Raw genomic sequence first — 57,671 nt, 5'->3', positions numbered from 1 at the left:
GAGCAATGATGTTGTCGCTTGTCCTATTTTGAAAAACAAGCGGATGAACCTGATTCCGCACCACCTTGGCGCCGCGAGACTGGTTTGCTGCGCCAGCGGTCCCGCAGCCAGAGACCGTGCCAATCGCCAAAGCGGCACACAAGATGGTTATTACACCGACCCTTCGCATAATCCGACCTCATTTCAGAACGAAAGTCTGCTACCTCCTTTACCCTATCCGAATGCGAAGATCGGTGCAACGACGTGAGGTGCACAAACACGGTGTATAGGAGAAATAGATCCGAACGGGTCCCAACCAGGCTGATTATTCGCGTCGCGCCGCCGATGCCACAGCGGTTGCCGTACGCTCGCGAATGTAGGCCGTAAGGCGCACCGTAATCTCAAACTTAAGAAACGGCGTCACCAAATAAATCCCTCGATAATAGGTAAGGGCGCGATCCACCAATGATTTTGCGATCTCCATCCCCACCTCTTGAGCTTCTTCAGGAGCCGTCTCCCGCATACGCGACAAAATGTCTGCAGGAATAGAAATACCAGGTACTTGATGGTGAATAAACTCGGCATTGCGGGCGCTGGTCAACGGCATGATACCAATGAGAATCGGGACGCCCAAATCTCGTGTCGCTTCGGCAATCTGCTCCATCAAGACCGGATCGTACACCGGTTGTGTCATCACAAAGTCCGCCCCAGCTTCGACTTTGCGCCGCAAACGATCGACCGCCTTGGCGAAGTTGTGAACATGGGGGTTAAACGCAGTGCCGATCACGAACTGCGCCGGGCGCTGCAACGGTTTGCCGGAGAAGCCTACGCCATCGTTCAGCTTGCGCACCATTTTCGTCAAGTCCATCGACGAAACGTCATAGACGCTGGTTGCGCCGGGCAAGTCGCCATAGCGTGACGGATCTCCTGTAATCAGCAAAATGTTGCGAACGCCGAGCACGTGCAATCCCATGAGATGTGACTGCTGTCCAATGAGATTGCGATCGCGGCAGGTCACGTGTACGAGCGGTTCGATGCCGCGCTGTTTAAGCACACTCGCCAAGGCCATATTGGATATGCGCACAGAACCAAGCGAGTTGTCCGCCATCGTGATCATATCCGCACCAGCTTCGGACAGTGCCGTGGCACCGGCTAAAAACCGCGCAGCCGATAGATGCTTTGGCGGATCGAGCTCGACAATGACGGCGGTCCGCTCCTTTAGCGTGTCGACGATAGACGGTCCTAGTGGCGTTTCCGCACCCATACCCTCCATCTCGTCGCGCCGATTGTCCGCTACTACGTGTATGGACGATGGCTTTTGAGGCGGCTCTGCCCAAGTCTCTCCCCTATCCTGTGCTTGTAGCGCGAGGACCAGCTTATGGATGTGCTCGGGAGTTGTCCCGCAGCAACCACCAAGCCAGCGTACACCGAGCCGGGCAATGTCGGACATGACACGGGCAAAGTCGTCGACGTCGCCCGTATAGGCCAAGCCCTCCGATTCGCTCCGGTGCAAAATTCCTCCGTTTGGCACCGCAGCATAAGGGCCATCGTCGAACACAATTTGCTCGAAGGAGCGCAGAATGCCGTACGGGCCAAGCCGGCAGTTCAGGCCGACAACAGACGCCCCAGCTTCTCGCAATGTCGCAAACGCCTTCGTCAACAATACCCCGTCGCGCGTAACACCGACTTCTTCTGGTGAGAGGTTGGCTACAATCGGCAATTGCGGCGCCATGACACGGACAACCCGTAGAGCCAAGAGTAGTTCTTCAAGATCTGGGAACGTTTCAAGCACGATGCCGTCGACACCCGCTTCGATCAAGGCGAAAGCCTGCTCCTCGTACACCTGGCTCAGGCGAGATCGTTCATCGGCCGTCAATAGTGCTCCGTAACGGGTGCCGCCAGCTGCCGGACCCATTGTGCCATAGACGCTGGCGCGATCCGCCACAGCTGCGCGCGCCGTGAGGACGGCTTGCTCGTTGATGGCTACGGTTTGGGCGTCGAGCCCGTGGCGCGCGAGATCGAGGCGATTCGCAGCGAAGGTGTTGGTTTGCACGACCGTTGCACCGGCCTCGACATATGCACGATGAATTTGCTCGACGAGCCGCGGCTTGGATAAATTCAATTCTTCCGCGCAGACGCGGATCGGTACACCACACTGGTGTAAATACGTCGCCATCGCCCCATCGAAGATGACGTAACGGCCACCGGCGACCGCCAACTCGCGAGGAACTTTCGCCCATGTCTCCCAACCGCCTGATGGCATCCCGCTGTCTCCTTTCATCCAGCCGATGAATCGGCTTCCACGTTAAAATAGCGCGCCTCCGGATGACTAAACACGAGCGCCGACACAGATGCTTCTGGATCCATCATGAAGCCGTCGGTCAAGGCCATGCCGATATCCTCCGGTTTCAGCAGTGAGAACAAAATCTGCTGCTGTTCCAAATCCGGACATGCCGGATATCCAAACGACACGCGAATGCCCTGATAACGCGCGATAAACCGTTCTCGCATTGTCATCGACATCGGATCGGGGAATCCCCACATGTCGCGAAGTTGTTGATGTAGACGTTCCGCAAAGGCCTCCGCAAGCTCCAAAGCGATGGCCTGCAGGGCATGCGCACGTAAATAGCTACCTTCCGCCTTTAAGCGTTCCGACTCGGCGCGAATCGCCCCTCCGGTCGTCAAGGCAAACATGGCGAGATAGTCCGTGCCACTTCCCTGAGGACGCACAAAATCAGCTACACAGAGATATGGCTCTTTGGCCTGCCGCGGAAACGCGATGCGTGCCCGCTCCGACTTGCCATCGCGATCAAACACGACGATATCGTCGCCGTCGGCCACCGCGGGCATGAACTGGTACACCGCGTGGGCGCGGACAAGTTGCTGCGCCTCTGCATCCTGCAAAATCCCTTCCACCATCTGCAACAGCTCTATAGCTTGCCTGTCCTTGTTGGCGATCCGCTTTTCGACATTGCCTGTCAATCCTAGATGTTTTCCTAGGAGCATTTGCAGATTTAAGTATGGACGCAATAGTTTGAGCGGATAGTCGCGCAACACGTGTCGATCTAAATCGGGGGGCAAGTAGATTGGTGCGTCGCGGCGAATACCGGAACGCCTATGCACCTGTGACGATGCCTGGCTGCTCACACGCCCTCCCGCGATGTCGGCAAAAGCCTTACGCTCTTCGGCCACGCGGTTAATCAGTTGATCGCGTTGCGCACTTACCAATTGATTGGCTATTTCGAGTCCTTCCATCGCATCTTTCGCGTAAATGACGGGACCTGTATATTTGTCTGCAATTTTCGTTAGCGTGAACTTTTTCGTCAACGCCGCACCACCCACCAACAGCGGGATGTCGATGCCGGCGTGGGCAAAATCCTCCGCCGTTACGACCATTTGTTGTGCCGATTTAACAAGCAGTCCCGAGAGGCCCACCATGTCGGGCTTGTGTTCGCGAATCGCCTGAATCAGCTGCTCTGGAGGCACCTTGATGCCAAGATTGATCACCTCAAACCCGTTGTTGGCAAGAATGATCTCGACCAAGTTTTTGCCAATATCGTGCACGTCGCCCTTCACCGTCGCCAATATCAGTCTGCCTTTCGCCTGGACGTCGGCCTTTTCCATGTGCGGCTCGAGATATGAGACGGCCGCCTTCATCACTTCGGCGCTTTGCAACACTTCTGCGACAATCAGCTCATTGTTGTTAAAGAGACGGCCAACCTCGTTCATGCCGTCCATCAGTGGCCCATTGATAATGTCGAGCGGGGTGTAACGTGCAAGCGCCTCGTCGAGATCGGCAAACAAACCATCTTTCGACCCTTCAACGACGTACGAGGCAATCCGCTCTTCGAGCGACAACGATTCCTTTGCCGCTTTGATGGCCACGCGTTTCTCCCGAAACCTCGCGGTGAATTCGGCGACAAGCTCGTCGCTCGTCGCAAATAGCAGTCGATCGCAGAGATTGCGCTCATCTTCTGGGATCGAAGCATATCGTTCCAAGCGTTCGCTATTGACGATGGCATAGCCCAAACCTGCACGTGTACAGTGATATAAGAAAGCGGCGTTGAGCACCTCGCGCCCAGCCGGTGGCAACCCGAACGACACGTTGCTAATTCCCAAGATGGTCGGACACTCCGGGAGTTGCTCACGCAACATGCGAATCGCCTCGACCGTCTCCTCCGCCGAACCAATGTACTTCTCATCGCCCGTGCCGACCGGGAATGTCAGCGGATCGATCAAAATGTCCTGCTTGCGCAAACCGTAGCGCTCGGTCAGTAACGAAACGGCGCGCTTGGCGATCTCGACTTTGCGTTCGCGCGTCACGGCCATGCCGCGTTCGTCGATGGTGCCGACGACGAGCGCCGCACCATAAGCGCGCGCCAACTCCGCGTAACGAGCCAATCTAGGTTCGCCGTCCTCCAGATTCGTCGAATTGATGATGGCCTTGCCCTGAATATGCTTTAAGGCGCTCTCGACGACCGCCGGATCGGTCGAATCAATCATCATGGGCACCTTCACCTTGCGCACCGCGAGCGGGATCAATTGCAACATGTCCGCCAACTCGTCGCGGTCCGGATCGGCCAAACAGATGTCCACCACTTGCGCGCCAGCCCGAACCTGCACGCGTGCGATCTCGGCCGCAGCGTCGTAGTCGCCATCCGCGATGAGCTTGCGAAATTTGCGCGACCCAATCACATTTGTTCGCTCCCCGACGATGACTGGTCGCGCGTCATCTTGCAACAACAGCGCCTCCATACCTGCGACTGCGTGCACGTGCATAGGCACAGCCTGGCGCGGACTAAGCCCAGACAACTGCCTGCGCAATTCGCGGATGTGATCAGGCGTCGTTCCACAGCAACCGCCAGCCATATTCAGCCAACCTTCATGGGCGAAGTCTGCCATCTTCTTAGCGAACGCAAACGGCGTTTCCAGATAGCGGCCCTCTTCGTCTGGCAAGCCTGCGTTCGGATGGCAACTGACAGCACACGATGCGAGCCCGGCGAGCGCCCGCATGTGATCGCGCATTAACTCCGGTCCCGTCGCACAATTCATCCCGATGGCGAACGGACGCAAGTGCTCGACCGACAAGTAAAATGCCTCGATATTTTGGCCGGCCAGGGTTGTCCCCATCGCCTCGATGGTACCGCTGACCATGACGGGGATTGTGCGCTTTAACTCGCGGGCCGCCAGCTCGATAGCACGCCCGGCGGCCTTGACGTTGAGCATGTCCTGCGCGGTTTCGATCATCAAAAAGTCGCAACCGCCCGCCATCAGCCCCAATGCTTGAATGCGGTAACTGTCGACGAGTTCATCGAATGTCGCACCGCCAGTCACCGACAGACTCTTCGTCGTCGGTCCCATCGATCCGGCGACGAAGCGGGGCCATTCGGCGGTCGTCAGGGCATCCGCCGCTTCGCGTGCGAGTTCTGCCGCCCGCTTGCTGATGGCAAACGCCTGCTCGGCAAGCCCGTATTCGGACAAGACGAGCGGCGTGCTGCCAAACGAATTCGTCTCGATGACATCAGCCCCGGCCTCTAGATATGCCAGGTGAATGCCTCGGATGAAGTCCGGGCGAGTTATATTTAAATATTCATTACATCCGTCGTAGGCCGCGCCCCCGAAGTCATGAGGATGCAGGTTTGCCTGTTGGATCATCGTGCCCATAGCGCCATCCAAGATGACGATTCTCTCCGCCAACACCTGTTCCAGTGCGAATGTCATGTCTCTCTCCACTCACATTCTCGCGCGACAATTTCCGATATTGTAGCATAAGTTGAGATGTTCAGACACAGGTTTTTCGACAAGTGCCTAGCGAACGGATTGACGTATATTTGTCATGTGTTAGACTAAACATGAAAAAGAGCCGAAGGCGGGGACCTTCGGCTCGGGCATCGGCGCCTTGGGCGTCGTCCCTGCCCAATCGGTACATGATGGGCCAGTAACCGCCGCCCCAGAGGCCAAACAGTGGGGGCGGTTACTTGCGTTTTAGGGCAAGAACCACGGTGACGACGAGCGACAGCAACGCGACGATGAACGACCCAAATTGGATCATCAACGACAACGCATTCGCCACGCTCACAACCTCACCCCCTCCCGTCAAGACGGGCAGGGAGCGAACCCCACGACAATGCCTTCCTTATATAGTACCAGCTTGTCCTCACATTTTGGAGGGCGTTTTCATTCCAGATACGTCAAAACGAGTCGCATGTACGTTCAGATGAGGAATGTCATGTCATGCATAGAGGGCGATCCGTCGTGGATCGCCCTCTTGGGTGTGTGGACCTGTCATCAACCGTTTGACTGCCTCTTGCCATGAGGAATGTTCGCCCGGTGGTACTGCTTCCACGGAACCACGGCGTCGATGCGCGTGCTCATCATGTGATTACGCCGCTCGACCAACGACTCAAAGTGGTGATTTTGCTCCAGTGCACCGACGAAAGCAAAATGATCGTTGTGGTTGTCCGTATGCTGACCTGACATCAGTCGCCACCCCCGTTTGCAGAGTCCCCCAATCCAGTGGCAGCCATACATGTGAGAAATGCATCACCATGGAGCAGATTTGCCGATGTGATCTGCCAACCACACTTCTACGTTCGCTATGGGCACGCGCTCTTGTTCCATCGAATCGCGGTGGCGTATTGTCACTGCGTGATCGGTTTCGGATTCGAAATCGTATGTGATACAGAATGGCGTACCGATTTCATCGTGACGCCGATATCGCTTGCCAATGGATCCGGCTTCGTCATAGTCGACGCTGTAAAGTTTGGCTAGGTCGCGATACAGGGCTTCAGCTCGTTCCCCGAGCTTTTTCGACAGCGGAAAAACGGCCGCCTGATACGGAGCAAGCTTCGGATGCAAGCGCAAGACGACGCGTGTATCGTTTTCGCCGACCTCTTCCTCGTCATACGCGTCGGCGAAAATCGCAAGGAACAGGCGATCAGCGCCGATGGCCGGTTCGATACAGTACGGAATAAATGGCTCCTGCCCTTCTTCCTGAACGGTCATGTTCTCGCCAGAACTCGTTGCATGTGCCCTCAGGTCGTAATCTGTCCGATCCGCCACGCCCAGCAACTCGCCCCAACCGAACGGAAACTGGTATTCGATGTCTGTCGTCGCCTTGCTGTAGTGCGACAGCTGTTCTTTTTCGTGGTCGCGAAAACGCAGATTCTCCGTGCGTAGGCCCAACGACACAAGCCAGTCGTAGCAGTATTGACGCCAGTACGCGAACCACTTCATGTCTTCGTCGGGGGCGCAGAAAAACTCTAGCTCCATCTGCTCGAATTCGCGCGTGCGGAAGGTGAAATTGCCGGGCGTAATTTCATTGCGAAAGCTTTTGCCGAATTGCCCGATTCCGAACGGCAGTTTTCGGCGCATGGTGCGCTGTACGTTTTTAAAATTGACGAAGATACCTTGTGCCGTCTCGGGGCGCAAATACACCTCATTGGATGCGTCTTCCGTCACGCCCTGGTATGTCTTGAACATCATATTGAACTGGCGAATGCCGGTAAAATCCTGCGCGCCGCAATCCGGGCACACGATTTGATATTGATCCACAAGCTTCTCCATCTCTGCAAACGGCAGCCCGTCGACAACCACTTCCTCGCCGCGCGCGGCAGCAGCCTCTTCAATCAGCTTGTCCGCACGAAAGCGCGACTTACACTGCCGACAGTCGATCATCGGATCATGGAAGTTCTCGACGTGACCCGATGCGACCCAAACCTGTCGGTTCATGAGAATAGCCGAATCGAGGCCCACGTTATACGGGTTTTGTTCAATAAAGTGGCGCCACCAGGCGCGCTTGATATTGTGCTTCATTTGGGCACCGAGTGGACCATAATCCCACGTGTTCGCGAGACCGCCATAAATTTCGGAGCCTGGAAAGATAAAACCTCGCCGTTTTGCCAGTGATACAAGGGCGTCCATTGTCGCTCGCATACGTTTCCTCCTGCATGTCTTCAATATGGCTATCATAGCGGAGGGGCGGATCGGAATCAATTGGCCCCTTTTTTGGTGGACGTGCCTATCGAGTGCCAAGATTGTGTATAATGAGAGTCCGACTGATCGATTTTGGTGACGCGGCTGACAGATGGGAGGCGTCCAAGGTGAAGACCGGACAACACGTGAAAATGGTATTTCTCGATATCGACGGGACATTGTACGTCAACGGCGAGATCGTGCCACGGAGCGCCGCTGCCGTCGCCGAATTGCTCAAGAGCAATATCCCTGTCGCCGTTTGCACGGGGCGCAGCGTCATCCACGCACAACACATTCAAGAGGCATTGCATATTCCCTATGGGATTTACTTTAATGGCGGCCTTGTGAAAGCGGGTAATCGCGAGTTGTTCGCGATGCCGTTTGACGTAGATGTCGTCACAGGGATCCTTAAAAAGGCCCGCGAGCGCAACATCTTCACCATCGTGCACACGCATGATCACGCACTTTCCCTCGAACCACTACCCGATGAATACCTGCCTGTGCTGGCTTCATACGACTTCCCGCCCATCTCCTACGAACCGACGTTGGCGGATCGGGTACAAGACATCGGCGTCTTTCAAATTAATGCATTTATGACGCACGAGTGGGACGCCATCTTTGAGCAGGAGTTCCCCGCTTGCTATATCTACCGCTGGCACGAGCAAGCCGTCGATTTCCAGCGGCGAAAATCCGATAAGTCGATTGGCGCCCTTCGCCTCCTCGAATATCTTGGCATTTCCCCAGAAGAAGCGGTGCACATCGGCGACGGCGGCAACGACATCGGCATGTTCCGCACCTTGGGTTACTCGTACGCGATGGGCAATGCCACTGACGATGTGAAAGAGGTCGCCAAATGTGTGACTTCGAGCGCAATTTCAGGAGGCGTCGCCGATGCTTTAGCCGACCTTGGCCTCGTCTAATGCCCTCGGTGCGAACAAACGTTTGCCACATTCCCCATCCTGTGATACGATAAAGGCAAATCTAGGCATGGGGAGTGTGGACGGTGAGCCAACTGACCTCGCGACAACGAGCGATTCTTGAATTTATCCGCAAAAATGTAAGGGAAAAGGGATATCCTCCGTCGGTTCGCGAGATTGGCGAGGCTGTCGGGCTTGCTTCCAGTTCCACTGTGCATGGCCACTTGGAGCGCCTGCAACAAAAGGGATATTTGCGGCGAGACCCGACGAAGCCTCGAGCGCTCGAATTGATTTCACACGACGAGTCCTCGCCAGATACAACCCAGAATGTCACCGATGAAGCTCCCGTATTTGCCCCTATCGTCGGACACGTCACGGCTGGCTTGCCTATCACAGCCGTCGAGGATGTGCAAGGATACCTTCCGTTGCCGCGAGACATGGTAAAAGACGATGAGGTTTTCGTACTGCAAATCGTCGGTGAATCGATGATTGAAGCCGGCATTCAAGACGGAGATCTGGTCATCGTTAGACGCCAGGCTAGCGCGGTGAACGGCGATATTGTCGTCGCCATGACGGAGGAAGACGAGGCGACCGTCAAGCGGTTTTACCGGGAGGGTGGACGAGTTCGACTGCAACCGGAAAACAAGCACATGGCTCCCTTGTATTACGACTGTGTGACGATTCTCGGAAAAGTTGTCGGTGTATTTCGGTATATCCGCTAGTCTAAGAAAACTGGTGGGGGCATCCTGTTGCCACCCACCAGTTTTCTTTAGAAGAGCGCCTAAATCGAATTGGAAGTCGAATCCGAGCTGCCTGCCTGAATCCAGTCTGTCTGAATCTTCTCCATCGACTTGTTGCTCGTCTCGGGCACCACTTTCTTCATGAACACCGCCATAGCGATGCAGAACACGGCAAAAATCCAAAATGTCCATGTGCCGCCGATTGCCTGTAAGAGGATTGGGAAGAACTGCGCCACCAGATAGGTTGCAAACCAGAGAGCAAAGGAAGCAATGGACATCGCTCTTCCACGAATCGCAGTCGGATAAATTTCAGATAGAACAATCCAAACGCCGCCACCCCATGACAACTCATACGCAATAGTATGAAGGAACGTTAAGCCTAACACCAACCATGTTAGCATGTGAGGCAACGAAAACGCGATGCCAAGGATGACAAGGAACAGCGCCATAAACCCACCGTTCCAGACAAGCAAACGCTTGCGGCCGACGCGGTCGACAATAAGCATCAGCACGATAACGAAAATAACTTTGATGGCACCAATCCACACGGTGTCGTAGAACGATGCGTTCGTACCAGCACCGGCCGCCTTAAAGATCATAGGGGCGTAGTAGCCAACGGCGTTGGTACCGGTGAACTGTTGGAAAATGGCGAGTAGAACGCCGACAAACAAAGCCTTGCGAATGCCGGGACGCGACAATTCTCGAAACAGAGAGTCAGGCACCATGTCGATAGAGTCGCGGATTGCCTTAGCATCCACGCGGGCCTGCTCGCGCCCGTTCACGCGCTCCAGAATGGCTATTGCTTGTTGCTCACGGCCGCGGGCCATGAGAAAACGCGGACTTTCCGGAACAAAGAACAAGAGCAAGAAGAACAAGACTGCCGGTATGGCTCCCATCCCGAACATCCAACGCCAACCTGTCGTCTGATTCCACGCATCGGTGTGCGAACTGACGATGGCGGCATTGATGAAATAAACAATGAAGATGCCAGACACAATGGCCAACTGATTGGAGCCGACAAGCCGCCCGCGAATTCTCGGCGGTGCAATCTCCGCAATATACAAAGGCGATAGCAGTGACGCAAGTCCGATACCAACGCCACCAATGAAGCGACCAATCACCAATTCCGCGACGTTTGTCGCAAGCGCCGTGAGAATACTGCAAACGATGAAAATAAGACCTGCAACGGAAAGCGCTTTCTTCCTGCCGATTTTATCCCCCATATAGCCTGCAATGAGCACGCCGAGCATCGCACCGAGATCGATACTGCTCGACACCAAGCCAGTCATACCTGCACCCATGTGAAACTCTGTCTTCAAAAACTCATTTGCTCCTGCGATCACGCCTGTATCATAGCCAAATAACAGCCCGCCCAGCGAGGCGATCACGACAACGGCGACGACAAACCCGAGTTTCGCCGTACCTGCATCTGATGGTGACGCATTCGTTTGCATGCGTGTACGAGTCCCCTTTCCATAATCTTCGAAACATCGATCCCGAGACCGCCGGTTGTTCATCCTGGTGGTGTCGACTGCGGCCCGTCAAGCGGAGAGCACAAAACCACTTTACGTGCGGACCGCATCACCTCCTCATCGGTTCAGACACTGGCTTGCTCTGGAGCCAAAAAGCAATCGCTTGCACCACGCCCCGTTCCTGGACAAGACGCATCACATCCTGGACCATGTCCGCCATTCCCGGCAACACGGCGAGATCGCATCCCCAGACATCGGAGGCTTTTAACAACTCTGTCACTGTCCCAGCCAAATCTGCTTCCGTTTCGCTGACCCAGATCTCCTGTAACCGACTGCGCAATGGGTCATCCATAGCCTCTTGTGCGCACGACGGGTGGCAGGCGTAGCACAACAGCGCGATAGCCGCCGCTGCCAACGGTGGGCTCACCCGATGACGATCCGCATATTCGACGATGGTGGGCACAAGGCGGATGCGCGCCTTCGCAAGCGAATTGTTCGCAATGGACGTCAACGCGTGTCGCAGAAATGGATTGTTGAAACGGTCAATCACGTCTTTGGCAAATCTTCGAAGCACCTCTGCATCGCCAACCTGAGGGGTAACCGTCGGTACAATTTCTGACCCAATGAGGCGTTCGACAAATGCGTGCAACACCGGGTCCGACATCACATCAAGGACAGTCTGCTTTTCAGCAAGCAGCCCCAAACAAGCCATGGCCGTATGCGCACCGTTGAGAACACGCACTTTTTGCAGGCGATAGTCCTCGATGCAAGGAACGAAATACACCGACAAACCAAGCTCGGCAAACGGCCAGCGTGAACGAAGATGATCTCCACCTTCAATCGCCCACATGTGAAACGGTTCGGCGACGACCGCAAGTTCATCTGTGTAGGGAAGCTCCGGAGCACCGTCGGCTTCCGGCGTAAACGGTGTGACAATGCGGTCGACAAGGGTGTTGCAAAACACATTGTGCAGCCTCACCCATTCGACGAACGCTGCTGGCAATCCCCATTCCTGGCTATGGCGCATCACGATGTCGCGCAAGAGCGTACCATTGTCGTCGATCAACTCGCATGGCAAGATGGTCATGCCCGCCTTCGGATCGCCCCCAAACGCCTGATAGCGTTCATACAAATAAGCAGCGAGTTTGGCCGGATACGTCGTCGGCACCTGGCCCGCTCTGTACTGCTGTGGCGCATATTGAATGCCAAGTTCCGTCGTATTCGAAATCACAACATCGATCTCGCGTTGACGAGCGCAGGCAAGAAAGTCATTCCACTGTAGATGCGGATCAATGGCTCGCGAGATGGAAGACACAACTTCCTGTCGGTCGACGGTCCGTCCATTCTCCATACCGCGGAGGAGGACGGTGTACAAACCGTCCTGCTTGCGAAAGCGTTCGATATTTCGGGCACCGGTAGGCCGGGGAGCCGCAATCACGATCCGGCCGACAGATGAACCGGCTGCGTTTAGACGATCGATCAACCAGTCAGCGAATCCGCGCAGAAACACGCCTTCACCAATTTGCAGTATGCGTTCAGGCGCGAATTGCGAGACATTCCAGGCCGGCGCCAGATCGGGTTGGCTCGATAACATTTCCTGCGTCAAAGGTCGCATATGCCCATCCTCTTTCTCCGCGTACGTGGTATCGTCACGACCAATGTCTCTCGCGCACCCACGCGTGGTTCGGATCGTCGTGTGGAATCATCGTCCGGTCGATCGGACCGGCCATCAGCCACAGATAGTAAAGTTGGTAACCTCCCGCGGCACAGACCGGGTGATATCCGCGTGGGATCAGGAATGCGTCTCCATGCTGAACGCGAAATGTCTCATCGACAGCCTTGTCGCTGGTGTAGATCGATTGCATACCGAACCCATTTTCCGGATCGCATTGATAGTAATAGATTTCCTCCATGCAAGCCTCGACGCCGGGAATGTACTCATCGTGCTTGTGTGGCGGGTAGCTAGACCAGTTGCCCGGCGGATTGAACGTTTCTCCGACAATAATCCGATGTACCTTCCCTTCCGCCTGCTTGACGACAATATCGTGAACATCCCGGCGGAAATTTGCTTCGCCGACGGATTTGGTCTCCACATGCTCCGGAAGAACGGCGAACGGCTCGTGCGACTCTTCAGCGACTGCTTGGCATACCGCGACTTCTAAAGTGCCTTCCCCCGCGTTGGTCACGATATAATCGCCGTCAACTGGCACATACACAGCCGTAGCCCGCTCGGCAAAGACGTTTTGTCGCGCGTATGGGCCAAATTCGTGGCCTGCTACCTGCACCTTGCACGTTCCTCGCAATAACACGAGGACTGCTTCGTGTCCATCGAGCTTTCCACGATACGAAGCACCCGGTTGCAGACGCAATAAGCCAAGCGAAATCCATTTCAGCCCCGCACCGTTTGCCGCAGGTACCAAATCGACATACCCGAAATCGCGATTGCCCTTCACCAAGTACATTTGTATAAACTCCCTTCGCTTTCCATAGGCCGTTTTCGTTACAGAGTCACACCATCTTTGAAGATGGCGATCTCGCGGTATCCATTGCGCTCATTTCGTGCCAGATCTTCTCCTGACGCCACGCGAATCACGTGTTCATACAGTTGCAAGGCCAAGTCGTCGAATGGCACTCCGTCTGTCAGACGCCCTGCATCGAAATCGATCCATCCTGGTTTTTGCCGGGCGAGATCGCTATTCGTGGCGATTTTCACCGTGGGCACGGGCCCTCCCATTGGCGTCCCTCGTCCGGTCGTGAACAGCACCAATTGCGCACCTGCCGCAGCCAACGCACTCACCGATACCATGTCGTTGCCCGGTGCTTCGACGAGATTCAGGCCAGGCTTTTGCGCACTTTGACCGTAAGCGACGACATCCACCACCTTGGCTGTACGCCCACCTTTTTGGACGCAGCCGAGCGACTTTTCTTCCAACGTCGTGATACCGCCATCCTTGTTGCCAGGCGACGGATTCTCGTAAATCGGTTGCCCGTGGCGTTGGTAATAATCCTTCCAACGATTGATCAAGTCGACGATCTGCTCGAAGACCTCTTCATTTTCTGCGCGTTGCATCAAGATGGTCTCCGCGCCAAACATCTCCGGCACCTCCGTCAACAGAGCTGTGCCGCCGTGTAGCGTCACCCAATCTGCCACGCGCCCGACCAGCGGATTGGCCGTCATCCCTGAAAAGCCGTCCGATCCGCCGCATTTCAATCCGATCTTGAGCTTTGCGACCGACGTCTCCTCGCGCTTGTAATGCGAGGCGTATTGGACGAGTTCCGCAATGAGCGACATGCCGACTTCAAATTCGTCCGCTGTCGCCTGCAACTCCAGAAACCGCAATTTTTCTTGCGGCACATCGGAAAGTGCGGAGCGAAAACTTTCGATCCTGTTATTTTCACAGCCAAGCCCGACAATGAGTACGCCTGCCGCATTCGGGTGACGGGCTAAGCCGGCAAGCAGCGACTGCGTATAACCGAGATCATCGCCCAGTTGTGAACACCCATACGGGTGCGGAAAATGGTAGACGCCATCGATCCCCTGCCCGCGCCAGCGCGCGTCCGCCAGCGTGGCGAGCCGCTCGGCCACCTTGTTCACGCAACCGACGGTATTGATAATCCAAATTTCATTTCGCGTTCCTACCTGCCCATTTTCGCGCACATAACCACGAAAGGACGTTGGCATGACAGGGTGTTCCTGTTGCACACCTGTGACAAGCTCCGGTTGATACGCATATTCGAGCTTCCCCGATAATGCGGTGCGCACATTGTGTACGTGTACCCATGTGCCACGCGGGATGTCTCTTGTGGCAACGCCAATCGGGAATCCGTATTTGTACACGCGTTCCCCCCGCGCAATCGCACGGACGGCAACCTTATGTCCGCGTCCAATCGGCTCCTGCACCTCGATCACGTGGTTTTCCCAAGCTATCGTATCGCCGACAGCAAGCGGTTCGACAGCGATAGCCACATCGTCATCAGGAGCAAGATGAAGCGCTTTCTTCACCATCGCCGCTTCGCCTCCCCTCAGCTCCCTATGCGAATCTATCAGCCATCGCGCCTTTTCAAGTTAAATAACTGATAGATTAACATGATAGAATGACATCAACGCTTTCGGATTTTCCATCCGGGAACTGCATTAATCCTCTGCACATTTGCAGTATACGGCGCTAGAAAATGTAGTGTCAACATGTTATAATTAACATATCCAAACGAAAACTTCTGACTACTTCAGGAGGTGAACATCACATGCCTACCATGGCGGACGTTGCACGGAAGGCGGACGTTTCCATCATGACCGTCTCGCGCGTCATCAACAACACCGGTTACGTGAAAGCCGCCACACGTCAGCGCGTCCTACAAGCCATGCAGGAGGTCGGCTACGAACCCAAATCGGCAGCGGGTCCTCTTGTACAAACTTCGACACTTGTGTTGGTCGTACCGGATATCACGAATCCTTTCTTCACCTTCATCGCGCGCGGTATGGAGGATGTCGCGCGAAAGCACGGATTTCGCATGCTCTTAGCCAACACCGACGAAAGTTTGGAGAAAGAGCGCGAATATATGCAGATGTGCCTGGATTATCGAATTGCAGGTGTTCTTATCGTTCCCGTTGGCGATCCATCGGTGGCGAATCTACGCCTACTCGAGCAACATCACATTCCCTTCGTTTTGATCGATCGCGATGTCGAGGGGATCGACACAGATCTGGTCAAGGGAGACATGCGGCCGACATCGACGCAACTCGTCGAGCATCTTATCGAGCTCGGGCATCGACGCATTGCCGCGGTCGTCGGGCCTTTACACAACGCCGCGAGCCGCGAGCGCTTGGACGGGTACAAAGATGCACTCACTCGCCATGGCATTCCCATCCGCGACGATATGATCTTTCAGGCTTCTATGACGCGGGACATGGATGTGTCCTTTGTCGAGGCGCTATTTAGCGCAGCCAAACCGCCGACGGCGATGTTCGTCTCGAACATGTTTCAATACGCACACATCGTGCGCGCCTTACATCACTTGGGTATCCGTGTGCCCGATGACGTAAGCATTGTCAGCTTTGGCAATACGGACGATCTCGCCTCCGTTGACTCCATTTTGACCGCTGCCGTACAGCCCACGTATAATTTTGGTTCTCTCGGGGCACAGCTTTTGCTCGAACGAATCGACGGCGTGCGCAAAATGTCCACGCGAATTGTGCTCAACTCAGAAATTGTGTTTCGCGCATCGACTGCGCCGCCTAGGCCATAAAGCGTGAAGGCGGCCCTGATGGCGCCCCTTTACCTTGAGTCGATGACGAAGCAAGGTGCGAAATGCACCGCTGACCATCATAAAAGTGGGCAAGGACGCCGCACAATGGCACGTGTCCCTGCCCACCCAAAATTCAATATAACGTGAGATATTGCTCTCGTTCCCACTCTGTGACCTGTGTTCGGAACATATTCCACTCGATCCGCTTTGCCTCAATAAAATGCAACAACACATGGTGGCCAAGCGCCTCGACCAAAACTTCGTCCCGCATAAGCGCATCGAGCGCATCGCTGAGATTGGCTGGCAAACTGCGAATCCCGGCTTCCTCTTTCTCCGATTCGGTCATCATGTAGATATTGCGATTGACCGGTGGTGGCAATTCCAATTGCCGCTCAATACCGTCCAGACCCGCAGCCAACAAAGACGCAATCGCCAAATACGGATTACACGACGGGTCCGGACTGCGTACTTCGAGTCGCGTCGACTGTCCGCGCGCGGCCGGAACGCGGACGAGGGGCGACCGATTCTTGCCGCTCCACGCGATGTAACTTGGGGCTTCATACCCAGGCACCAGTCGCTTGTATGAATTGACGGTTGGGTTACAGATTGCTGTAAATCCACGTGCGTGTTCGAGAACCCCCGCCAAAAAAAAGCGCGCCGTCTCACTGAGTCCCATGTCGTCATCCGGATCGTAAAAAGCGTTTTGATGGTCTCGGAACAAAGACAGGTGCGTGTGCATTCCGGAGCCGTTAATTCCGTATAGCGGCTTCGGCATAAACGTCGCATGCAATCCGTGTTGACGAGCGACCGTCTTGACTACGAGGCGAAACGTCGCGATATTGTCAGCCGCTTCGACCGCATTGGCATACCGAAAGTCGATCTCGTGTTGTCCAGGCGCGACTTCATGATGAGACGCCTCGATTTCAAAACCCATATTTTCAAGCGTGACCACAATATCGCGACGGCAGTTTTCGCCAAGATCGACCGGCGCCCAATCGAAATAGCCGCCTTCATCGTTTAAGTCTTGTGTCGGCTTGCCCTTCTCGTCCAATTTAAACAAGAAAAACTCCGGCTCAGGGCCGACGTTGAACGCTGAAAACCCCATTTCCTGCGCTCGCGCATAGACGCGTTTGAGCACCGAACGCGGATCTCCCGGAAACGGTGTGCCGTCTGGCTGATACACGTCGCAGATCAGACGCGCCACCCTGCCCTGAGGCGTCTCCCAGGGAAAGACGAGCCACGTCGACAAATCGGGAGCCAGATACATATCGGACTCTTCGATGCGAACGAAGCCCTGGATGGACGATCCGTCGAACATCATGCGGTTATTGAGCGCTTTGGGCAATTGATCTACAGGAATTTCCACATTTTTGACAATGCCCAAAAGATCCGTGAACTGAAGCCGTACGTATCGAACGTTATTCGCTTCCGCGTATTGCAAAATTTCTTCTTTACTGTATTCTTTGCGCATACAATTCCCCCTATCGTCCGTTGCAACCGCACCAGAACGCTAGCGATTGCGGTAAAACCGCGAGAGATCGCCTTGAAATTCACCATACCCCTGACGATCAATAAGTTCGCGTTCTAACCATTTGTAAACTTCCGCGTCGGAGACGTCCTGCTTTGGCATGGTCCTCGCTGTCTTTTGTTTGCGCTCTTGCTCCGCAAAGTTGCGCTTCACACCAGCCATGTTGTGCCCCTCGTCCAGCCACTGCCGAATGAGCATCAATCGCTCGACATCGGCAAAGGAAAACTGGCGCTGTTTGCCGGCCGTCCGGGCGGGATGGATCAGATCGTGCTCCTCATAGTACCGTATCTGACGCGCACTCAACCCGGTCAACTTTTGCACGGTGCCAATCGAAAACAACGGCAGCTGTCGGCGATCTTCCAATTCCACGGCGCGCGCCCCCCATCCACAAAACCTGTTGCTACTCATCGTAGCACGCCGATAAGAAACCGACAATCCGTCATGTCACATTCTTTAACGTAGATTGGGTACAATTTGATCTAACACGCGGCGCAGGGCGATCTCGACGTGCTCATACGTCAACCCGCCTTGCACATACGCGATATAAGGCGGTCGGATAGGCGCGTCTGCCGATAATTCCAGTGAAGCACCTTGAATGAAGGTGCCTGCAGCCATCACGATCTCGTCCGCGTATCCGGCCATCGCATCCGGTTCAGGGCGTACGTGTGCATCGATGGGCGCGGCGCTTTGAATCGCGCGACAAAACGCCAATAGCGGAGTCGGATCGCCAAATTCTATCGATAGGATGAGATCGGTGCGCGGCGCATCGCAGGCCGGTGTCACGCGATAACCGAGTCCAGACAAGGCCCTCGCCAACAGCCGCGATCCTTTCACCGCTTGCATGACGATATGCGGAGCTAGGAAGAGCGCCTGATACATCGTCAGCAAATACGGACCTGTCGGTCCATACTCCGCCGCTGTACCTGGGGCAACAAGACGTGCCGCCACCTGCTCTATGGCATCGGCGCACCCGACGACATAGCCGCCTGTGGGCGCAATACCCGCACCAGGGTTCTTGATGAGCGAGCCCATCGCCAGATCAGCCCCGACATGGCAAGGTTCCTGCGCCTCGACGAACTCGCCATAACAGTTGTCGACGCCTATGTATACCTTCGGTCGAGCCGCCTTTAACCTTGCAAACGCATCCGCCAATTCGGAAATCGTAAACGATCGCCGCAAGGAATAGCCGCGCGAACGTTGGAACATCACCAACTTGGTTCGCTCGGTACAACGTTCGATCACGCCGGCGACATCGATGCCCCCATCCGGCAACAGATCGACAACGTTCACGTGCACGCCCCACTCCTGTAACGATCCGGACGCAGGGCGCAAGCCCAGCGCGCTATGCAGTGTGTCGTACGGCATACCTGTGGCGTAAATCAGTTCGTCGCCTGGTCGCAGCAATCCATACATCGCAAGGCTGATAGCATGCGTGCCCGATACGATCTGTGGCCGCACGAGACCTGCCTGCGCGCCAAACACTTCGGCGAACATCGTCTCAAACTTGTCGCGTCCCACGTCGGACAAACCATACCCGGTCGATCCAGCGAGATCGGTCTGCGCGACGCGATGGCGCCAGAACGCCTCGAGCACGCGCTCTTGGTTGATCAGGGCAATGCGCTCTAACTCGCGTTGCCCCGGCTCTATATCACGCTTACAAACTTCAATATATTTAAGGATGTCGATTGTCATGTTCGCTCCCATCTCGCTGCATTTGTTGCCAAAGATGCGCCTGCTTGCGGCTCGTTACCGCCGTCATCCGCCATTCGCCAGAGGCCGTCGTCTCTGCGTGCTCAATCCGCCCGCCTCTGAGTAGCGATTGCCACTCTGTGTCGTCCTCGCGCGCATGTATCGTCACATGCACTTCATCCAATTCAAGCTGCCGCTCGACTGCATGGTAGAGTTCATCGAGATCCCCATGCCGAGCACTTCCATATAAGGAAACCAGTGCGCCGACGTCCGGTCCTGGCGGCTCTGCAACCGTGTCGACTTTATTGAAAAACGTGATGATAGGCTTGTCCAAAGCTCCGAGGTCGGCAAGCACGCGCCGCGTTGTCGCCAGATGAGCCGAAGGAGCGTGACCCGCGTCGACGACCACCACGATCACGTCCGCATGGCGGGCTTCTTCAAGTGTCGACCGAAATGCCTCGACCAAGTGATGTGGCAGATTTTCCACAAAGCCCACCGTGTCGATGACGACGTATGGATGGCCCAAACGAGTGCGCACCTGACGCGCGGCCGGATCGAGCGTGTCAAACAGCCGATTTTCACCCGTGATGGCCCCGCCGCCGCCTTTGTCGGCGACCCAGCGTGCCTGCAACGTGGTCTTCCCGGCATTTGTATAACCAACCAGCGCGACTGTCGGCACTTCGCGCAATCGCTTATCGCGCGCGGTCGCTCGCTGTCGCGCAATGGCCTCAAGTTCTCGCCGCAGCCCCGCCAGTCGCGTGCGAATGCGGCGTCTATCGAGTTCCAACTTGGTTTCACCAGGTCCGCGCGTACCGATGCCACCGCCAAGCCGCGACATCTCGGCACCACGCCCCGTCAACCGTGGCAATAGATAAGAAAGCTGTGCCATTTCCACTTGGACGCGCCCTTCGCGCGTGACGGCGCGGCGAGCGAAAATATCGAGAATCAGTTGCGTGCGATCAATCACGCGGCACGGCAAGTATCGTTCCAAGTTGCGCACTTGTGCCGGGGAAAGCTCACGATCTGCAACAACCAACGTCGCCTCGCCGCGTTCCACCAAGTCCACCAACTCGAAAACCTTGCCTTCGCCCACGAGCGTCCTGGGATCCGCCGCAGGCCGTTTTTGTGTCACCACACCGATGACAAGAGCGCCGGCAGCTTCACACAGCCCCTTTAGCTCATCCTTTCGGTACGAAAAACGGTCCTCCGACTCTCTACCCGTTTGACACATGACCAAAATGACGCGATCTCGCTGTTCTGTCAAACGTCACCCTCGCTTCCGCGATGAAAGAATTGGATATCTTTGCTCATCATCGCAAATCGGACAGTGCTGTTCAAGTTGAAATTTCGCGCGCAGCTCCAGTGGTACTTCGGCAGCCGCTTGCCGCTTCCCTTGTGCTAAGCCAAGTCGCCGCCCCACGTGAAAGGCGGCGGCAAGCACAAACAGGAAAACGCCCAACATCACAAATGCGACCATAGGTCGGAAGCCTCCTCCCGCTCATCCGTCAGAATTCGCACGGTCGTCATCTCTGACAAGATGGTCAATAGCGCAAGCACAATGAAGGACAGGATGGTCCAGGTCACGTTGGCATACAAGGCGATACAAAGCGCGCCCAACAGCGCAAGCAGCATTTCGACCAGGCCGAAGCGGACGACGGTATTGAATTGGCCGCTTTCCGCGTCTTTATAGCGATCCATCACATCATCCAACCAGTCGACGGCACACATCATGGCCAATCCCCACAGCGCTGACCTCCAACCGAGCAGCGCCGTGGCGAGCGCGATGGCGCAACCAATTTCGGCCCAGGCCGGAAGGCGCGTCTGCAAACGCTCCGTCGGGCGCGCAAACATGCCTGCAGCATAGCTGCCAAAAAAGCATGCCAGGGCCGCGTTCAGATCAAAGGCCATGCCTACGCCAAACAGCACCATGCAGTAGGGTAGGGTCGCTCTGCCAAAGCGAGCCGCGAGCGTTCTCTTCCCTTGGCATATGTCGTATTCGACATCTAGGGCGTCGTCCATCCACTTGACCGCCGCGCCTGCGAACAACAACGCCGCCCCCGCGCGCAAAAGGTCAAGCCAATCGCCAAACATATCGCTTCACCTCATGAAAGCCGGATCCTTCTCGGGCCGAGACAGGAAGCACGCGAATGGGGCCGCAATGCTCCATCAGCCACCGATACCCGTCTTTCGCAAGCGGCAAATCCATTTTGTTGGCAAGGATGAGATATTGGGCTTTCGTCCGGCCGATGGCGACCATCTGCTCATCGAGTGTGTGAAACGGCGCCGTTTGCGACAACGTCAACGCACGCCCGACGGCTGCGGCGTCCACCACGTGCAACACGCCTTTGGCGGCCACCAGCGCGCGAAGCGTTTGACCCATGGCCCGTCGTACCGTTTCATCGGCATGTAAACCTTCGGTCAGCCCGGCGCTGTCAGCAATGCGCACCACGTGCTCGCCTTTGCCTTTCGGCACGGACAATAACAGCGTCTGTAAGGCCCGAGTACGATGTTCCTCCTCTGACGACAGCAGTGCGTTGGCCTCCGACATCGGCATTCGCCTACGTTCACGGACACCGTCCGTGCGCTCGACGACCCAGGCCAACTCACGCAGGCCGAGATGGCGGGCAAGGCGCAAACAAATCGACGTTTTGCCGGCGTTGACACGGCCGACCACCAGCATATCACCGCTCATCGCACACCCACCTCCGCAAAGTCCACCGCCTGGAGTACCATCAAATCGTCGCGGCGCGGGTGTTTTTCGGCAAACAGGCGCACGGCTTGTCGACGCACTGCCTGTTCGACGAGGTTGCGCACCCATCGTGCATTGCTGAACGGTTCGGCACGGGCACTCGTCAAGCCCTCGCGGATGTGCTGGTGAAGCCTGGCTTCTGCATCGGCCGTGAGTCGATACTGCCGCTTGCCCAAGGCCTGCTTCGCGATCGCAAGAAGAGCGTTGGAATCATAGTCCGGAAAGTGAATGTGAATGGGAAACCGACTGGGAAGCCCTGGGTTCGTCGACAAAAACCACTTCATCTCCCGTTCGTATCCCGCAAGAATCGTGATGAACTGGTTTTTGTAGTCCTCCATGCCCTTCACGATGGTTGAAAAACAATAGTCCGGGGGCAGTCCCAGGCAGTAATGATTTCAATCGCGTCGTCATGTAGAACGACCCGCTCAAGCAGCCTGTTCACCAACATCCGGCGTTCGTCGTCGGTGAGTTCCTGCGCGATATACCGCTTTACGTTGGCCACGGACGATGCCACATCGCGAGCTTGTTGTCGCATATCTTGCAAGCGGGCGAGAGTATCTTCCAGGTCGTGAAGCCGCCGCGATAGGCGTTTGATATCCTGTTCGAGGGGCGGTAAAGCCGCGTCTAACTCCATGTCGGAGATTCGCCCACGCACGCGCAATTGAATCCAGCGACGACGCTCCTCGTGTTTCTCACGAAGCGATGCTTCGACCAGCGCCCGTTCCTTCGAACGCGCTTCCAACTCGTCGGGATCGCCGCGCTCGGCCAAAATCTCTTGTAATACGTCGTCGGCGCCGTGAATCACGTGCACTAGATATCTCCACACACACTGATCGATCACGTCCTGTCGCCAATTGCGGCCTCTGCATCGATGCATCTCCCGGCCTGTCCCGACCTCGTAGACTTTCCGGCTTTTCCCGCTGCACACATAATAGCGATGGATCACCTCGCCCGTCGTCTTACTGCGCGACGGCGCACCGGTAACAACTGCACCGCCACATCGGCCACAGCGCACTTTACCTTTGAGTAACGAAGGTATTTGTGGCCTTGAACCCCGGTTTGCGTGCCTGAGACGGCTCATCTTCGCCTGCATCGCCGCGTACGTGGCTTCGTCGATAAACGCCGGCACGCTGACCGCTAGCCACTCGCACATAGGCCGCTTGACAATCTCGATCCGCCCTTTGTGTTGCTTGTACTCTGTCTTACCGTAATAAAAGGTGCCCATGTAGACCGGGTTTTTAAGGATCCGACTGACCGTGGCCTGATACCACACGTCGCCATTAGGAGCGGGTATGGAGAGAAGTGACAACTCCCGCGCGATCGCGGATAAGCTCATGTCCACGCCATCTTTCCCGTTGAGTAGCCAATCCACCATCATCAAATAAACGGCCTTCTCATCCGGATGCTCCCGCAACGTGTCAGCTTCTTTATCGAAGGTATAACCGTAAATCCGCCTGAGTCCAGGAATTTTCCCGTTCTTCACCTTTTGCCGACGGCCGCGTCTGGAGTTCGCCAGAATTTTAGCTTTATTGTACTGTGCGATTGCACCTTGCAAGTTGAACAGCAACATCGATTCTGGATTGTTTGGGTCGACTTCGTCCGTCTCGACGAAGTGCAGGTCGTACCCCGCGCTCCAGACTCTATCGGCTACCACAAGTTGTAAATGGAGGGCACGCGCAAAGCGGTCCGGGTGTAAACAAATAAAGGTGCGACCAATGCCCTTGTCGACGAGCCACAGGGCAAAGTTGAGCGCGGGACGATTGGGATCATCGCCTTTGTCCCCAGCTTCGATCACGGCGATAAGTTCATCCTCCGCCACGTGAAGTTGCTCCTTGGCCAAGGCGGCGCACATCTCGACCTGGGACTCGAGCGAATAGCCGTCGCGCGCCTGACCATGCGTCGACACACGAGCGTAGATGATTGCCTTGACGCGCGTTTGAAGTCGCTCGATATCGTCGCCCTGAAAGGGATTCGTGAAGGACTTGTCGATGCGCAGACTGATCATGACTGATCGCCGACCGTTTCATCGGCCATTGTTTTGCAAGTGCTGATTCTGGTTTGGCCATACGCCACATCCGCCTTGCTCGCCACATCTGAAATGACGCCTGACAGTTCCCAGAGCACATCTGTCAACGATTTGCCGTGGCCACTCCCGTGTACAATCACCTGCAGTCGATGAAGGTCTTTACGCATACGCTTCACGCTCCTCTGGTGGAGCGTATGAGCATCCGCTTTTCCAACTTTCCACGCTCCGCGCGCAAAACCGTATACTTGACATAGTTCCAATCTCGGAGGTGACATGCTTGCAGACAGCATTTACGCAGTTAATCGGTGTATCCTTGCCCATCGTCCAAGCCGGCATGGCTGGCGTCACCACGCCGGAGATGGTGGTCGCCGCTGCCAACAGCGGTGCGCTTGGCACAATTGGTGGGGGCTATTTGTCACCCGATGCCTTGCGACAGCAGATTCGACACGTAAAATCGCGCACGAACAATCCGTTTGCCGTCAACCTATTCATTCCGAAAGCAAATGCTTCAGATGCCACCGATCTCAAACAGATGCGCGAAATTCTCGCCCCAATCCGCACGCGGCTAGGCCTTGACGCGATGAGCGATGCTGCGCCGGAACCACCACGATTTGAAGACCAACTACAAGTGGTGCTCGAAGAAGGCGTTCCTGTATTTAGCTTCACATTCGGAGTACCCGCTCCTGCAGTGATGGATGCTTGTAAACAGCAGGGGATTCTGACCCTTGGCACGGCCACCACGGTAGAAGAAGCGCTGGAACTTGAACGCGTGGGCACAAGCGCGATTGTCGTACAAGGTGCGGAAGCCGGCGGCCACCGTGGCACATTTCTTCCCTATGTCAGAGAGCCTCTTATCGGAAGCTTTGCGTTGATCCCACAAGTGGCTGATGCGGTGTCGCTTCCCGTCATCGCTGCAGGTGGCGTCATGGACGGACGCGGCTTGGCGGCAGCACTCGCACTCGGCGCGGCTGCCGTACAAATGGGAACGGCGTTTCTCGCCTCGCCGGAGAGCGGCGCCCACCCACTGTACCAAGAGCGTGTCAAACAAGCCATCGAAACGGACACAGACGTTACGAAGGCATACTCGGGTAAGCTTGCGCGAGGCATTCGCACGAAATGGATGGAACAATTGGCCACCTACCATGCATCGATTCCCCCGTATCCGATACAGCATTACATGACACAGGAAATTCGCAAACGCGCTGCGGAGCTCGGCATGACCGATTACATGTCGATGTGGGCGGGACAGGGAGTGCGGCTCGCCACGGAGCATTTTGTGGCCGACATTATCTCGGACGTCATGCAACAGGCGCAACGCGTCATTCATGGCCTTTCGAGCAACTGGCCCACCGCATGAACGACCGCACCAGCGCGATCGCTCTGAGACGAAAAAATCCCCGCCGACAACCGGCGGGGACACGCATATTATGCATCTCACGAAAAAGGTTCGACATGTGCGACAGATGGCGTAGCCGGCTTACGCGGCCTGCGCGATCGGACGTTTAAGCGTGGTCACAAGCAACCCGGCCACCACCACGCCAATCAAGATGGCAAGGATGAACAGATACCAGTGGCCAATCAGCGGGAAGACAAACACGCCGCCGTGAGGGGCAGGATTGGTTACGCGGAAGAGCATAGCCAAGGCACCAGTCACCGCAGACCCAACCATGATGGACGGGATCACGCGAAGTGGGTCTTTCGTGGCAAATGGAATCGCACCCTCGGTAATAAAACATGCGCCAAGAATAATGGCCGCTTTACCGGCGTCACGTTCTTCTTGCGTGTATTTGTGTTTCGCGATAAACGTCGAGAGAGCCATGGCCAACGGCGGTACCATGCCAGCGCCCATCACGGCCGCCATAATCATCTCCGATTCGACCGTATGTGTCCCAAGCAACCCTACGGCAAAGAAGTAAGCGACCTTATTGAACGGCCCCCCCATGTCAAACGCCATCATTAAACCAAGCAACAATCCCAGTCCAATCGATCCGCTCGCACCAATGTGCGTCAATCCGTTGGAGATAGCGCTCATCAACGCCGCGATGGGGTGCCCTAGCACGTAAATCATGAGCAGACCCACGATACCAACCGACAACACCGGCGTAATGAGCACGGTTTTAATGCCCTCGAAAGTCCGTGGAACGCGAATCCATTTGCGTATCCCAACCGTCACATAACCAGCCAAAAAACCGGCGATGATGCCACCAAGATAGCCTGCACTGGCGTTTGGTCCGGCGTTGTACATCAAGCCTTGGGTGCCGATCCAACCGCCGACCAAGCCGGAGGCAAAAGCGGCGCGATCGCCGATCGATTGCGCGATGAATGCGGCGAGAATGGGAACGAACAGCTTAAAGGCCGAACCTCCGCCGATATTGTCAAACGCCACTGCAAGCGAGGCTTTACCATTGATATCGATGGCGGTAGATAGTGCGATATAGATGCCGCCGGCAATGACGAGCGGCAACATACTGGATACCCCGTTCATCAAGTGGCGGTAAACAGCCGGAGTACCTTGATTTTTGGCGGCCTTTTGGGCAGCGATGTCGTCCATATACGCCTGTGTCGCATCGCCATAGACCGGCGCATCCAAAGCCTGAGCGAGTAGCGTTTCGGGCTCCTTAATGGCCGCTGAAACGGACGTTTGCAACAGGCGCTTGCCGACAAACCGGTCTAGTTCCACCTTTTTGTCCGCCGCGATGATCACAGCATCCGCCAGAGCGATCTCAGCAGCCGTCAGCGTGTCTTCCGATCCGCTCGCACCTTGTGTTTCGACCCGCACCTCGACATTGTTCTTCTTACCAGCCTGTAACAACGCTTCCTGCGCCATGAACGTGTGTGCAATCCCTGTCGGACAAGCAGTTATGGCCACGATTTTTGCCATGTTTAGCCCCTCCATGCCGCGACTTCGACATCGCGGAAAATATGATCGATTTCATCGCGCGAAGGATTGCTCGTTCCTTCGCAGGTCACCTTCGCAGTTCCGACCGCGGCCGCAAAGCGAACGGCTTCGCGAAGCGACGAATATTGAGATAAACCGTATAAAAGTCCAGCTACAACGGCGTCGCCCGCACCTACGGATGATACGACTGGCACGCTCGGTACACGCGCGACCCACTGTTCCTTGGCAGTCGCAGCAATCAAGCCATCCCCACCCATCGACACGACAACAAGGTCAATCCCGGTGCGCACCAATTGCATCGCACCGTCCATCGCGTCCTCTGGCTCAATCACCTCATGACCTGTCAACTCCGCAAGTTCGACAAGATTGGGCTTGACCAAAAATGGCTTCGCCGTCACGCCCAAACGCAAGGCCTCACCACTGGCGTCGAGGACACAGCGCACCCCATGGTCGGCAGCCAGACGAATTGCGTCGCGATAAAAAGCCGGATCGACGGTATCTGGCACGTTGCCGCACAGCGCGAGCCATTTGGCGTGCGGCAAGTGATGCTGCAGGGTGTGACGAAACGACTGCCACTCGCTATCTAAAATGGCGGGAGCTGGACTGTTAAACTCAGTTAAGCGACCGTCACTTTCAATCACTTTCACATTCATGCGTGTTTGTTCACGTATGTGCGTAAATTCGGTGACCATATCGGCAAGCTGTGCTTCGAGCCAGTCCCCTCGTGCGCCACCGACGAATCCGAGGCTTATGCTCGCCTGACCTAAGGCATGCAACGTGCGAGACACGTTAATCCCTTTGCCTCCGACCTGTTGGATCGGTGCTGGCACACGATGAAGGGTTCCCGCCGCAAGTGCATCGACGTGAATGAAAACGTCGATCGCTGGATTGATGGTTACGGTCAAAACAGGAACATTAGGTGCAACCCGGGTGAATGCTCTGTCACTCATAGCTGTCTCCCTTATCACTCGGCGTCCTGCGCATCATAGGCGTAGATGACGTCGTTTCTTTGTAGAACACCGGCCAACTCCGGATCCTGAAGAGGCGCATCGCTGTATAGAACATCGACGTCCTTCCATTCGCAAACTCGGACAAAGCTGACCTGACCAAATTTGCTACTATCCGCCACAACGCACACGGTCTGTGCACATGCCACCATCGCGCGCTTGGTCGCTGCCTCGAGCGTGTTGGGCGTCGTAATGCCAGTTGGATCCACGCCGTTGGCACCGATGAAGGCAATATCGACGTGCACACCAGACAGCATTTGTTCAGTGAACGGGCCGACCAGCGCACCAGTCGTGTTGCGAAATTCGCCACCGAGAACGACGAGGTGAACGCCAGGCCGCGTAGAGAGCTCCGCAGCAATATCGATGCTGTTGGTGATAACGGTTACACCGTCGATAGACAACTGTTTCGCAATTTGGTAGGTCGTCGTGCCGCCATCGAGCAGAACTGTCTGCCCAGGAGCGATCCGCTTGATCGCACAGCGCGCGATCCGTGCCTTCTCCTGCGCGTGCCGCACATGTTTCTCCTGCCAAGTCGGTTCAAAGGAAGCGACTTCGACAGCGATAGCACCGCCGTGCGTGCGGCGAAGGTGGCCATGTTCCTCAAGTTCCTGCAGATCTCGGCGAATGGTCGATTCTGACGTCGCCAACATCTGAGCCAGCATCGACACCGTGGCGCTTTTATGGGTTTGCACATACGCGGCAATTTGAGCCTTTCGCTCATCGGCGAACAATTGGATTCACCTCCATTTCAAGCACAAACCGTCATGATGTGTGAGTATATTTGCTCATATTCTATTGAATGCGCTCATTATATGGTGTAGAATTTGCTTGTGTCAATGGTTTGTTGGAGATGGTGAAAACGCTTTATAGTCAAAAGTCGACACATTGCGCGGTTAAACCGAATAACTGCACATTCGCGCACTTGAGCGATCAACTGAAATGAGGGTGACTTGCACGGTGAAGGAACAAAGTGTTGTTGTCCAGTTGGAGTCGGGCTTACACGCACGTCCAGCTTCGGAGTTCGTCAGCGCGGCACAGCGCTTCTCTTCGCACATTTCTTTGCAGGTAGGGAACAAAACCGTAGATGGTAAAAGCATTCTTGGGATTTTAAGCCTTGCCATTGCCAAAGGTACACAAGTGCTCGTCAAGGCAGATGGACAAGATGAAGAGGAAGCGGTACGAACCTTAACCGCTATTTTAACCTCGACCCTCTGATTTTTGTTGCGAAATCTCTATTCTTATGGAAAAGGAAGGAAACCGTATGTTAGATTCACAACATGTGCTTTTTAACGTGACAGCGGACGGCCAGGAGGACGCCATTCGTAAAGTGGTAGCCGTGGCGGCTAATACGGGGCGGATTGGAGATGCCAATGCCGTCGTCCAAGCCGTCTTGGATCGCGAGCAAGAAGGGACAACCGGCTTTGGTAAGGGGATCGCCATTCCCCATGGAAAATCGAACGCGGTGAAAGAGCCAACACTACTGTTTGCACGATTGGCGCATCCCGTTGACTGGAACAGCCTCGACGGCGCTCCAGTGGATACGTTGTTTGTCATTCTCGTACCGGCAGACGCAGCGGCTGAACACCTAAAAATCTTGTCCAAGCTAGCCCGCAAGTTGATGCATGAGGACTTTGTCCAACAAATCAAGACCTTCGCGAGTGCGGAGGCGTTAGTCCAGTACGTGAACGCAGAACTTCAGTAAAATCCTGTGTGTAGCAAGCCGCGAGGAACAAACGTGCCCCCGCGGCTTGCACGCAAGATCTGCGCCGTGGTGAAACACGCGACATTTCAACCATCGTCTTAACCAAACAGTCGATAGCCTCACGGCCAAAATCTTTCTCTCCCCCCCGTGCTAACGAATACGCCTCATCGATAAACAAAACGCCCCCAAGCGCCTTCTTGATCAACTCACGCGTCTTTTGCGCCGTATGGCCGATGTATTCGCCGACCAAGTCTGCACGCTCTACCTCCACCAGATGGCCTTCCGCCAACAATCCACACTCGTGAAACAAGCGTGCCAAGATGCGAGCAACGGTTGTCTTTCCAGTTCCGGGGTTGCCGAAGAACACCATATGAAGTACCACAGGTTCAGCCTTTAAATGTTGCCGCGTGCGCAACTGTTGAATATAGACAAAAGCAAAGATTTCGCGGACCACGCGTTTTACTTCATCAAGACCAATCAATTCGTCCAACTCCGCGAGCAGCGACTGTAGCCGTTCTTTTTCGATGGCCGGCTCACGGCCGCCTTGCGGCGGCACCGGTTCACCAGTGAGCTGTTGTAGCGCTTCTGACAACGCGATTTGTCCGCGTTCATACTGTTCGATCACGCCATGTGCAGACTTCCAGTTGGGAGGCTGTGGCCGATTGCCATTTGTCAATCTCATGTAAGGACCACCCCGCATTCCGTCGTTGTGATGATTGTGGTCACCTCTTCGACAACCTATGCGCGAAGTGAAAAATGGGTGATCGCCCATATCAAAAAGGCCCTGGAAGCCCATGCACGACTTCCCGAGCCTTTTTGCCTTATCGCGAATAAATGGAGTTATTTCACGCCTGGCGCCGTTTCTGCGTAGTTGGTCGTGTCGACCGGCCACCATGTAATGGCTACGCTTGGATGGACGCCATCACTGTGGTTGTCCTGTACGAACTGTGCAGGGATTGGCGTGTTGCCAATCTCAAGCACCGTTTCCGCTGGATTGGACGTATAGAACGTCAGGCCACGAATCTCGTCGATAGTGGGAACGTATTTGCCAAACACCGGATCGAGAATGGCTCGAATATGAATGTAGGCCTTTCCCTGCCCATACGTGACATCGTACCAGACGTACTGCTGCGCCACATTATAGGTTAACAAGCGGCTGGTACGCGTGACCAGAATTTTCCCCTCGTGGTATTGCGCCGCCAACAGACGCAGCGCTTCGACTGCACTTTTGGGGAGAACCCCAGGATAATTCGTTCCCGACAAATGTTGAGCGACAATGGAGTACTCATGCTCCCGCTCAATTTGAGCAAAATGCGCGGGCGTCAACTGCTCGTCAAGATTGAACGGCGTCCAGTCCCACTCCGGGTCTCCCTTTTTGGTGTACCCTACGTTCGTGTACCGCCAAAATCCCCATACTCGTTGTCCATCTGGCAACATCAACGGATAAATCATCGACTTCATGCCAAACTCATCGCTCGATGAATCCGGCCACACAAATCGAATGCCATAGGGAATGGTCAAGTCTGTATGATAATACTTGGACCACGGATTGGCGCCTTGTTGATACGAATAAAACGTAGACTTACCGTAGTTCCCGAAATTATCTACGTTAGACTTGTTGCCGTGATCGGTCCACACGGTAATGACATCGCCGTTAGCCTTCAACGCCTCTATGGCCTGTTCAGCCAACTGCCGCGTGAACAAGGTCTGGTGTGGATTGACCCTGCTGAAGTCGCCATAAGTGTGCATGGTATCAATCCAGCCGACATGAATGTAGTGATTTATAATACTCGCCGCATAGGGTTTGTCCGATACGCCTTTGAAATATGACAACTCGTCAGCCATCGGCTCGTGGTTGATATCGACGTAACCTGGCTCATTGTTGCCGTTGTACATAAAAAATGAATCGGCAAAGTCGAGACCGAGTCCTCGGCCAAGCGGCGTCATCTGCGTCGTATTGATAAATTCATGCACCAAATTGAACTTGCGTAGCGTTTCGCTATCCGCATCCGACGAGATGGCCAACATGGCCTGATACGGATACGGGAATTTGCGCATGCCGTACACTTGCGGCGGTTTGTGCGTGTTATATAACATAGTCTGCTCATCGGCCGAAGAAGACGCTGTCGAGCCACCTTGTTGTGTCGCAGCGGTCGCATGGGTTTCGTCGCCAGTGGTTTCGGTACTGTTCGCCACATCTGACACCGTGCTGACTTTCGGATGAATATCAGCCTCCCCTGCCCTGTCTGCCGCCGTATCCGTAGCACAGCCCGTTGCGGCAAGTAACAAGCCGAGACTCATGCTCGCTACAACCCACTTTGTTCGTTGCATAAAGACCTGCCCCCAGTAAATCTCCCGAAATGAAAGCCGCCCCTGTGGGCAGCGTCTGTCTGGTTATCTACCGGGTAAACTAAAGCACCTGCTTCAAATTCACTTCAAGAACCTGGCTATCGCTCAGATTGTCCACCCATATGGGCTAGTGGCAGGTGAAAATATGTTCTTGTGGTCTTTGTCCGCGCCTTCGGACATACCCTATCTATGCAATCTAGAGCGATTGAAGGGATAGCTATGCCAAAACAGTCGTTTCTCCAAGGCGCTGTCGTGATGGCCGCAGCAGGCGTCGCGACCAAGGCGATGGCGATGACCATTCAGATTGTCATCGCCAGACAGTTGGGGGCTCAAGGGTTTGGGCTATTTCAAACCATCAACCCGCTGTTCTTCTTTCTTCTCACGATCTCGACGTTCGCTCTGCCACCTGCTCTCTCGAAAGTCATTGCGGAGAACCTGGCGCTCGGGCGTTACGGGAAAGCCCGCAGAGCATGGCGAATAGCCAACGTTACGGTGCTCATCCTGTCGACGAGCGTTTGCATTGCCGCGCTGGCGATAGCGCCCGATATCGGACGGCATTGGCTGGATGCCCGCGCAATCCCTGCATTCATTGGCGCGATGTTTCGGATCCCGGTCGTTTGTTTATCCTCGGTGATGGCTGGGTATTACATGGGGATTCAAAACCAGACCCCGCCAGCTGCGGCGTGGGTCGTCGAAACGGCGGTTCGAACAGCGGCGACCATCCCACTTGTCATTTGGTTGAATCATTACGGAATTGCCTACGGGGCATTGGGGATTATGATGGGGGCAGGCCTCGGCGAAACAGCCGGCTACCTGTTCATGCTCTGGAAATACATACGCCGCGATCGACATGCACTCACACCCCGGGATGGACGGTTGCCGTCGTCAACCGTGGGAAAAGCGGATGGCGTCGTGCGCGATCTCGCTGCCGTTGCAGCTCCGACGACGATGACCAACGTCATTGGCATTGTGGCATTTGCCGCGGAGCCGGCTGTTATGTACGCCGCCTTTGCCGCGTCTGGAATTGCCAAGACCAGTGCAACGACCTTGTACGGTGCGTTCGCGATGGCAATAGAGCTTTTGTTCTTGCCAACCGTGCTCTCCTCGGCCATTTCGTCCGTCGTCATACCCGCGGTCTCCGAAGCCGCCGCGTTGCGGGACGAACGGCTGGTGACGCGTCGTTTGAATCAAGCTGTGCAAGCCACGGCATTCATTGCATTTCCAGCGATGATGTTCTTCATGCTCGCCGGGCACGATGCTGCGCTCACCATTTATCGCGATCACCTCGCTGGTGAACTTCTTGCCTACCTGGCGCCGACATGCGCGTTTTTGTACGTGCTCGACCCGCTTTCAGCCGTTCTGCAAGGATTAAACAAAGCCGCCGTCTCGACTTTTATCTCCGTCGTGACAAGTTCGATCCGGATCGCCGGCATCTATTATTTCGTCGCGATCGCGCACGACGGCATTTACGGTGTAGCAACCGCCGTGGCGATTAGCGGGATCGTCAGCTGCATGCTGAGCATCTTGTGTGTCCGCCGCTATGTGACCTTGTGGATCAACTTCACGAATATCGGAAAAATGCTGATTGCCGCTGCGGCCGCGTCAATTCCCATCCACGAAATCCAGCATGCATTCCGCTTTGCCACGCCCTGGTTGCAAGTCGCTTGCTCCGGGATCGTCGGTATCCTCGTATACTTTATCGTCGCGGTATACTTGCGGATCGCACGCCCGGAGCAAATCGTCAAAATTCCGTTTATCGGGCCTCTGTTGGCATATGCCATGGGGCGCATGCCCTTTCTTACCTGAGCCCGAGCGGGCGCGCTTATTCGCCGTACCCGTTTGGGTTTTGACTTTGCCAATGCCAAGTGTCCGCACACATATCGGCCAGTGATTTCGTGGCTTGCCAACCGAGGATCCGTTGTGCCTTTGTCGGATCGGCAAAGCTACGCGCCGCATCGCCTGGCCGCCGCGGTCCGATATGATAAGGAATGCGCACACCGGACGCCTGTTCAAACGCGTGTACGACTTCAAGAACGCTTGAACCTTTACCCGTACCCAGGTTGAAAGCTTCCGCACCGGTATGGTTCATCACCCAGGCCAAGGCTTTCACGTGCCCATCCGCCAGGTCCATCACGTGGATGTAATCGCGAATTCCGGTCCCATCAGGCGTATCGTAATCGCCACCATGAACGGTCAATTCCGCACGTTTACCGACGGCAACTTGCGCGACATAGGGTACGAGGTTGTTCGGAATTCCCTGTGGGTCCTCCCCGATACGACCGCTGGCATGCGCGCCCACAGGATTAAAATACCGAAGCAGTGCCGCGCCAAATTGCTCGTCCGCAACAGCCAAATCGCGCAAAATTTGCTCGATCATCGCCTTTGTCTGCCCGTACGGGTTGACAGGCGCAATCGGCATGTCTTCGCGCAACGGAACTTGTTCTTGGGCACCGTATACGGTCGCAGAGGAACTGAAAACAATCTTTTTGACCCCGTGCTTTTGCATCGACTTGCACAGATTGATGGTACTCACAAGATTGTTTTCATAGTAGCGCAGAGGTTGTGCAACCGATTCGCCGACCGCCTTGAGGCCTGCAAAATGAATGACCGCTTCAATGTTGCTCTCAGCAAAGACGGCATCCAAATCCTCCTGATTGAGCATGTTCACACTATGTAAGGAAAATGTCTTGCCGGTGATCTCCTGCACGCGCGATAGTGCCTCCGGCTTGCTGTTGGTAAAGTTGTCGACCGCGACAATGTCGTAGCCTGCATTTAACAGCGAGACGCATGTGTGCGATCCGATATACCCAGCTGCTCCCGTCACAAGAATCAAGCACGCCACCTCCAAAAGGCTATCCATCATGACCACTATACCGAATTTTGTTTGGAACATCACCATCACGACGCCCCGCCTGGCAACATCATGGAAACGTCGCAAGGAATTTGATACTCACATTCCCTCTTATTCTACCATTTATATATCCCATGAAAGTTATACGCATGCTATGATCAGAAAGGAAACGAGATCTCAGAATACCAAAATGAATCCATGAGATCCGTTACTGGAATGGGATCATTGACGTTCCATCCCATTCATCGAATACCAGACCAAGGATAGAGGGAGGCACTTGGCATGAAGCTTAAAGCCGTATCTGCATCCATTGTCGCCGCATGTGCAGCTCTGTCGCTGGGCAGTTCCGTAGCTATGGCAGGCACGTCGACAGGCGTAGGAAGCATCCCCACCAGCGGTGGACAAAACGTGACACAACCCGCTGTGCAAGTTCTGCATAGTGCTTATATCATTCGACAGCCAAGGCTCTATTCTGGCCGCATTCAGTTGGAACCTGTAGGCACAGAATTAAAGCTTCTTGCTGGCGGCAATCGCTATTGGTATCATGTGCAGGCTCCGGACGGAAAAACCGGGTATATCACGACAACCTCCTACTACACAAAGCAAGTGAATCAAGTTATTTTCTCCTTGCCGCCTGGCGTGACGCTTGATCCCTCGATTACGCCGATTGCCCCCATCACGGCGTCCAACGCCGCAAAATTTGCCGCAATATTGCAAGTTGCACAAAGCAAATTGGGCACTCCCTATCGGCTCGATCACAACGAAGATCGCGGACAATATGGGTTTGACTGCTCCAACTTCGCAGAGTATGTGTACCATCACGCGCTTGGATATTCGTTTACAACGTCATCGATAAAGCAGTATCAATCGGTTGGCACACCTGTTCCGATTTCCGACATGCAGCCAGGTGACCTATTGTGCTTTAACGACGGCGGGCACGTCGGCATTTATATCGGCAACGGCCAAATGATCCAATGTGGCGGAGGGCTTGCGAAAGTAGGCTATCTCAGCGTCGCTCCCGGATCGTATTGGTACAACCATCTATCGGCTGTAAAACGAATGTTTTAAATCTTCCAGCACTTAAAAACGGCGGAGCTTACACGGCCCCGCCGTTCGGTATTATTTCAAACGACCGCGCTTGCGTTTGAGGATTTCGGGTACACCTGCAAGATCCTGACTGGGCCACCTGACAACGAGGTCGCGCAGACCATTTTTCCAGCGGAAAGGGATCAACGGCCACAAGTACGGCTTACCAAACGACTTCGTGAACAGGAGCAAAGCCAGCCACGTCGCCGTACCAATGATAAACCCACCCCAGTTCAGCACCGCCGTCCATAACATGATCCACAACCGTGACAATTGGTTGGCCGATGCCAGTTCAAACGAGGTCGTCGCATACTGCGCGATCATGACAAAGCCCATGTACACCAGAACTTCCGGTTGCAACAAGTGGATCGTGGTGGCAAATTGGCCGAACAATAATGCCGACACAATGCCGATGGCCGACGACATCGGCACAGGCGTGTTGAGGACGGCAAACCGTAAGACGTCGAGCGCGAACTCCGCCAATAGCAATTCGGCCCATAACGGCATCGGATCGTTTCGAGTCGCCATAAAGAACAGTGCCCAATGCGGAAGGATCCCTGGGTGTTGGTTCGCCAACAAAAACGCGCCAGGCAAAAAGATACTCATGAACACCGCAATCGCGATCACCCAACGTAAATAGGTACCGACGAGCGGGAAAGAGTGATACTCCTGAGGATGCTGAATGTGTTGGAAGAACGTCGTTGGCGCAATGATGACTTCCGCCGTCGTATCGACGACAATGCAAACTTGTCCCTCAAGAAGTGCCGTCGCTGCAACATCTGGACGCTCCGTGTAACGGACAATGGGATATGGGTTCCATTTGACCTTGCCGATCAAATCGACCAACTGTTGTTCCCCCATCATCATGCCACCGGTCTTGACCCCGCGAATGAGCTCGCGGATCGAAGCGACCGTATCCTCGTCCGCAACATCCTTGATATACATCAAACTGACGTCCGTCTGCCCGCGATCACCAATCTGGTACAGTTCGTTACGCAGCCTTGGGTCGCGCAGACGACGTCGGATGAGCGTCGTGTTCATCAGCATCGTTTCCGTAAACCCGTCGTGGTTGCCCCGGACAACGCGCTCGATCATCGGCGGTGAAATGCTGCGCATCGGATAGACGCGGGTGTCGATATTCAACACCTTATCGTAACCATCGATAAACGTGACCAACGGCCCCGATAAAATGAATCGCACCGCGTCCGACATCTGGTCAATCACTTGAACCTGCACAAAGTCGATATGCGTGTTCAAGTAAAATACAAGGTCCTCAATCGTGTAGTCCTCGCCCTCATGTTGCCGTTCAAATTCTTCGACACATTTATGAAAACTGTCGAGGATCAGGACGACGTTCATCGTGAGGAAAAAGCCGTTTGTCACATACGACATCATATTGAGTTTGCCGTAGCGGAACGGCTTGGCCATGATGTCCCAAGTGGTGCCGATGCCAAGCAACTGATTAATGTAATTGACGTTGTCCTGCAGATTACGACTGACAGGTTGCGTCGGAACCGGTTCTACATGCTGCTGCATATCACATATTCCTCCAAATGACGTTCTCGGATCTTATCCATGCCATTTCGAAGGACATTTTATGTACGGGTATTAGGCGCCTGGCTTAGCGTCCAGCCGCCGCCACCCGAGCCTGAATCTGTTCTTGTTCCGGGACAATGATGAAAAACGCTAGAAGGACAAAGACCACTCCCCACGCCACCCATTCTTTAGTCGCATTCTCTTGTTCACGGCGCGTTGAGCGTGCCATGATGTCGAGGTTGGCCAACGTAAGGAGAATTAAGAATACGAAGAGTCCGTGCCGCGCGGATTCTTCCGCGCGTCGCCAGGACTCTTGCGATTGCATCGGTTGTACCACGAATCTCCCTCCAGACGACAGCGACATAGCCGATTATATGCACGGACCTGTTCTTTGCGATATGCACAAACAGCCACACAAACAACCGCCTATGTGGTAACATGCAAACAGTGTACAAGATGCTTCCAGGAAGGAATGGCTTTTCTCGCCCTGGGCGACAGGAGATGAAATATGAAGGTTCATCGGATCGACCACGTGAGTCTCAATGTTCAGGATCTCCAAGCCGCTACATCCTTTTTTGTCGATTTGGGTCTTGTGGTACAAGCGGAATGGGAAATGGAAGGAGAATGGTTGGATCACGTTCTTGGCCTTACGGGTGTGAAAACTGCATGTGTTGCATTGGGAACAGCAGATGGACAAACATGGATTGAACTTGTCAAATATAAAGCGCCATCCGAAGAACCTGAGATCTCAAAGCCCAAGATCAATACACTGGGCATCCGACATCTTGCATTTGTGGTGGAAGATATCGATACCATCGTCAACAATCTGAAAAAGAAAGGCATAGAACTTTTTAGCGAGGTACAACAGTATCAGGAAAGTTATAAGCTATGCTTCGTTCGTGGACCGGAGGGCGTAATTTTGGAACTGGCGCAACGAATGACATGAAAACATGGGTTTTCCTCGGCAACAACCTTTCGTGACCGAACAAATTTGACGAAGGGGATCAGACCTAAAAAGACCTCCCGTGACGCTCCATTTGTTCGTCCGCAACCCACGGGAGGCCGATGGCCATGCGTAGCCGGTCTAGATATTCTTATTCCCCGCTCCTCCACGAAATTGGCTCGCGAAAGCAGCCACTGAGCTATTCTCCCCGAAATACAGGCTTTCGTTTGTCAACAAAGGCTTGGATCCCTTCCTGCACATCTTTCGTACCGAAACATTGCTTAATCAGACTAAACTCTTCTTTAAGAATCGTTGTCAAATCCGCATCAAGGCTTGCAACAAGCAGTCTTTTCGAAAATGTCATCGCGATTGGCGGGCCAGACGCTAGTTCCCGTGCGACATGTGAGACCTGTTCGTGGAACACATCATCGGAGAAAATCCCATTTACCAGTCCAATTCGTTCCGCTTCTTCGGGGTAGATATCTCGTCCTGTCAGAATGAGTTCACAAGCCTTTGCCTGTCCGACCAACCGCGGCAGAAAATACGTCATACCTGCGTCAGGGCTTAGGCCACGGCGAATGTACCCCGTTGTGAGCCGTGCACTTGCTGACATAAAACGCATGTCGCAGGCCAGAGCTAGCGCAAGTCCAGCACCAGCTGCAATCCCATTTACCGCGGCGATCACCGGTTTATCACAGTGCACAATCGCCAATGCCTGCCGACCCACCCAGCCCAGTTCGTCCAATTGATGGTGCCGCGATGTTGCGGATGATTGTCTCTGTGAGAAGTCTATCAGGTCAAGCCCAGCGCAAAAACCACGGCCGCTCCCCGTAATGACAACGACACGGACTTCGTCATCAGCAGAGGCCTCCTCAAGCGCCTGAATCAGTTCGCAACTTAGTGGATCATGGATAGCATTCAGACGTTCAGGTCTGTTCAATGTCAGTGTACGCACGCCTTCCTTCGTTTCGACCACAAGATGCTCCATCTTCACCCCTCCTCAACCGATGATTGTCCCTAGAGGATTCTTGCAATGTCACAATACTAGCTTACAATAAAAAAATCCCTTATTGACAAGGGATTTCAACATTTCTGTATGGTGGGCGTTGACGGGCTCGAACCGCCGACCCTCTGCTTGTAAGGCAGATGCTCTCCCAACTGAGCTAAACGCCCGCACTGGAGCTCCCAACCAGGCTTGAACTGGTGACCTCATCCTTACCATGGATGCGCTCTGCCAACTGAGCTATGGGAGCAACACATAAAAATGGCTCCCCGAGTAGGATTCGAACCTACGACCCTCCGGTTAACAGCCGGATGCTCTACCGCTGAGCTATCGAGGAACATTTGGTGGAGGTAGACGGATTCGAACCGACGACCCCCTGCTTGCAAGGCAGGTGCTCTCCCAGCTGAGCTATACCCCCAAATGGAATTGGCAGGGGCGGCAGGATTCGAACCCACGACATGCGGTTTTGGAGACCGCCGTTCTACCAACTGAACTACGCCCCTATAGACTTGGTGGAGGGAGAAGGATTCGAACCTTCGAAGCATTCCGCAACGGATTTACAGTCCGCCCCATTTGGCCACTTTGGTATCCCTCCAAAACTGGAGCCAGCGACAGGAATCGAACCCGCGACCTACTGATTACAAGTCAGTTGCTCTACCTACTGAGCTACGCTGGCACCGTGGCGACAGGTATTAAATTAGCACAGAACGGCCTCCCTTGTCAACCACCTCATCGACAAAGAATTCACTTTCACGGCTCATGGAGTATCAGGCGTTCCCCGCATCCCCATCGGCAGCCGGTTCTGCTTGCGTTAAAGTCACTTGGCGCATCGGAATGAACGTGGAGATAGCATGCTTGTAGATCATCTGTTGCTTGCCTTCCGCCTCGACAACAATCGTAAAATTATCAAACGCCCGGACGACACCGCGGATTTGAAAACCGTTTACGAGATACACAATCACAGGAATGCGATCTTTGCGCACCTGATTCAAAAATGTATCTTGAATATTCAATGGGGTTTTGGACATCGTTCGTTCACACTCCATTCTGCAGGTCTATTATGTATTCGGGGGAGATTGTGAATTCTCCTTCAAAAAGTCGTCGATCGTGCTCCATAATCGCGTCTCTTCACCCGATGCAAAGTCGCCGGATTCCGTCTTCTCGAACCAAACCACCCGCGGATCGCGGCGGAACCAGGACAACTGCCGCTTAACAAAGCGCCTGGTATTGCGTTGGATGGTCGCAATCGTCTCCAGCTCGCCAACCTCCCCGGCCAGCATGGCAACCACTTCTTTGTAGCCAATGGCCTGTAGCGATGTGGCACTCGGCGAAAGGCCTGATGCCAAAAGGCGCCGCACCTCGTTTGGAAGCCCGGCTTGCCACATGTGCAACACGCGCTGATCGACACGTCGGTATAATGCGTCCCGCTCCATGGTAAGGCCGATGAGCAATGTGCGATAACGTCCGCCACGGACAGACCAGTCATAGTTTGCAGACATGGGGGCACCAGCAGCATCTGCCACCTCGAGAGCACGAATGACGCGTTTGACGTCGTTTGGGTGTAACTGCTCTGCGCGCGCTGGATCCCGTTGCTGCAGTACCTCATAAAGAGCCCTTGGGCCGTGCTCGGCCAAGTATTGTTGCCAATGTGCGCGGATTTCGTCCGTCTCTGGCGCGTCGACAAAATCGAGATCGTCTGTAAGAGCACGAATATAAAGGCCTGTTCCGCCACAGACGACAGGCAGGTGACCGCGCCCTGCAACGTCTAAGATAACCTCATCAGCCGCATGTTTCCAACGCGCTACTGTGTACTTGTCCGCCGGATCCACGATGTCAATAAGGTGGTGCACAACATCCTCCATTTCCGCCTTTGTCAGCTTGGCCGTGCCGATATCCATACCGCGGTACACCTGCATGGAGTCGGCCGAAACCACCTCCCCACCATACCGCTTAGCCACCGCAACCGCGAGATCACTCTTGCCAATAGCCGTTGGCCCTACAATACAAACGATGGAAATGCGCTTCATACGTACTTCCTCCACACGCCGTACGCGAACTGCCCACGAGGTCGATCCGGCGTCAGCCCAAACTGTTCAAATACCCCGGACTGCGGCCGTTCCTTGACCACCACCACACGCCGAGCGACGCGCCTCGCCTCGCTGATGACCTCATCGCGCAATGGCTGTGGCGACGCCGCCTGGCGAAGCGGCACGATCGACGGAGAATTTGCAGTCGGCTGTCGAAACATTGGATCGAAATACACCACATCGACACTGTCGTCAGGCTGCTGCCGCAGCCACGTAAGATGGTCACACTCCAGCACCTCGATCCGCCGCAACAAACCGGCCGCGTCGGGGTACGCCTTGCATCCACAGTGCTGTACGGCCTGCATGAGTCTTGCCACCAACGCCGATTGTTCGATGCCCACGACGTGGCCGTTCATTCCAACAGCATCGGCGAAGACGATGGCATCGCTGGCGAGTCCCAACGTACCATCGACGATCACGTCGCCCGGCTGTACGCCTGCCGCGCGTAAAAGCCGATCTGGTTCACCGCGTCGATGGCGTCGATCCAGTCGCTGAGCTGCCATACTCGGGTGAAAAAACAGCGCGTGCGACGCGCCCCGCATGTGGATGCGCGCCGGATCCGCAACTGCGACTACGGCCGAAAACCGTTCTAGCAACTCGTCCAGGCTACGATCTCCGCGCTTCACATAAGGAAGCCGAAATATCCGGGCAAGCTCTGTAGCTCTGGCGACCTGCCAAACAGCCGGGTCGCGAGGCGTGGTCACAACCGCCTGCGCCATCAACTCCGCATCCGAGACGCCCATCAGACAATCCTCCGAAATGCACGTTCCAATTCCCCGTTGGTCATTCGCACAAAAATGGGACGCCCATGCGGGCAATGAAACGGATCTTGGCATTTGACCAGCGACCTGCAGAGCGCCTCCATTTCTGGCTGCGATAGCGTCCAATTGGCCTTGATCGCCGCTTTACACGCGCGCGTCGCGACAGATTGGCGCATCTGTTCGATCACACTGTCTCCCCGCAGCGCCTTTAGGTCATCAAATACCTCGACAGCCAAGCGTTGCACATCAAGTCCCTGCCATATGTCGGGAACCGCCCGCACGACAACCTGCTGCGCGCCAAACGGCTCGTATGTCAATCCCATGTTAGCAAGTTCTTGTTGTACCTCCATAGCCCGCTCAAACACGACCGGTGGCAAAGTCAATTCGAGGGGCGCCAACAACGGCATCGCAAAGACTCCACGATCGCGCAATTTCTGCGAAAAATCTTCATATAGCACGCGCTCGTGCGCGGCGTGCTGATCGATGATATACAGCGATTCCCCGTCGTCTGCGAGTATGTACATTCCTAGTGCCTGCCCAATGGGGCGTAAAGACCATTCTGTCGGCCGCTCGTCGCGAATCGTCTCATGCGGACTTGTTACAGCCGCAAAAGGTTCCTCATGCGCAAGTGGATCTACGACTTGGTCCCTGGCTTCGCCTGGGAGTCCAGATTTCGGCGCAGACTCATTCGGACGATACACTTCTGTCAAGCCTTCGCGAACCGCCTTGTCACTCTGTACAGGCGTCTGGGACGGCCTTGCCGGTGCCGCCTGCGCATCCCTTGCACCCCGCCAGTCTAACGCCAGTGGCTGAACAGATGTCACGTGCGGTTGCCGAGCACGAACCGGCGTCGCGGCAAGCAAGGTGCCATCAAGTGCTGTAGCCACAGCCTGGCTGACCAGCCGCGTCACGTCCGGCTCCTCGCTAAAGCGGACCTCTGCCTTGTGCGGGTGAACGTTGACGTCGACCAGGCTCGGATCCATCTCGATGTATAGCGCATACATCGGATGTTTGCCCACCATGAGACGATTTTGATAGCCTTGAACGACTGCCTGATGAATGCCTGGGTGGCGGATGGGACGACCGTTGACAAAAAGATGCGCGTAACCTCGGGAGGAACGGGCTTGCGTCGGGCGTCCAATCACCCCGTAAACACGATAATCGTTCGACGCCGCATGCACATCGAGCATCTGCTTGGCCTCGCCGACGCCGTACAACGCGGCAAGCACCGCCCGCACATCCCCATTGCCAGGCGTCTGAAACAAAACATGATGCTCTGTTTGGCAGGAAAACGCAACATCCGCTCGCGACAAAGCCGCCTGCTGCACGACTTCCACGGATCTCGCCTGTTCCGTCTGCACGGTGCGCAAGTACTTTAACCTGGCCGGCGTGTTATAAAACAAATCGCGTACTTCAATGCGGGTACCCACAGGTGCACCGACCTTTTCCAACGGTCCCATCTCACCCCCGTCGACGGCTACGCGCACAGCCGTTTCGGCTCCAACTGCGCGCGTCGTCAAGCGGACGCGTGCCACGGCCGCAATGGACGCCAGCGCCTCCCCGCGAAATCCAAGCGTGCGGATACGGACGAGATCGCGCGGCTCATAGACTTTGCTCGTCGCATGCCTGCGAAACGCCAAAGCAGCGTCCTGCTCGTCCATGCCTTGACCGTCGTCGATCACGACGATCTCCGCAATCCCGCCTTCCCGCAGATGCACCTGAATCGCTCGCGCCCCGGCATCGAGACTGTTTTCAATCAATTCCTTGACGCACGAAGCAGGGCGCACCACGACCTCGCCAGCCGCGATTTGGTTGGCGAGCGCAGCAGTCATCAGTTGGATGTGTCCCACGAAACGAGCTCCCTCGCTTTCTCAATCGCCCGGTAGAACTCATTCATCGCATCAAGCGGGGTCATCCGCATAACATCTTGCCCCGCAAGCCACTCGACAAAAGAACGGTACGGACCTGCGAACAAGGCGAGATCGGAGATATTGCCACCTGGAAGCCGAGCCTCATGTTGGGTTGCAGGCGGATTTACCGCAGCCGTTGCAGCAGCTTCTCGCACGCTGTGGGGGACATCGACTTGTGCATGCTCGCGTGCGAGCAACAACTCTTGTGCTCTGTCGATGACATGCTTTGGCAAACCGGCAAGACGAGCCACCTGAATGCCATAGCTGCGATCGGAGGGACGCATCATCACCGTGTGCAAGAAACGAATGCCACTACCGGTCTCCTCGACCGCCAACGACTGATTACGAACACAGGAAAACGACTCCGAAAACGCGGTTAACTCGTGGTAATGCGTAGCAAACATCGTCAGTGGGCGCTCCGAGCGCGTCGCCAAATCCTCAAGTACAGCCTCGGCGATGGAGAGGCCATCGTAAGTCGACGTACCGCGGCCGATTTCATCGAGGAGAATCAGACTTCGCCCCGTGGCAAGGCGCAAAATTTCAGCCAACTCCGTCATTTCCACCATAAATGTGCTTTGTCCACGACCGAGATCGTCCGACGCCCCGATGCGCGTGAACAGCTTGTCGACGATGCCGATGCGGGCTCGCGTCGCAGGTACAAAACCACCCATTTGCGCGATCGCGCAAATGACGGCCGTTTGTCGCATATAGGTGCTCTTACCGCCCATATTCGGTCCTGTGAGCAAGATGATATGTTCCTCTGGCGTAAGCAACGTGTCGTTTGGCACGAAATCCGCGCCGACATGAGCTTCGACGACAGGATGTCTTCCCGCTTCGATCTCGATGCCGACGCCGTCGACCATCTCAGGCCGCACGTAGCGACGCTTGTTTGCGACATGCGCGAGAGTCGCCAAGACGTCAATCTGCGCGATGGCCTCCGCCCACTGTTGAATCCCCGCGCTTGCGGCCAGAACGCGATCACAGAACGACCGAAACAGCCCTTCTTCAAACGCAACCGCTCGCTCTTGCGCCGAGACGATTTCCGCTTCGCGCTCTTTCAGTGCAGGCAACACGAACCGTTCGGCGGCGGCCAGCGTCTGTCTGCGCTCGTACTCGGCTGGCACACTAGCCAAATTCGCCTTCGACACCTCGATGTAATAACCGAACACTTTGTTATAGCCGACCTTCAACGACTTGATGCCAGTGCGTTCGCGCTCTGACTGTTCAAGCTCGCGTAGCCAAGCACGACCGGACGACTGCAAAGAGCGCAATCTGTCGAGTTCAGCGTGAACACCGTCGCGAAACATGCCGCCATCCCGTATCGTCGCAGGCGGATCGTCAACCAGTTGGACAAACGCGTCCTCATAAAGGGGAACCAAATCCGGTAGCGCGTCGACAATCCGCATCAGAAGGCTTGGCGCTGCTGGTGTCCGAACGATGTCCACGACTTGACGGGCGGCTCTCAGCGACTGCGCAAGCGCGAGCAAATCGCGCGCATTTGCGCTGCCGAACGAAAAGCGCGCCAACAGCCTCGCCATATCGTGGATACCGCGCAACACCTCGCGCACTTCCTCGCGCAGAATGAAGTCTTGATAGAAATAGTCGACCGCGTCGTGACGCGCTTCGATGTCAGCCTTCTTACAAAGCGGGCGCTCCAACCACGCCTTTAACATGCGGCTGCCAGCCGCAGTAGCCGTCTCATCAAGCAAATCGAGCAGCGAGCCTTTGCGGGCGCGATCGCGCGCGGTGGCTGTCAACTCAAGATGAAGAATGGCCGCCTGCGTCAACAGCATGTGATCTGCTTCGAACAAAGGCCGTGGCGCCTGCAGGTGTGCAAGCTGTGTCTTCTGCGTCTCTTCAATGTAGGCTAATGCCATATCACAAGCGGTGCGTGCCGGGGAGGCTGTGTCTATGCCCAAGACCTCCGGCTGCCCGACGAGGTATTGTTTTTCAAGGTACCCCTTGGCCCCTAGCTGGCGCCGCGTGAGCACTACCTGTTCTTCCGAAACATAACGTGCGAGCGGCTCAGGCATTTCTGCGCCCTGTGCCATAAGCAGTTCAATGGGCGCAAGGCGGCGCAACTGCTCGACGCACTCCCCGCAGCCACCTTCGCCAAAGAGCACCTCGCCGGTGCCCACATCGACAAAACAAACCCCCGCTTTGTCTCCCGCCGCAACAAAGGACGCGAGGAAGCGGTTTGCCTGTTCGTTGGCCAACGCCGTTCCAGGCGTGACAATGCGAACAATCTCCCGCTGTACGAGGCCTTTGGCCGTCTTTGGATCCTCAACCTGCTCACAGATGGCCACGCGAAAACCGTGGTCAATGAGGCGCTCCAAATATGACTCCAACGCGTGATACGGAACTCCGCACATCGGAATCCGCCCAGCTTCCCCTGCGTCGCGTCCCGTGAGCGTGATATCAAGCGCCCGGCTCGCGACAACGGCATCTTCAAAAAACAGTTCATAAAAGTCGCCAAGTCGAAACATCAGCAACGTGTCCTCGAGCGTTGCCTTGATTTCCTGATATTGACGCATCATCGGCGTCAGGCTCATCGAGCTTCCCCCCGTGGACAATTCAGCGCTGCCAACATCAATGCCCACCACACGATCCGCCACAGCCCCCGCTGGAACACCCTCCGGATCCACACTGGCGCGGCCCGCGCTCAACCGGAAGTTGCTCCCGCAAACGCGCCAACATGATGAGCGTGACCTCCTGAAGCAAGCCATTGAGCTCGTCCTGCGCCGCCTTGTACTGAAGGGCGACTGGAATGTCTGCCAGCCTGTCCCACAACGCGTCCGTCTCTGCCTTCATCCTCTGATACTTCTCGTGTTTCTCGCCAAGTCGGTCCTTCAGGGTCAAGAGGGCGTTCGTTTTGCGCTTCAACTCGTCGAACAGCTTCTGCGCCTCGACATGGCGCTCCATCTTTGCGCGGGCTTGCCAGAACGACTTGGCTTCCTCCGAACCGGCAATGGCGGCTGCAATGGCATCCGCCTTAGCAAGCAGCAGCACGCGGTTCGTGTCCTTTTCTATCACGCTCACGATACCACCTCGTTGGCTTGCACCAACCTACCCTTGAGCAAAAACGTCTGTGGCTCCGTGATCTCCACCTGCACATGTTGACCGCGCAACGACAAGTCCCCAGGAAACAGCACCAAACGGTTGCCTCGCGTGCGCCCCGACAACACATCGCGGTTGGTTCGGCTCTCGCCTTCGACCAACACTTCGACGATTTTGCCTTGCAGCGCCTGATTGTGGCGCAAGCTAATTTCGTACTGCACTTCGTTTAGACGCCGCAACCGGTCTTTCTTCTCAGCCTCCGTGGCACTGTCCGGGAAGTTGGCAGCCGGTGTATTCTCGCGCGGCGAATAGATGAACGTAAACGCGTTGTCGAATTCGACCTCGCGCACTAAAGCCAATGTGTCTTGGAAATGCGCTTCGGTTTCCCCAGGAAAGCCGACGATGATGTCGGTCGTTAACGACACGTTCGGAATTTTGGCGCGAATTTTGTCCACGAGCTTCAGATAGTACTCGCGCGTGTGTGACCGATTCATGCGGCGGAGAATTTCGTTATTCCCTGACTGCACAGGCAGATGGATGTGCTCCGCAACGTGCTCCGATTCCGCAATCGCCTCAATCAATTCATCCGTAAAATTCCATGGATTCGAGGTGGTAAACCGTATGCGGTCAATGCCCGGAATTTCGTTGACCCGGCGCAACAGCTGCGCAAAGTTGACGGTACCAAGGTCGACGCCATAGTCATTGACATTTTGTCCAAGCAGCGTGATTTCGCGAAATCCTTCAGCAACCAATTGCTCAACTTCTGCGACGATGTCCTCTGGCAAGCGGCTGCGTTCAACACCGCGAGTATAAGGAACGATGCAATACGTGCAAAACTTGTTGCAACCATATTGGATATTTACCCAGGCGCGAATGCTATCCTTGCGCAACTTCGGCCAGTCTTCAACGGTTTCTGGCGCCTTGTCCCAGACCTCCATCACTGTCTCTGTCGATGCCTTCGCAGCATGCAATAGAGCGGGCAAACGATGGATGTTATGTGTTCCAAAGACGAGATCGACCCAAGGGAACTTTTCGCGGACCATCTTTTGCACGCCCGCCTCCTGTGCCATACAGCCACAGAGGCCAAACAGCAACTCAGGGTTGCGGTTTTTCAAGGGGCGGAGGCGGCCAATTTCGCCGAACACCTTGTCCTCCGCGTTTTCGCGCACAGCACAGGTATTAAACAGGATAAAGTCGGCGTCCGCCTCCGATGACGCCGCCTCATACCCCATAGCCGTTAAAAGCCCGGCCATGACCTCCGTATCGTGCTCGTTCATCTGGCAGCCATAGGTCAGGATCTGAAAGCGGTACGGCGAACCGTCGGCTTTGCTGCCCACACGATAATTCTTTGTAAGCTCCTCTATGTCATACGACACGCGCTGCGCCTGATTTGGCCTGTGTGTCTGCCCAAATGTGAGACCCAGCCCCTGCTCTAGGCGCCCTTCGCGTGCCAATTTAATCAAATTTTCCACCGTTCAACACTCCGTCCGAAGTATATTCGGTTGTCATTGCACATCTATCCCTACATGATACCATAAGCAGTAAGCGTCTCACACGGTATTTGGAGGAATTGCAATGTCGGACAAGCTGAATATCCCAACGTTCGAAGTGTATACGTCGTATCAGGAAGAGCGGTTTGACGGCGCCATCGTCGCGCCAGACAAGTTATCCTACGCGAGCGATTTCCCGGATATCGACAAAATCATCCGCGCTCATCAAGCCATCCTGGTGTATGACAGCAAGTGGCATTACATACCGTTTCACCAACTGCGCTCCATCACAAAAGGCAAGCGCCGCTTTGCGCTGCCCTGGCCGCTTGTGTGACCAGACGTTGTGTCAATTGTGGCCGGCCAGATAGCGCAACCGGTCGATCACGCCTGTCAACGAAGCGGATCGAATCTGTGGTTCGTCAAACTTCATGGGTTTTGCATTCGCCTCAAAAAACCACGGCTTACCTGTTGGATCGATACCTATATCCATCGACATCTCGCCGAGCCGGCCACCATACTCGGTGTCGATTGCCTGTGCGGCCCGCAGTACAAATACTTCCAATTCTGCCTCGACCTGCGAGGCATCGCCGCCAAACGCCTGCCTGAGCACAGTTTTGGCGTTGGCAATCGAACCTCCATTAGGCACGTGTGTCGTGATCCGCCCTTTGCCACTTACGCGCACGCCGTAGCCAACGACGCGCCAAGTGTCTGCGCTTTTTTGGAGTAGTACGCGAAAGTCACAGGGTTTTTCGTCGACTTCGAGCAATCGGATGGCTTCCTGCAGAACATATTGGCCTCGTACCTTCTCACGTTGGACGATCCGCCAGAGTTCGTCGTCTCCCGCCGCGGTAAAATGAGCTGTCCGCCCATCTTTCAACACAGCAACGGTATATCCGTGAGGCATTGTATCAATGCGCATCATCCCATGACCCACGCTGCCACCGGCAGGTTTTAGATATACCGCCTGATGGCGCCTGCACATCGCCACAAGCGCGTCTCGGGTCAGCCGGCCCCGCGTGTCGGGAAGATTGCCATCCAAGCCATGACGACGGATCATGTCATAGATGTGCGACTTGTGAAAATACGACGGATTGTACATTGGAATTGCCAATTCCGCGAGCGTCTGCCGAGCCCGAACAGTACTTGCTCGCCCCTCCAACGCGCGGGTGGGAATGCGATTGTACACTGCCTGTGGACGCGGCACAGGCAAGGCAATCCATCTTCGATAGCCCAACCGGACATAGCCTTGCCACTGGGCATGCAAACGGACGCCTGTGGTCGGCACGACGTATACGAAGACCCCCGCCTTGCATCCTGCCTCAATCACATCGCGAAAATTGAGGCGCGCCCCGGCAAAGCCGTCTTTCCCCTCGCCGGCCAAAATCGCGTACACCTCGCCGACGATATGAACGTCTTTGCCACTCATCGCAAGCCTCGTTGGCGCTCGATAGACGATGCCTTCTGGCAGTGATTGCAGGATGGGCCATCTGCCGTCGACATGCGCGAACTTGGCAGACGCCGGCCACGCACCTTTGAATGGCGGACGCCTGTTGCCCACGTAGACAGCCGGCGTAACGGCGCCATGTTGACGAAACCAAATCAGTTCCGCATTCATCTCTTTACTCACGGCTTGAACCTCATTTCCCTGCACTGGTGTCTACCTAAGCCTGCTCAACGAACCTTGCGCAGCCGGCGCTTTGCCGGTGTCGTACGCACCAAAGGTACATCCCACTCGCGCCGGACATCTCGCGTTTCATCCCACGTCTGCCCTGCTTCGACCATGGCGAACAGGGGTTCTACATATTCCCGGTACTGGGCGTAGGCGCTGTGCATCCGCAATGCCTCGATGTTGCGCAGGATAAGCGGGCGCAAGGTTTGCAATTGCCCATTGTAGAAGGCCACCTGTGTCTGCGTAGAATAAAGGTCGAACAGTGGCAGATCGCGGTAATGTAACGCAACCATATGCGCCAGGTGGTACGCCGCCACCGTGGCCGTTTGACTGCACACAAAACTGGCCGGTGTTCTGTACTCAAATCCCCCGTAATCCTTGCGCCGCACGTCGCCGAGAAATCCGTATTTAGGACGCCTCCATCCTGCCCGCGTGCGATCTTCCACTGCCATCAGTGGCAGCCCAACATAGTGATCGAGCGCCTTCACGAGTCGGCTCGAGAGTGGCACGCCAGAAAAATGGATGTGGCCGCCTGTGCAATACGGACGAAACGGCATGCTGCCAGCGCGCCACTCCACGTTCGCACGGTTGATTTTCTCGCTCGCTTCGCGCATGGTCGCTCGCAAATTCAAGATGAGTCCGTTCGGATGCGAGTCGGGTGCAGGACGCAACTCCATCAAGGGCAACCGCTTGCCATCGAAATTGACGCTCCGGTCGTCACACCCAATCCGCCCGCGACGCGGAAAATAGTTGCTTGCCAGAACCATTTTCCCTTGGGCATTGCGTAACATCACTTCGACGTCTGTACCTAACACAAGGTTTGTCGTCCCACCGCGGCGCGCCTGTTCTTCGCGTTCGACAAACCGCGTGATGGCATCGCGGTACAACTCCAGTAAACGCCCTTCCAAGATAGGCGTCGCACTCACGTCCAGCACTTGCAGCAAACCTTTATCCGAAACACCGATACTGACAAGACCGAAATCCAGTCCAAGCGCATGCATCGTGCGCGTCGCTAAGTATGTCGCGCGCTTGGTTTGGTTGTCCGCATCGAGTGAAATTTCGTCGAAAGAGGCATGAATGCGAGAAATGCGCGTCTGCGTCCAATTGACGCCAGAGTCTGAACGGAAACAGCCAAGCGGCTCGAAGTCAAACAATGGGATCCGATACTGCCGGCCAAACGATGCGGGCATCCCTTCGCGATTCGTGCGGGCGGCAACGCGCACGCCAACGCGTCGCAAAAACTTGGCCATCTGCGCTCGCGACGCGACTCGGGCAATGGCATCTTTGCTGTTTAACACGGCGCCTTGCACCGGATCGCTCTCGTCGACTGCTCCCCAGCGCAGGAGCACATCCCGGTCTGTCACGCGATTGCTCGCTACGTAGCGCGTGAGCTCGGGCACGTGAGCAATCAAACGTTTGGCAGAGGGCTGGTTGTTGTGGAGCAGGTAGTATGCCATGGTCTACTCCCCCCTTTTGCGCGAACGACCGCCTTAAGACGATTGCTGCGCCAGATAGATCGCGTAGCCAATGGGACGTCGAAACGATAGATCGACCAAGTCCTGCCTTCCCTTTTCCGACCGAGGCGCCTTTCGAGGTTTCGAATTAACTTCGATGATCCAGGCCTTCCCCTGCTGATCAATGCCAAGGTCGATGCCAAGTTCGCCAAATGTGCGACCCGAGCCTGCCTCCACTGCGGCGGCTACCTCTTTTGCCAAACGTCGAATCTGCGCCTTTGCCCGTCTACGATCCGCCGCACTCGGCAGGCATTCGGAAAACGCCGCGTCAACCGTCATCGCATCGCCGCCAGTGGTTAGGTTCGACGTAAAATCGCCCGACTTCGCCACGCGTGCAAACATCTTGGTGCGCTTCCACTCGCCACTCTCATCCCGCTGCATAAGAATGCGAATGTCGACAGGACGGCCTTTATAAGTAGCGAGTGCAAGGCCCTGTTGCCAAATATACGGCCGTCGACGCAAACGCGTGCGAAACGCCTCGAGGACCTCCGCTGCGGAAGCTCCTTTGCCACGCACCACCGAACGTGCACTCTGCTTTAACTCGTAAGCTACGCTGCCGTCGCGAGCCCTGACAAAGCGGGCGATGCCAAGACCGAGACTGCCATGTAGCGGTTTTAAAAAGGTCATCGAGTGGCGGTTGACAAACGCGATGGCTTCACGCCATGTACGGTGTCGAATCGTCTCCGGAACGTGGCTGGAAACGTCGGAATCCTGCAACCACTCGTACACCTCCCATTTATCGAAGAAGCCGTCGTTGAAAAACTTGTTGCCATACTTTTTGGAAAGCGCGGCCCGCTTTTCTTGCAACTTCGGATCGCGTTCGATTTTTCGCGATACCAGCTGATCGTAAATGACATCGGGCAGCGGGAACGGTCGACGCACCCACTTGCCATCATCGAGCGTATAACCCGTCACATTTCCCTTTGACAAGTCTATGTCAGTGAGATGGAATAGGAAGCAGCGGGCCCCTTGCTCCTCGGCAATCTCGACCATTCTACGCAACCCCTCGAGTTGCCCGCTTGGCCGCAGCGTCTGTTTTGCCTTGTCCCAGCGCGGATTGGCGAGAATCCCAATAAGCGGGCCAAGCCGAATTTGACTATCCGAAACGGTGGCGTAAAACGTCCACCCGTCGGCCGCTAAGCGAAGCCTTCGGGCGGCTGTTTTGCTAACCGCGAGGGTGTCGACGGGGATTCGAGCATCTGGCACCAAGCGCACCGTCAGTTTACGCCCGCCGTAGGCGCATTCCATTTGTGTGCTCTGGCATCCAAACGAAGGATGTGTCCGAATCACGGCCTCCGAACTGTCAAACGTTTGAATTTGCACCTGCGCTCGTTTGCCATTCATCGCTCACGACTCCCTTCCCGCACTTTGGCCGCGACGCCGTGCGGCTTTGATAACATATTCAATGAGCGATTCGAGTGACAGACGGTGCAAATCTGCATCAAGTACACGCAACATGCGCCTGCCGGGTGTAGGGTTGACTTCAAACACAAAAACATCGGCCTGTTCGGTCACAGCGAGATCGATCCCGACCTCTGCGAACGGGCCGTGACGTGCGCCCAACCTTTGCGCAATGCGAGTGGCTACCTCGTCCATGGTGCGTAGAACCGCATCGCTCTGCTTTGTCCCCACGGCAAGTTCGACCAGATCCTCGGCACAAACCGCCTGCCCACCTGTGTGAATGTTGGTGGTCACCGCACCACGCCTACCCATCCTGCCGACGCGTGCCACAATCACAGGATCTTCGCTGTCACAAACCAACCAGCGAAAGTCATACGGCGCACCATCTTTGCGAGGCAGTTGCACCGCATCTTGGACGATGGCGCGACGCAATCCGGTTTCCTGCCAAAAGGCCAGGCAGGCTGCCTCATTGCGCAAGGATCGCGTGATGGTCTCCGTTTCTGGGCGAAACTCCGAACTGACTTGATCCAGCGTCCGGTCAACAAGGCGGCGTTCCCATGTAGCGACCACATCGCGCCCGCGACGCTCAAGGTGATAGATGGAGACCCCTCGCGAGCCGCCTGGCGGTTTCAGGTAGACGTCCATGCGCGACTGCAGTGCCGCGTACAGCTGTTTGCCGCTCGTGCAAAGTGTCGTGCGTGGCAGGTGACAGCGCACAAGCGGATCGCGACTCAGCCAACTGTACAAACTCCACTTGTTCCCACTTTGTCGCGGTAGCGTGTGCAGTAACCCACTCTTTCGCAACTCCGTTAACTCGCGCGCAGCCGAAACAGGTTTGTGCGTAAATACCCCCGATCTACGCAGTACGATGTCAGGGTCGACACCTGACACACGCACCCAGCGTCCGGATTGGAAGCGAAAACCGCGGCGTGAAGAGAAATCGCCCGGCGTGAGGACGATCACCGTGACACCGCAATCGTCACCATATGTAGTGAGTTCCTCAAACATTTTGGTCTGTTCGCCAAACAACCGATCTTTCGCAATGGGGCCATCCACGTATAATGCCAGGACGATGCGTTTCTTGCTCTCCATCCGCTTCACCCCCAGTGCCCTAGACAGAAGAATGGGGCGACACGTCGCCCCATTTTTTCGAAACGCACGGCTTCAGTCTTCGATCTCGACTTCTTCCAGCACGCTTTCTTCCTCAAAGAAATCCACGTCTTTTTTCTCGGCCAAGTCGGCTGTGATGACGCACAACTTCGTTTGGCCGATAATTTCAACGCCTAACTCCTTTTCGACGCGAACCAACACTTCCGACCCGTTCCCGGTCAAGGTCGCATCCAGGCAATTCGGGCTTTGTACGACGTGTACACGAACTTCCCGCGAGTCACGTACACATTCGTCGTCTACATCACGCAAAGCAATTTGTTCGACATAGGTGACGGTCTCTTTCGCGATCGCGGTGTCTGAATTGTTGTTGTACGAGTACCATACGTTGATATCAAAGCGGCCACGAACTTCGACATAATCGCCAACCAACTCGGCTTCGTACACATGGTTCATCACCCAGCAACCGCCAATTGTGCTGGGCCGGTGCGTCGGACGTACAGTGTACGTCGTCTGCGCATATTTATTGCCCCGGCCACAGACCGCGTTCGCCATGATTTCACGGTAGCTGAGGTCCTTACTTGAGAGCACCATGCGGCAACCTCCTCTGTGCGTCCCCGGGCGACGTCGGTCGCTTGCGCCCGGAGCTGATGGTCTATCGGTATGCGAGGCGGAAAGCTGTGGTGAACGCCGTGCCGTTCTCCGATGGAAGGTGCTTTCGCCCATCCGCAACCACAGCACATCGTATGCGCTTGCCCAAAGAGGTGCGCATGGCCAGGACGTTGGCATTGCAAATTGGGCAATCGCCTAAAAAGCCCAACCATATCGCCTTCTGGAACGACAAAAAGCCGTTCCAACCATGGAACAGCTTCTTTGCCTGCAATATTCGTCATTTCATGAAACGTTCACGGCGGCAATTGTCGCTGTAAAAACGCCTCAAAGTTGCCAAACAGAACGGCGCTACCAAGTTCGCGCCCATATCTGTCGAGCACTTGCTGTGCAAACGGCGCATAATCCCGACTCGCCGTCAAGCCCACAATGTCGTTTGACGTGCCGTCGAAGTCGGAGCCAAACCCAACGTGGTGCTGACCGCCCAACTCCAGGATATGATCCAGGTGGCGAAATACATCGTCGATTCGCACCTGGCCTTCCGCGACAAAACGCGCCTCAAAGGTCAGCCCAATCCACCCTTGACGGCGGATGATTTCCCGGATGGTATCGTCCGTTAAATTACGACGATGGGCATGCACCGCGCGAGCGTTTGCATGCGAGGCCATCACCGGTCCATCCGTCAGGCGCAGGACATCGCGCACGCCGGCGTCGTGCAGATGGGCGAGATCGATCCACATCGACAGATGCTGCATCTCTCGTAGCACATCGCGACCGGCACGCGTCAGGCCGCCACCGCGAAGTTCGCCGCAACCGTCAGCCAATTCATTTGCGTCGTTCCAGGTCAGGCCGACGCCTCGCACGCCCAGGTGATGAAGAATGCGCAGCACTTCGACACTGCCGCGCAGGCACCCAGCCCCTTCGAGCGACAGTAATGCCGCCAGCTGCTGTTGCTGACGAGCCATGCGCAAGTCCTCGCGCGTTCGTATGGCCCGGATGCTAGCCAATGACGCAATTTGCTCGTAGAAGGCATCGATCTCGCGCAGCACCGCGTACAACTGCGTAGCCGGGTCCCATTTGGGCTCGACGAACAGCGCGAACACCTGAGTCGCGACGCCGCCTTGTTGAAGAGACGCATAATTGGCTGCAAGCTCTGGATGATCGCTGTGGAATCGAATGTCGGGATTGAGCAATTTCATCAAGACGTCGACGTGCGCGTCGGCCACAGGTATTCGATTCAACGCGTAAGTCCCCTCTCTGGTGCCAGGCTTCTCCTATCGCGGCTCGACCAACAGCCGGATGGCCGTGCGATCTTCACCGTCGATCTGGATGTCTGTAAAAGCCGGTATACAAATCAAATCGACGCCGCTTGGCGCGACAAAACCGCGTGCGATAGCGACGGCTTTCACCGCTTGATTCAATGCACCCGCTCCGATAGCCTGGATTTCAGCCGCGCCTTGCTCGCGCAACACCCCTGCCAAAGCCCCCGCAACGGAATTCGGATTGGACTTTGCCGAGACTTTTAATACATCCACGATGAAATGACCTCCTCTATCCCCCGTCGGCAGTAGGACACTATACGATATTCGGCACTCCCCGCTTTATGCCAACGGACAGTGCAAACCGACATGCGGAATGACGAAGAAGTCACCTTATGCCAACTCGCGATAAATTGGCGTGATCGATCTCGCTCGACCATCGTCGCCCAGTTCAATGGACACGGCGCAAAATTGGCGCGGGCCGTCTGCCACTTCAAAACGACTGGGCAAATGCGTACGCATGCGCTCTATCACGGGGTCTCTTCGCATCCCGAGAATCCCATCGCGCGGGCCCACCATCCCAACGTCCGTGATATACGCTGTCCCGCCAGGCAGCACCCTTGCGTCAGCAGTGGGCACATGCGTATGTGTTCCGATCACGGCTGACACGCGCCCAGCAAACGCCCAGCCAATAGCCAACTTTTCAGATGTCGTCTCTGCGTGCACGTCGACAATGACATGACGTATCTGTGGATGCGCGGCAAGAACCTCATCCAATGCGTCGAACGGACAATTTAACTGGCTCAAAAATGTGCGCCCCATGACGTTCACAATCAGCACGTCAACCTGTTGAACGCGACAGATGGTAAATCCCCTTCCCGGTGTCCGCTCGGGATAATTGAGCGGGCGCACAATCCGCCTATCATCGTCGATAAACTCAAAAATTTGTCGCTGATCCCAAGTGTGATTGCCCATTGTCAAAATTTCAATACCGGCGTCGTACAACTCTTCTGCGGATTTTCGGGATAATCCCTTTCCCCGTGTCGCGTTTTCCGCATTGGCGATGACAAGATCGGGCCGTAACTCCACGAGAAGTTCGTCCAAAATCTC

54 protein-coding genes and 7 tRNA genes (2 of these 61 cut by a window edge) are annotated in these 57,671 nt (G+C 55.5%); 10 read left to right on the top strand and 51 right to left on the bottom strand.

What is annotated here, in order from left to right:
- The 6 genes from BLU70_RS04610 to BLU70_RS04585 form a co-directional block, all read right to left on the bottom strand.
- A protein-coding gene (locus BLU70_RS04610) for a conjugal transfer protein TraF (protein WP_074692412.1) crosses the window boundary here: on the bottom strand, window positions 1-169 show its beginning. 434 nt of this gene lie to the left of the window's left edge; the window shows 169 of its 603 coding nt (coding positions 1-169); the start codon lies at window positions 167-169; the stop codon falls past the left edge of the window.
- 135 nt (window positions 170-304) lie between these two features.
- On the bottom strand, window positions 305-2,242 hold the full coding sequence (locus tag BLU70_RS04605) for a bifunctional homocysteine S-methyltransferase/methylenetetrahydrofolate reductase (RefSeq protein ID WP_100218665.1): 1,938 nt from the start codon (window positions 2,240-2,242) through the stop codon (window positions 305-307).
- A gap of 14 nt (window positions 2,243-2,256) precedes the next feature.
- Complete coding sequence (gene metH / locus BLU70_RS04600) at window positions 2,257-5,700, bottom strand: methionine synthase (RefSeq protein WP_074692411.1); 3,444 nt, start codon at window positions 5,698-5,700, stop codon at window positions 2,257-2,259.
- A 253-nt stretch (window positions 5,701-5,953) separates the two neighbouring features.
- Window positions 5,954-6,058, bottom strand: coding sequence for a putative holin-like toxin (locus tag BLU70_RS14335; protein WP_143027481.1), 105 nt, complete (start codon window positions 6,056-6,058; stop codon window positions 5,954-5,956).
- 209 nt (window positions 6,059-6,267) lie between these two features.
- The gene (locus BLU70_RS04590) at window positions 6,268-6,459 is read right to left on the bottom strand and encodes a hypothetical protein (protein ID WP_006447647.1); all 192 of its coding nucleotides are present in this window, start codon (window positions 6,457-6,459) and stop codon (window positions 6,268-6,270) included.
- Window positions 6,460-6,522: 63 nt separating this feature from the next.
- Window positions 6,523-7,914 (bottom strand): glycine--tRNA ligase, encoded by a 1,392-nt coding sequence (locus BLU70_RS04585; RefSeq protein ID WP_040290156.1) that lies wholly within the window; start codon window positions 7,912-7,914, stop codon window positions 6,523-6,525.
- 167 nt (window positions 7,915-8,081) lie between these two features.
- Between BLU70_RS04585 and BLU70_RS04580 the strand changes: the two genes are divergently transcribed.
- Together BLU70_RS04580 and lexA are read left to right on the top strand one after the other, a co-directional pair.
- Window positions 8,082-8,873: a Cof-type HAD-IIB family hydrolase gene (locus tag BLU70_RS04580; protein WP_040290158.1), complete on the top strand. Its 792-nt coding sequence runs from the start codon at window positions 8,082-8,084 to the stop codon at window positions 8,871-8,873.
- A gap of 83 nt (window positions 8,874-8,956) precedes the next feature.
- The gene (gene lexA / locus BLU70_RS04575) at window positions 8,957-9,592 is read left to right on the top strand and encodes a transcriptional repressor LexA (protein ID WP_040290160.1); all 636 of its coding nucleotides are present in this window, start codon (window positions 8,957-8,959) and stop codon (window positions 9,590-9,592) included.
- A 59-nt stretch (window positions 9,593-9,651) separates the two neighbouring features.
- On the opposite strand, the gene BLU70_RS04570 is transcribed toward lexA, so the two are convergent.
- The 4 genes from BLU70_RS04570 to BLU70_RS04555 form a co-directional block, all read right to left on the bottom strand.
- The gene (locus BLU70_RS04570; RefSeq protein ID WP_074692408.1) at window positions 9,652-11,064 is read right to left on the bottom strand and encodes a sugar porter family MFS transporter; all 1,413 of its coding nucleotides are present in this window, start codon (window positions 11,062-11,064) and stop codon (window positions 9,652-9,654) included.
- 127 nt (window positions 11,065-11,191) lie between these two features.
- Complete coding sequence (locus BLU70_RS04565) at window positions 11,192-12,697, bottom strand: tagaturonate reductase (protein ID WP_083341151.1); 1,506 nt, start codon at window positions 12,695-12,697, stop codon at window positions 11,192-11,194.
- Between the two features lie 34 nt (window positions 12,698-12,731).
- A complete protein-coding gene (gene iolB / locus BLU70_RS04560) occupies window positions 12,732-13,544 on the bottom strand; it encodes a 5-deoxy-glucuronate isomerase (protein ID WP_074692405.1) in 813 nt (270 codons plus the stop codon).
- A gap of 38 nt (window positions 13,545-13,582) precedes the next feature.
- Window positions 13,583-15,088 carry a UxaA family hydrolase gene (locus BLU70_RS04555; RefSeq protein WP_006447654.1) on the bottom strand — a complete coding sequence of 502 codons (1,506 nt, stop codon included), beginning with the start codon at window positions 15,086-15,088 and terminating at the stop codon, window positions 13,583-13,585.
- A 239-nt stretch (window positions 15,089-15,327) separates the two neighbouring features.
- Between BLU70_RS04555 and BLU70_RS04550 the strand changes: the two genes are divergently transcribed.
- Window positions 15,328-16,329, top strand: coding sequence for a LacI family DNA-binding transcriptional regulator (locus BLU70_RS04550; RefSeq protein ID WP_074692403.1), 1,002 nt, complete (start codon window positions 15,328-15,330; stop codon window positions 16,327-16,329).
- A 133-nt stretch (window positions 16,330-16,462) separates the two neighbouring features.
- Here the strand turns inward: BLU70_RS04550 and glnA are convergent, their stop codons facing one another.
- The 10 genes from glnA to BLU70_RS04500 all read right to left on the bottom strand — a co-directional run bounded on the left by glnA (window position 16,463) and on the right by BLU70_RS04500 (window position 24,488).
- Entirely contained in the window at window positions 16,463-17,800 is a 1,338-nt protein-coding gene (glnA, locus tag BLU70_RS04545; RefSeq protein ID WP_006447656.1) for a type I glutamate--ammonia ligase, read from the bottom strand.
- 39 nt (window positions 17,801-17,839) lie between these two features.
- On the bottom strand, window positions 17,840-18,226 hold the full coding sequence (locus BLU70_RS04540; RefSeq protein WP_052012365.1) for a MerR family transcriptional regulator: 387 nt from the start codon (window positions 18,224-18,226) through the stop codon (window positions 17,840-17,842).
- An 84-nt stretch (window positions 18,227-18,310) separates the two neighbouring features.
- Window positions 18,311-19,549: a methionine gamma-lyase family protein gene (locus tag BLU70_RS04535; protein WP_040290163.1), complete on the bottom strand. Its 1,239-nt coding sequence runs from the start codon at window positions 19,547-19,549 to the stop codon at window positions 18,311-18,313.
- Entirely contained in the window at window positions 19,530-20,810 is a 1,281-nt protein-coding gene (gene hflX, locus BLU70_RS04530) for a GTPase HflX (RefSeq protein ID WP_006447659.1), read from the bottom strand. The genes BLU70_RS04535 and hflX overlap by 20 nt, the downstream gene beginning before the upstream one ends.
- Window positions 20,811-20,813: 3 nt before the next feature.
- Window positions 20,814-21,023, bottom strand: coding sequence for a hypothetical protein (locus BLU70_RS04525; RefSeq protein WP_006447660.1), 210 nt, complete (start codon window positions 21,021-21,023; stop codon window positions 20,814-20,816).
- Entirely contained in the window at window positions 21,008-21,637 is a 630-nt protein-coding gene (locus BLU70_RS04520) for a hypothetical protein (RefSeq protein ID WP_006447661.1), read from the bottom strand. The genes BLU70_RS04525 and BLU70_RS04520 overlap by 16 nt, the downstream gene beginning before the upstream one ends.
- On the bottom strand, window positions 21,618-22,238 hold the full coding sequence (locus BLU70_RS04515) for a GTPase domain-containing protein (protein ID WP_006447662.1): 621 nt from the start codon (window positions 22,236-22,238) through the stop codon (window positions 21,618-21,620). Before BLU70_RS04515 ends, BLU70_RS04520 begins: the two co-directional genes overlap by 20 nt.
- Window positions 22,235-22,633, bottom strand: coding sequence for a hypothetical protein (locus BLU70_RS04510; RefSeq protein ID WP_040290166.1), 399 nt, complete (start codon window positions 22,631-22,633; stop codon window positions 22,235-22,237). The genes BLU70_RS04515 and BLU70_RS04510 overlap by 4 nt, the downstream gene beginning before the upstream one ends.
- Window positions 22,634-22,638: 5 nt before the next feature.
- On the bottom strand, window positions 22,639-24,300 hold the full coding sequence (locus BLU70_RS04505) for a recombinase family protein (RefSeq protein ID WP_006447664.1): 1,662 nt from the start codon (window positions 24,298-24,300) through the stop codon (window positions 22,639-22,641).
- Complete coding sequence (locus BLU70_RS04500) at window positions 24,297-24,488, bottom strand: hypothetical protein (protein WP_040290169.1); 192 nt, start codon at window positions 24,486-24,488, stop codon at window positions 24,297-24,299. The genes BLU70_RS04505 and BLU70_RS04500 overlap by 4 nt, the downstream gene beginning before the upstream one ends.
- Window positions 24,489-24,598: 110 nt before the next feature.
- Here BLU70_RS04500 and BLU70_RS04495 point away from each other — a divergent pair, with 110 nt between their 5' ends.
- A complete protein-coding gene (locus BLU70_RS04495) occupies window positions 24,599-25,678 on the top strand; it encodes an NAD(P)H-dependent flavin oxidoreductase (protein ID WP_006447667.1) in 1,080 nt (359 codons plus the stop codon).
- A 120-nt stretch (window positions 25,679-25,798) separates the two neighbouring features.
- On the opposite strand, the gene BLU70_RS04490 is transcribed toward BLU70_RS04495, so the two are convergent.
- From BLU70_RS04490 to BLU70_RS04480, 3 genes are read right to left on the bottom strand one after another with little or no spacing between them, the layout of a single operon-like run.
- Entirely contained in the window at window positions 25,799-27,202 is a 1,404-nt protein-coding gene (locus BLU70_RS04490) for a PTS fructose transporter subunit IIC (protein ID WP_074692401.1), read from the bottom strand.
- A gap of 2 nt (window positions 27,203-27,204) precedes the next feature.
- Window positions 27,205-28,170, bottom strand: a complete 966-nt coding sequence (gene pfkB / locus BLU70_RS04485; protein ID WP_052012367.1) for a 1-phosphofructokinase — start codon at window positions 28,168-28,170, stop codon at window positions 27,205-27,207.
- 14 nt (window positions 28,171-28,184) lie between these two features.
- Window positions 28,185-28,958, bottom strand: a complete 774-nt coding sequence (locus tag BLU70_RS04480; protein WP_006447670.1) for a DeoR/GlpR family DNA-binding transcription regulator — start codon at window positions 28,956-28,958, stop codon at window positions 28,185-28,187.
- A gap of 226 nt (window positions 28,959-29,184) precedes the next feature.
- Between BLU70_RS04480 and BLU70_RS04475 the strand changes: the two genes are divergently transcribed.
- Together BLU70_RS04475 and BLU70_RS04470 are read left to right on the top strand one after the other, a co-directional pair.
- Entirely contained in the window at window positions 29,185-29,442 is a 258-nt protein-coding gene (locus tag BLU70_RS04475) for an HPr family phosphocarrier protein (RefSeq protein ID WP_040290173.1), read from the top strand.
- 46 nt (window positions 29,443-29,488) lie between these two features.
- The gene (locus tag BLU70_RS04470) at window positions 29,489-29,929 is read left to right on the top strand and encodes a PTS sugar transporter subunit IIA (protein ID WP_040290175.1); all 441 of its coding nucleotides are present in this window, start codon (window positions 29,489-29,491) and stop codon (window positions 29,927-29,929) included.
- Here BLU70_RS04470 and BLU70_RS04465 read toward each other — a convergent pair.
- Together BLU70_RS04465 and BLU70_RS04460 are read right to left on the bottom strand one after the other, a co-directional pair.
- Window positions 29,871-30,611, bottom strand: a complete 741-nt coding sequence (locus BLU70_RS04465) for an AAA family ATPase (RefSeq protein ID WP_081503964.1) — start codon at window positions 30,609-30,611, stop codon at window positions 29,871-29,873. The two genes, BLU70_RS04470 and BLU70_RS04465, sit on opposite strands and share 59 nt — an antisense overlap.
- 158 nt (window positions 30,612-30,769) lie before the next feature.
- Complete coding sequence (locus BLU70_RS04460) at window positions 30,770-32,260, bottom strand: hypothetical protein (RefSeq protein ID WP_006447673.1); 1,491 nt, start codon at window positions 32,258-32,260, stop codon at window positions 30,770-30,772.
- Window positions 32,261-32,497: 237 nt separating this feature from the next.
- On the opposite strand from BLU70_RS04460, the gene BLU70_RS04455 reads away from it, so the two are divergent.
- Window positions 32,498-34,084, top strand: a complete 1,587-nt coding sequence (locus tag BLU70_RS04455) for a putative polysaccharide biosynthesis protein (protein WP_074692398.1) — start codon at window positions 32,498-32,500, stop codon at window positions 34,082-34,084.
- Between the two features lie 16 nt (window positions 34,085-34,100).
- Here BLU70_RS04455 and galE read toward each other — a convergent pair whose 3' ends face one another.
- The gene (galE, locus tag BLU70_RS04450) at window positions 34,101-35,138 is read right to left on the bottom strand and encodes a UDP-glucose 4-epimerase GalE (protein WP_192811478.1); all 1,038 of its coding nucleotides are present in this window, start codon (window positions 35,136-35,138) and stop codon (window positions 34,101-34,103) included.
- Between the two features lie 273 nt (window positions 35,139-35,411).
- Here galE and BLU70_RS04445 point away from each other — a divergent pair, with 273 nt between their 5' ends.
- Complete coding sequence (locus BLU70_RS04445) at window positions 35,412-36,197, top strand: C40 family peptidase (RefSeq protein ID WP_237716486.1); 786 nt, start codon at window positions 35,412-35,414, stop codon at window positions 36,195-36,197.
- Window positions 36,198-36,248: 51 nt separating this feature from the next.
- Here BLU70_RS04445 and BLU70_RS04440 read toward each other — a convergent pair whose 3' ends face one another.
- Window positions 36,249-37,751, bottom strand: a complete 1,503-nt coding sequence (locus tag BLU70_RS04440) for a spore germination protein (protein WP_074692396.1) — start codon at window positions 37,749-37,751, stop codon at window positions 36,249-36,251.
- Between the two features lie 85 nt (window positions 37,752-37,836).
- Window positions 37,837-38,088: a hypothetical protein gene (locus BLU70_RS04435; RefSeq protein WP_040290183.1), complete on the bottom strand. Its 252-nt coding sequence runs from the start codon at window positions 38,086-38,088 to the stop codon at window positions 37,837-37,839.
- A gap of 171 nt (window positions 38,089-38,259) precedes the next feature.
- On the opposite strand from BLU70_RS04435, the gene BLU70_RS04430 reads away from it, so the two are divergent.
- The gene (locus BLU70_RS04430; protein WP_006447679.1) at window positions 38,260-38,697 is read left to right on the top strand and encodes a VOC family protein; all 438 of its coding nucleotides are present in this window, start codon (window positions 38,260-38,262) and stop codon (window positions 38,695-38,697) included.
- A gap of 196 nt (window positions 38,698-38,893) precedes the next feature.
- Here BLU70_RS04430 and BLU70_RS04425 read toward each other — a convergent pair whose 3' ends face one another.
- The 15 genes from BLU70_RS04425 to miaB all read right to left on the bottom strand — a co-directional run bounded on the left by BLU70_RS04425 (window position 38,894) and on the right by miaB (window position 48,984).
- A complete protein-coding gene (locus BLU70_RS04425) occupies window positions 38,894-39,682 on the bottom strand; it encodes an enoyl-CoA hydratase/isomerase family protein (protein ID WP_040290186.1) in 789 nt (262 codons plus the stop codon).
- Between the two features lie 109 nt (window positions 39,683-39,791).
- Window positions 39,792-39,867 (bottom strand) — tRNA-Val (locus BLU70_RS04420).
- A 4-nt stretch (window positions 39,868-39,871) separates the two neighbouring features.
- Window positions 39,872-39,947 (bottom strand) — tRNA-Thr (locus BLU70_RS04415).
- Between the two features lie 12 nt (window positions 39,948-39,959).
- Window positions 39,960-40,034: transfer RNA gene (locus BLU70_RS04410), tRNA-Asn, on the bottom strand.
- Window positions 40,035-40,039: 5 nt separating this feature from the next.
- Window positions 40,040-40,115: transfer RNA gene (locus BLU70_RS04405), tRNA-Ala, on the bottom strand.
- A 9-nt stretch (window positions 40,116-40,124) separates the two neighbouring features.
- Window positions 40,125-40,200, bottom strand: a tRNA-Trp gene (locus BLU70_RS04400).
- A 7-nt stretch (window positions 40,201-40,207) separates the two neighbouring features.
- Window positions 40,208-40,292: transfer RNA gene (locus tag BLU70_RS04395), tRNA-Tyr, on the bottom strand.
- 5 nt (window positions 40,293-40,297) lie between these two features.
- Window positions 40,298-40,373, bottom strand: a tRNA-Thr gene (locus BLU70_RS04390).
- Between the two features lie 91 nt (window positions 40,374-40,464).
- The gene (gene hfq / locus BLU70_RS04385) at window positions 40,465-40,725 is read right to left on the bottom strand and encodes an RNA chaperone Hfq (RefSeq protein WP_040290189.1); all 261 of its coding nucleotides are present in this window, start codon (window positions 40,723-40,725) and stop codon (window positions 40,465-40,467) included.
- A gap of 30 nt (window positions 40,726-40,755) precedes the next feature.
- The gene (gene miaA, locus BLU70_RS04380; RefSeq protein WP_074692393.1) at window positions 40,756-41,724 is read right to left on the bottom strand and encodes a tRNA (adenosine(37)-N6)-dimethylallyltransferase MiaA; all 969 of its coding nucleotides are present in this window, start codon (window positions 41,722-41,724) and stop codon (window positions 40,756-40,758) included.
- Complete coding sequence (locus BLU70_RS04375; protein WP_143027480.1) at window positions 41,721-42,527, bottom strand: class I SAM-dependent methyltransferase; 807 nt, start codon at window positions 42,525-42,527, stop codon at window positions 41,721-41,723. The genes miaA and BLU70_RS04375 overlap by 4 nt, the downstream gene beginning before the upstream one ends.
- Complete coding sequence (gene mutL, locus BLU70_RS04370; RefSeq protein WP_074692390.1) at window positions 42,527-44,395, bottom strand: DNA mismatch repair endonuclease MutL; 1,869 nt, start codon at window positions 44,393-44,395, stop codon at window positions 42,527-42,529. The genes BLU70_RS04375 and mutL overlap by 1 nt, the downstream gene beginning before the upstream one ends.
- Complete coding sequence (gene mutS, locus BLU70_RS04365) at window positions 44,377-47,121, bottom strand: DNA mismatch repair protein MutS (RefSeq protein ID WP_244885118.1); 2,745 nt, start codon at window positions 47,119-47,121, stop codon at window positions 44,377-44,379. Before mutS ends, mutL begins: the two co-directional genes overlap by 19 nt.
- On the bottom strand, window positions 47,045-47,494 hold the full coding sequence (locus BLU70_RS04360; protein WP_083341149.1) for a YlbF/YmcA family competence regulator: 450 nt from the start codon (window positions 47,492-47,494) through the stop codon (window positions 47,045-47,047). The genes mutS and BLU70_RS04360 overlap by 77 nt, the downstream gene beginning before the upstream one ends.
- Window positions 47,491-48,984: a tRNA (N6-isopentenyl adenosine(37)-C2)-methylthiotransferase MiaB gene (gene miaB, locus BLU70_RS04355; RefSeq protein WP_074692382.1), complete on the bottom strand. Its 1,494-nt coding sequence runs from the start codon at window positions 48,982-48,984 to the stop codon at window positions 47,491-47,493. The genes BLU70_RS04360 and miaB overlap by 4 nt, the downstream gene beginning before the upstream one ends.
- A gap of 103 nt (window positions 48,985-49,087) precedes the next feature.
- Between miaB and BLU70_RS04350 the strand changes: the two genes are divergently transcribed.
- Window positions 49,088-49,336, top strand: coding sequence for a hypothetical protein (locus BLU70_RS04350; RefSeq protein ID WP_006447688.1), 249 nt, complete (start codon window positions 49,088-49,090; stop codon window positions 49,334-49,336).
- Between the two features lie 12 nt (window positions 49,337-49,348).
- On the opposite strand, the gene BLU70_RS04345 is transcribed toward BLU70_RS04350, so the two are convergent.
- The 8 genes from BLU70_RS04345 to BLU70_RS04305 form a co-directional block, all read right to left on the bottom strand.
- Window positions 49,349-50,629 carry a YheC/YheD family endospore coat-associated protein gene (locus BLU70_RS04345; protein WP_074692381.1) on the bottom strand — a complete coding sequence of 427 codons (1,281 nt, stop codon included), beginning with the start codon at window positions 50,627-50,629 and terminating at the stop codon, window positions 49,349-49,351.
- Window positions 50,630-50,673: 44 nt separating this feature from the next.
- Window positions 50,674-52,128 carry a putative amidoligase domain-containing protein gene (locus BLU70_RS04340; protein ID WP_074692379.1) on the bottom strand — a complete coding sequence of 485 codons (1,455 nt, stop codon included), beginning with the start codon at window positions 52,126-52,128 and terminating at the stop codon, window positions 50,674-50,676.
- 33 nt (window positions 52,129-52,161) lie between these two features.
- A complete protein-coding gene (locus BLU70_RS04335; protein ID WP_006447691.1) occupies window positions 52,162-53,529 on the bottom strand; it encodes a YheC/YheD family endospore coat-associated protein in 1,368 nt (455 codons plus the stop codon).
- A gap of 3 nt (window positions 53,530-53,532) precedes the next feature.
- Complete coding sequence (locus tag BLU70_RS04330) at window positions 53,533-54,678, bottom strand: YheC/YheD family protein (RefSeq protein WP_074692376.1); 1,146 nt, start codon at window positions 54,676-54,678, stop codon at window positions 53,533-53,535.
- Between the two features lie 72 nt (window positions 54,679-54,750).
- A complete protein-coding gene (cotE, locus tag BLU70_RS04325) occupies window positions 54,751-55,287 on the bottom strand; it encodes an outer spore coat protein CotE (RefSeq protein ID WP_040290198.1) in 537 nt (178 codons plus the stop codon).
- Window positions 55,288-55,598: 311 nt separating this feature from the next.
- On the bottom strand, window positions 55,599-56,543 hold the full coding sequence (locus tag BLU70_RS04315) for a dipeptidase (RefSeq protein ID WP_237716487.1): 945 nt from the start codon (window positions 56,541-56,543) through the stop codon (window positions 55,599-55,601).
- A 33-nt stretch (window positions 56,544-56,576) separates the two neighbouring features.
- Window positions 56,577-56,837, bottom strand: a complete 261-nt coding sequence (locus BLU70_RS04310; RefSeq protein WP_040290200.1) for a stage V sporulation protein S — start codon at window positions 56,835-56,837, stop codon at window positions 56,577-56,579.
- A 117-nt stretch (window positions 56,838-56,954) separates the two neighbouring features.
- Window positions 56,955-57,671, bottom strand: the 3' portion of a protein-coding gene (locus BLU70_RS04305) for a TIGR00282 family metallophosphoesterase (protein WP_040290201.1). Its footprint extends 57 nt past the window's final position; only the last 717 of its 774 coding nucleotides appear in the window; its start codon lies beyond the right edge, outside the window; the stop codon is at window positions 56,955-56,957.

The sequence above is a fragment of the Alicyclobacillus hesperidum genome (genome assembly GCF_900107035.1).
GTDB classification, from domain to species: domain Bacteria; phylum Bacillota; class Bacilli; order Alicyclobacillales; family Alicyclobacillaceae; genus Alicyclobacillus; species Alicyclobacillus hesperidum.
Note: the sequence above shows the minus strand (reverse complement) of the source record. Positions and strands in the feature narration are given on the sequence as shown.

Excerpts from the sequence above, each read along its gene's own strand:
- BLU70_RS04335 (WP_006447691.1), bottom strand. The coding sequence starts at position 53,529 with ATGAATGGCAAACGAGCGCAGGTGCAAATTCAAACGTTTGACAGTTCG.
- BLU70_RS04440 (WP_074692396.1), bottom strand. The coding sequence starts at position 37,751 with ATGCAGCAGCATGTAGAACCGGTTCCGACGCAACCTGTCAGTCGTAAT.
- BLU70_RS04525 (WP_006447660.1), bottom strand. The coding sequence starts at position 21,023 with ATGGTCGCATTTGTGATGTTGGGCGTTTTCCTGTTTGTGCTTGCCGCC.
- BLU70_RS04605 (WP_100218665.1), bottom strand. The coding sequence starts at position 2,242 with ATGCCATCAGGCGGTTGGGAGACATGGGCGAAAGTTCCTCGCGAGTTG.
- BLU70_RS04590 (WP_006447647.1), bottom strand. The coding sequence starts at position 6,459 with ATGTCAGGTCAGCATACGGACAACCACAACGATCATTTTGCTTTCGTC.
- BLU70_RS04535 (WP_040290163.1), bottom strand. The coding sequence starts at position 19,549 with ATGACAATCGACATCCTTAAATATATTGAAGTTTGTAAGCGTGATATA.
- BLU70_RS04350 (WP_006447688.1), top strand. The coding sequence starts at position 49,088 with ATGTCGGACAAGCTGAATATCCCAACGTTCGAAGTGTATACGTCGTAT.
- BLU70_RS04375 (WP_143027480.1), bottom strand. The coding sequence starts at position 42,527 with ATGGGCGTCTCGGATGCGGAGTTGATGGCGCAGGCGGTTGTGACCACG.
- BLU70_RS04520 (WP_006447661.1), bottom strand. The coding sequence starts at position 21,637 with ATGTTTGGCGATTGGCTTGACCTTTTGCGCGCGGGGGCGGCGTTGTTG.
- BLU70_RS04510 (WP_040290166.1), bottom strand. The coding sequence starts at position 22,633 with ATGGAGGACTACAAAAACCAGTTCATCACGATTCTTGCGGGATACGAA.
- BLU70_RS04565 (WP_083341151.1), bottom strand. The coding sequence starts at position 12,697 with ATGCGACCTTTGACGCAGGAAATGTTATCGAGCCAACCCGATCTGGCG.
- BLU70_RS04570 (WP_074692408.1), bottom strand. The coding sequence starts at position 11,064 with ATGCAAACGAATGCGTCACCATCAGATGCAGGTACGGCGAAACTCGGG.
- metH (WP_074692411.1), bottom strand. The coding sequence starts at position 5,700 with ATGACATTCGCACTGGAACAGGTGTTGGCGGAGAGAATCGTCATCTTG.
- galE (WP_192811478.1), bottom strand. The coding sequence starts at position 35,138 with ATGGATAGCCTTTTGGAGGTGGCGTGCTTGATTCTTGTGACGGGAGCA.
- BLU70_RS04430 (WP_006447679.1), top strand. The coding sequence starts at position 38,260 with ATGAAGGTTCATCGGATCGACCACGTGAGTCTCAATGTTCAGGATCTC.
- pfkB (WP_052012367.1), bottom strand. The coding sequence starts at position 28,170 with ATGAGTGACAGAGCATTCACCCGGGTTGCACCTAATGTTCCTGTTTTG.
- BLU70_RS04555 (WP_006447654.1), bottom strand. The coding sequence starts at position 15,088 with ATGGTGAAGAAAGCGCTTCATCTTGCTCCTGATGACGATGTGGCTATC.
- cotE (WP_040290198.1), bottom strand. The coding sequence starts at position 55,287 with ATGGTGCTCTCAAGTAAGGACCTCAGCTACCGTGAAATCATGGCGAAC.
- miaA (WP_074692393.1), bottom strand. The coding sequence starts at position 41,724 with ATGAAGCGCATTTCCATCGTTTGTATTGTAGGGCCAACGGCTATTGGC.
- BLU70_RS04340 (WP_074692379.1), bottom strand. The coding sequence starts at position 52,128 with ATGGCATACTACCTGCTCCACAACAACCAGCCCTCTGCCAAACGTTTG.
- BLU70_RS04465 (WP_081503964.1), bottom strand. The coding sequence starts at position 30,611 with ATGAGATTGACAAATGGCAATCGGCCACAGCCTCCCAACTGGAAGTCT.
- BLU70_RS04500 (WP_040290169.1), bottom strand. The coding sequence starts at position 24,488 with ATGCGTAAAGACCTTCATCGACTGCAGGTGATTGTACACGGGAGTGGC.
- BLU70_RS04445 (WP_237716486.1), top strand. The coding sequence starts at position 35,412 with ATGAAGCTTAAAGCCGTATCTGCATCCATTGTCGCCGCATGTGCAGCT.
- BLU70_RS04425 (WP_040290186.1), bottom strand. The coding sequence starts at position 39,682 with ATGGAGCATCTTGTGGTCGAAACGAAGGAAGGCGTGCGTACACTGACA.
- BLU70_RS04460 (WP_006447673.1), bottom strand. The coding sequence starts at position 32,260 with ATGCAACGAACAAAGTGGGTTGTAGCGAGCATGAGTCTCGGCTTGTTA.
- hfq (WP_040290189.1), bottom strand. The coding sequence starts at position 40,725 with ATGTCCAAAACCCCATTGAATATTCAAGATACATTTTTGAATCAGGTG.
- BLU70_RS04490 (WP_074692401.1), bottom strand. The coding sequence starts at position 27,202 with ATGGCAAAAATCGTGGCCATAACTGCTTGTCCGACAGGGATTGCACAC.
- BLU70_RS04585 (WP_040290156.1), bottom strand. The coding sequence starts at position 7,914 with ATGCGAGCGACAATGGACGCCCTTGTATCACTGGCAAAACGGCGAGGT.
- BLU70_RS04550 (WP_074692403.1), top strand. The coding sequence starts at position 15,328 with ATGCCTACCATGGCGGACGTTGCACGGAAGGCGGACGTTTCCATCATG.
- BLU70_RS04455 (WP_074692398.1), top strand. The coding sequence starts at position 32,498 with ATGCCAAAACAGTCGTTTCTCCAAGGCGCTGTCGTGATGGCCGCAGCA.
- glnA (WP_006447656.1), bottom strand. The coding sequence starts at position 17,800 with ATGCGCAAAGAATACAGTAAAGAAGAAATTTTGCAATACGCGGAAGCG.
- iolB (WP_074692405.1), bottom strand. The coding sequence starts at position 13,544 with ATGTACTTGGTGAAGGGCAATCGCGATTTCGGGTATGTCGATTTGGTA.
- BLU70_RS04515 (WP_006447662.1), bottom strand. The coding sequence starts at position 22,238 with ATGAGCGGTGATATGCTGGTGGTCGGCCGTGTCAACGCCGGCAAAACG.
- BLU70_RS04330 (WP_074692376.1), bottom strand. The coding sequence starts at position 54,678 with ATGGAGAGCAAGAAACGCATCGTCCTGGCATTATACGTGGATGGCCCC.
- BLU70_RS04505 (WP_006447664.1), bottom strand. The coding sequence starts at position 24,300 with ATGATCAGTCTGCGCATCGACAAGTCCTTCACGAATCCCTTTCAGGGC.
- BLU70_RS04470 (WP_040290175.1), top strand. The coding sequence starts at position 29,489 with ATGTTAGATTCACAACATGTGCTTTTTAACGTGACAGCGGACGGCCAG.